Annotated in this window: 32 protein-coding genes, 1 pseudogene and 1 riboswitch; of the genes and pseudogenes, 20 read left to right on the top strand and 13 right to left on the bottom strand. The window is 40.9% G+C overall.

Annotated elements, in window-relative coordinates; all coding sequences use genetic code 11:
• Positions 1-280: 280 nt before the first annotated feature.
• Both RM049_RS14190 and RM049_RS14195 read left to right on the top strand, forming a co-directional pair.
• The gene (locus RM049_RS14190; protein WP_322704597.1) at positions 281-946 is read left to right on the top strand and encodes a phosphoribosyltransferase; all 666 of its coding nucleotides are present in this window, start codon (positions 281-283) and stop codon (positions 944-946) included.
• Positions 947-1166: 220 nt separating this feature from the next.
• On the top strand, positions 1167-1904 hold the full coding sequence (locus RM049_RS14195) for an SDR family oxidoreductase (protein ID WP_322704598.1): 738 nt from the start codon (positions 1167-1169) through the stop codon (positions 1902-1904).
• Positions 1905-2148: 244 nt separating this feature from the next.
• Here RM049_RS14195 and RM049_RS14200 read toward each other — a convergent pair whose 3' ends face one another.
• Both RM049_RS14200 and RM049_RS14205 read right to left on the bottom strand, forming a co-directional pair.
• Positions 2149-2289: a hypothetical protein gene (locus tag RM049_RS14200; protein WP_322704599.1), complete on the bottom strand. Its 141-nt coding sequence runs from the start codon at positions 2287-2289 to the stop codon at positions 2149-2151.
• Positions 2271-2552, bottom strand: a complete 282-nt coding sequence (locus RM049_RS14205) for an ABC transporter substrate-binding protein (RefSeq protein WP_322701994.1) — start codon at positions 2550-2552, stop codon at positions 2271-2273. Before RM049_RS14205 ends, RM049_RS14200 begins: the two co-directional genes overlap by 19 nt.
• 84 nt (positions 2553-2636) lie before the next feature.
• Between RM049_RS14205 and RM049_RS14210 the strand changes: the two genes are divergently transcribed.
• The 3 genes from RM049_RS14210 to RM049_RS14220 all read left to right on the top strand — a co-directional run bounded on the left by RM049_RS14210 (position 2637) and on the right by RM049_RS14220 (position 8946).
• Complete coding sequence (locus RM049_RS14210) at positions 2637-5087, top strand: hypothetical protein (RefSeq protein WP_322704600.1); 2451 nt, start codon at positions 2637-2639, stop codon at positions 5085-5087.
• 451 nt (positions 5088-5538) lie between these two features.
• A complete protein-coding gene (gene glgP, locus RM049_RS14215; protein ID WP_322682532.1) occupies positions 5539-7752 on the top strand; it encodes an alpha-glucan family phosphorylase in 2214 nt (737 codons plus the stop codon).
• 417 nt (positions 7753-8169) lie between these two features.
• A complete protein-coding gene (locus RM049_RS14220; RefSeq protein WP_322701997.1) occupies positions 8170-8946 on the top strand; it encodes a Uma2 family endonuclease in 777 nt (258 codons plus the stop codon).
• A gap of 197 nt (positions 8947-9143) precedes the next feature.
• Here RM049_RS14220 and RM049_RS14225 read toward each other — a convergent pair whose 3' ends face one another.
• The 6 genes from RM049_RS14225 to RM049_RS14250 form a co-directional block, all read right to left on the bottom strand.
• Positions 9144-11291: a hypothetical protein gene (locus RM049_RS14225; protein WP_322704601.1), complete on the bottom strand. Its 2148-nt coding sequence runs from the start codon at positions 11289-11291 to the stop codon at positions 9144-9146.
• Between the two features lie 536 nt (positions 11292-11827).
• Positions 11828-13864, bottom strand: a complete 2037-nt coding sequence (gene ligA, locus RM049_RS14230) for an NAD-dependent DNA ligase LigA (RefSeq protein ID WP_322704602.1) — start codon at positions 13862-13864, stop codon at positions 11828-11830.
• Between the two features lie 87 nt (positions 13865-13951).
• Positions 13952-14092 (bottom strand): hypothetical protein, encoded by a 141-nt coding sequence (locus RM049_RS14235; RefSeq protein WP_322682528.1) that lies wholly within the window; start codon positions 14090-14092, stop codon positions 13952-13954.
• 595 nt (positions 14093-14687) lie between these two features.
• Positions 14688-16979, bottom strand: coding sequence for a 1,4-alpha-glucan branching enzyme (glgB, locus tag RM049_RS14240; protein WP_322704603.1), 2292 nt, complete (start codon positions 16977-16979; stop codon positions 14688-14690).
• A 179-nt stretch (positions 16980-17158) separates the two neighbouring features.
• Positions 17159-17491, bottom strand: coding sequence for a hypothetical protein (locus tag RM049_RS14245; protein WP_322669538.1), 333 nt, complete (start codon positions 17489-17491; stop codon positions 17159-17161).
• Between the two features lie 644 nt (positions 17492-18135).
• Positions 18136-18363 (bottom strand): hypothetical protein, encoded by a 228-nt coding sequence (locus RM049_RS14250; protein WP_322669539.1) that lies wholly within the window; start codon positions 18361-18363, stop codon positions 18136-18138.
• A 492-nt stretch (positions 18364-18855) separates the two neighbouring features.
• On the opposite strand from RM049_RS14250, the gene RM049_RS14255 reads away from it, so the two are divergent.
• The 4 genes from RM049_RS14255 to RM049_RS14270 all read left to right on the top strand — a co-directional run bounded on the left by RM049_RS14255 (position 18856) and on the right by RM049_RS14270 (position 23775).
• A complete protein-coding gene (locus tag RM049_RS14255; RefSeq protein WP_322704604.1) occupies positions 18856-19536 on the top strand; it encodes a hypothetical protein in 681 nt (226 codons plus the stop codon).
• 95 nt (positions 19537-19631) lie between these two features.
• Entirely contained in the window at positions 19632-21470 is a 1839-nt protein-coding gene (locus RM049_RS14260; protein WP_322704605.1) for a penicillin-binding protein 2, read from the top strand.
• A gap of 295 nt (positions 21471-21765) precedes the next feature.
• Positions 21766-22863, top strand: coding sequence for an iron-containing redox enzyme family protein (locus RM049_RS14265; RefSeq protein ID WP_322704606.1), 1098 nt, complete (start codon positions 21766-21768; stop codon positions 22861-22863).
• 216 nt (positions 22864-23079) lie between these two features.
• Positions 23080-23775 carry an SAM-dependent methyltransferase gene (locus tag RM049_RS14270; RefSeq protein WP_322669543.1) on the top strand — a complete coding sequence of 232 codons (696 nt, stop codon included), beginning with the start codon at positions 23080-23082 and terminating at the stop codon, positions 23773-23775.
• 163 nt (positions 23776-23938) lie between these two features.
• On the opposite strand, the gene RM049_RS14275 is transcribed toward RM049_RS14270, so the two are convergent.
• Positions 23939-25105 carry a DUF3466 family protein gene (locus RM049_RS14275; RefSeq protein ID WP_322704607.1) on the bottom strand — a complete coding sequence of 389 codons (1167 nt, stop codon included), beginning with the start codon at positions 25103-25105 and terminating at the stop codon, positions 23939-23941.
• Between the two features lie 35 nt (positions 25106-25140).
• Positions 25141-26136: a glycerophosphodiester phosphodiesterase gene (locus RM049_RS14280; protein ID WP_322704608.1), complete on the bottom strand. Its 996-nt coding sequence runs from the start codon at positions 26134-26136 to the stop codon at positions 25141-25143.
• Between the two features lie 551 nt (positions 26137-26687).
• Between RM049_RS14280 and ovoA the strand changes: the two genes are divergently transcribed.
• Entirely contained in the window at positions 26688-28025 is a 1338-nt protein-coding gene (gene ovoA, locus RM049_RS14285) for a 5-histidylcysteine sulfoxide synthase (RefSeq protein ID WP_322704609.1), read from the top strand.
• A 201-nt stretch (positions 28026-28226) separates the two neighbouring features.
• Here ovoA and ilvC read toward each other — a convergent pair whose 3' ends face one another.
• Positions 28227-29222 (bottom strand): ketol-acid reductoisomerase, encoded by a 996-nt coding sequence (gene ilvC / locus RM049_RS14290; RefSeq protein ID WP_100900363.1) that lies wholly within the window; start codon positions 29220-29222, stop codon positions 28227-28229.
• Positions 29223-29505: 283 nt separating this feature from the next.
• Here ilvC and RM049_RS14295 point away from each other — a divergent pair, with 283 nt between their 5' ends.
• From RM049_RS14295 to RM049_RS14315, 5 genes are all read left to right on the top strand, one after another.
• Positions 29506-30438 (top strand): DUF4349 domain-containing protein, encoded by a 933-nt coding sequence (locus RM049_RS14295; protein WP_322704610.1) that lies wholly within the window; start codon positions 29506-29508, stop codon positions 30436-30438.
• A 233-nt stretch (positions 30439-30671) separates the two neighbouring features.
• Positions 30672-32027, top strand: a complete 1356-nt coding sequence (locus tag RM049_RS14300) for an NAD(P)/FAD-dependent oxidoreductase (protein ID WP_322704611.1) — start codon at positions 30672-30674, stop codon at positions 32025-32027.
• Between the two features lie 233 nt (positions 32028-32260).
• Positions 32261-33496 (top strand): LL-diaminopimelate aminotransferase, encoded by a 1236-nt coding sequence (locus tag RM049_RS14305; protein ID WP_322704612.1) that lies wholly within the window; start codon positions 32261-32263, stop codon positions 33494-33496.
• A 129-nt stretch (positions 33497-33625) separates the two neighbouring features.
• Positions 33626-34264: a Uma2 family endonuclease gene (locus tag RM049_RS14310; protein ID WP_322704613.1), complete on the top strand. Its 639-nt coding sequence runs from the start codon at positions 33626-33628 to the stop codon at positions 34262-34264.
• Between the two features lie 134 nt (positions 34265-34398).
• A complete protein-coding gene (locus RM049_RS14315) occupies positions 34399-34944 on the top strand; it encodes a hypothetical protein (protein WP_322704614.1) in 546 nt (181 codons plus the stop codon).
• 134 nt (positions 34945-35078) lie between these two features.
• On the opposite strand, the gene RM049_RS14320 is transcribed toward RM049_RS14315, so the two are convergent.
• Positions 35079-36407, bottom strand: coding sequence for a voltage-gated chloride channel family protein (locus RM049_RS14320; RefSeq protein ID WP_322704615.1), 1329 nt, complete (start codon positions 36405-36407; stop codon positions 35079-35081).
• Positions 36408-36502: 95 nt separating this feature from the next.
• A riboswitch (Fluoride riboswitch) is annotated at positions 36503-36586 on the bottom strand.
• A 30-nt stretch (positions 36587-36616) separates the two neighbouring features.
• Positions 36617-37804 carry an MFS transporter gene (locus RM049_RS14325; protein ID WP_322704616.1) on the bottom strand — a complete coding sequence of 396 codons (1188 nt, stop codon included), beginning with the start codon at positions 37802-37804 and terminating at the stop codon, positions 36617-36619.
• 200 nt (positions 37805-38004) lie between these two features.
• Between RM049_RS14325 and RM049_RS14330 the strand changes: the two genes are divergently transcribed.
• From RM049_RS14330 to RM049_RS14350, 5 genes and pseudogenes are all read left to right on the top strand, one after another.
• Entirely contained in the window at positions 38005-38529 is a 525-nt protein-coding gene (locus RM049_RS14330) for a Chromate resistance protein ChrB (RefSeq protein ID WP_322704617.1), read from the top strand.
• 268 nt (positions 38530-38797) lie between these two features.
• A complete protein-coding gene (locus RM049_RS14335; RefSeq protein WP_322704618.1) occupies positions 38798-39667 on the top strand; it encodes a zinc metalloprotease HtpX in 870 nt (289 codons plus the stop codon).
• A 110-nt stretch (positions 39668-39777) separates the two neighbouring features.
• Positions 39778-40182, top strand: a complete 405-nt coding sequence (locus tag RM049_RS14340; protein WP_322704619.1) for a hypothetical protein — start codon at positions 39778-39780, stop codon at positions 40180-40182.
• Positions 40183-40476: 294 nt separating this feature from the next.
• Positions 40477-41799: a chloride channel protein gene (locus RM049_RS14345; RefSeq protein WP_322704620.1), complete on the top strand. Its 1323-nt coding sequence runs from the start codon at positions 40477-40479 to the stop codon at positions 41797-41799.
• Between the two features lie 340 nt (positions 41800-42139).
• Positions 42140-42385: pseudogene (locus tag RM049_RS14350) on the top strand (hypothetical protein); the annotation flags it as partial.

Here is a 42385-nt window from a genome sequence, read left to right on the forward strand (position 1 = left end):
GGAGTAGTAAAATAATCTCAACACAAGATGCAGAAATCTTGTTGCATTAAAGCTAACTCATCCGTTTGATAGAACTGTAGATTGAAGATGTCGCTCCGTTAGTGGAGGACAGGGAATATTTAGCTTTCTAAGATCGATTTAGAACATCTGAACTATAACAACAAGTTTGGAATTTGCTCAATTGCTACATTTTTTGAAGTTGATAGCCAATAACAAACGTACTGTAAATATTTATTTAATTTTTTGGAAACCAATTAGGAATATTTAGGAATATTACATCATGCTATTTAAAAATCGGAGGTTTGCAGGTCAAGTTTTGGCTCAAGAGTTAACCGCTTATGCTAATGACCCAGATGTTGTGGTATTAGGGCTACCAAGGGGTGGTGTACCCGTTGCTTTTGAAGTTGCCAAAACCTTAAATGCTCCCTTAGATGTTTTAGTGGTACGTAAATTGGGTGTGCCCGATCGAGAAGAACTAGCGATGGGAGCGATCGCTTCTGGTGGTGTGCGGATAGTCAATAAACATATTATCAACTTGGTGAAGATATCCGATGAAGTAATTGCCAAGGTGGCGCTACAAGAAGAACGGGAGTTAGAGCGGCGGGAACGGCTTTATCGCCAAAATCACCCGTTAAAAGATTTGAAAGGACGCACAGTCATTTTGGTAGATGATGGTTTAGCAACGGGTGCAACGATGTGGGCTGCTGTTGTAACTGTACGAAAACAGCAACCTGCTCAGATTGCGATCGCTGTGCCTGTGGCTGCACCTGAAACTTACCAAGAGTTAGAAACTGAAGTTGACGAAATTGTTTGCATCTCCAGACCCAACCCTTTCCAGAGCGTTGGCCTTTGGTACGAAAACTTTCCTCAAACGACCGATGAAGAAGTCTGCGACTTACTCGCAAAAGCGGCAAAGAACGGTGAAGCAATATCTCTTGGTATGTAGATAAAGATTAAGTTTATGAGATGGTTTCAACTCACCAGCCGAAGTTTTAACGGGACAGAAATCAAATGGCGTGATGATAGCGGTTCGGATTAGTGATGTTGCCGATACAAAAACGTCGATCGAGTATACAAACTAGTTGATATGGTTAAATAATGCTGAGTTCATCTGAAACAGCACCCGATGTTTCACGAGCCATACTCAATAATCCCCAGGAATAAATATGTCTGAGATTCAAAACAAAGTGGTAATCATCACCGGAGCCAGCAGTGGGTTAGGTGAGGCAACTGCGAAGCGACTTGCTGCTAGTGGAGCTAAACTGATGCTGGCTGCCAGACGCGAAGATCGGCTCAAAGATTTGGTTGGAGCGATCGCTAAATCAGGAGGGACTGCAACCTATCAAGTCACAGATGTAGCAAATCGCGCCCAAGTGGAAGCTTTAGCCAAGGAAACTTTGAGTACATACGGCCAGATCGACGTGCTAATCAATAATGCCGGATTGATGCCGCTTTCTGCCCTCGACCAAGTAAAGGTAGACGAGTGGGAGCGGATGATCGATATCAACATTAAGGGCGTTCTTTATGGAATTGCTGCCGTGTTGCCGATTATGCGTCAGCAAAAGTCTGGTCACGTCATTAACCTATCATCAGTGGCCGGACATAAAGTGTTTCCGGGAGCGGCCGTCTACTGTGCCACTAAGTACGCAGTGCGGGCGATTTCTGAGGGGCTGCGGCTAGAGTCAAATGGTGAAATCCGTTCGACTAATATCTCACCAGGAGCCGTTGCCACTGAACTGGGTAACACGATTACCGATAAAGACGCAGCAGCGGGAATTAACCAACTTTATGAGATCGCCATTGATGCAGATGCCATTGCCCGTGCGATCGCATACGCCATAGAGCAACCCAGTGATGTTGATGTGAATGAAATCATCATCCGTCCGACACGTCAAGAACTTTAAATTTAGGCTTACAGAGCAAGCATTCGGCTCAGATAGCCAGACGATATCTTGAACGCGCCAGTGAGTATAGAAATCTCACTAAAAAAAACTCTGTGTACCTCTGCGCTTTCCTTAGCGTCGCTTTGCGTTTAAAAACGTAACTATTTTAGGCAAAGCTGTATAAATTATCAGTGTCAGATTAATAAATCCAGTTTTGCTTAGTCTGTAAACTGTAGTGGCGTAGCAAGGCTAAAATGTTGTATTATCACTTTCTTGTGGGATGGGCTTCTAGCCCGTCCGGTGCAGGCAAGATGCCCACACCACAAGAGTTATATTTATGCACTATTTTAGTCTTGACACGCCAGTAAGCTTTATCACCTATGCTCTCTAAATCTGCAATGGGCATGAGTAGCTGTGTAGGGAACCCAAATGCACCCAAGCATCGATTTCACCTCGGCAAAATCGGGGCAGCGCCTTCGATTGTGTCAAATAAATTGGTTCAATGCCACTAAAATCAAGTCCGACTTTTGCTTGCGATCGCACAAGCACATAATGGGCGTTTGAGCCTTTGTCAAAAGCGAGCTTTTTACTCTTTAGGTCGGCCAGCGTCGGAATCAGCGAATCTTCCGCTACTAGAATCTCTTCACCTTTGGAAGCAGTATAGTTCACTATACATATTTATTTTGGTATTAATAAAACGTCGATACATGACAGATATATAATTGATTAAACTTTGTTTTTGAGCAAATAAATATGAGTAATTTTGACCATTCTCAGCATCGAAAAGATTATCTTATTTTATTAGTAATTTGGGTGATAGCATTAGCTATAGATAGAGCTTGGTTTTTATTAGATAACTCAATTCCAGCCTTCGATCAAAGCGCACATTTAGCTACAGCATTACATCATTATAAAGTTTTTCAAAACTTCAATATCTTCTCAGGGAATTGGTGGTTATCTCTGTGGCAATTAACTCCAAGTTATCGCGCTCCTTTTGTATATATTTGCACTGTCCCATTTTTGATATTGTTCGGCCGTGGATATGACCAAGCAAGTTTGGTCAACTTATTGTATACTGCGATGATTATATTTTCAGTATATTATTTAGGTAATTTTTTATTTGAAAATCGAAAAATTAGCATAACTGCCAGTATATTTTGTGTATTATTTCCTATTTTAGGAATTATTCGGACAGATTATTTATTAGATTATGGTTTGACAGCAATTGTTACAGTAACTTTTACAGTCCTGACAATTTGGAAAGATAGTTATATTAGGTTTTGGTCATGGGTGTTAACTATCCTTTTGGGCGTTGGAATAGGTTTAATTTTGTTGGCTAAACCTACAGGTTTTATTTTTATTTTAGTTCCTAGTATTTGGGTATTAATTAGTTTTATTAGAAAACGTAGATTTATCAAACTAATTCAAGCTTGCTTATCTTTGATAATAGCTTGGTTAATTTGTAGTTTTTGGTATGGCTTAAATTGGTTAACAATTATTACATCGGCATTAAATGCTAACCAAGTTGGAAAAAGGGAGGGCGATCCTTCTGCCACAACTATTGCTGGATGGCTATACTATCCACAAATGATCCCAGAAAGCGTTGGTTTCCCAATATTATGTGCGAGTATTGGCATTTTATTGGTTTATCTGATTAAATATAAATTTACTACTAATTCAATTTCAGCGAATCTCCATAAATCGGCTCGAATTTGGTTATTAGTTACCTTAATTAGTAGCTATATAATTTGTTCTTTGGGTACAAATAAAGACATTAGATTTATTCTGCCATGCTTTCCGATAATTAGTTTGATATTGGCGGATTTATTCAATTTATTTGACAATATATATTTTGATAGACTGAGATTAGCCACTTTAGTGTTAAGTTGCATAGTTTTACTAAACAATTTGTTTCCATTGCCCCTAATTCAAGCATGGGGTGGTAGACATTTACCTAATAATGATGCTCAAGAATATCCTTTAGACAAACTTATACATAAAATCACCGAAACCAATTTATATTTAAGGTCGAATTTAGGGGTAATTCCTGTTTCTACACCGCAGATAAATGAGTATACTTTAAATTATTTTGGAGCATTAGCAGATTTTCGCGTATCTGGCAGAAAATTAACAACCAAATTATCTCAGATAGAGCAAGATTTACAATATTTTTGTTGGTATATTACTAGAGATAATGAACCATATAGACCTGGAGAAAGTGGAGAGACTAAAAAGAAATTAAAATCTTTAGTCGAATCTTCTCCTGATTTGAAATTACAGGGCGATTGGATATTACCTCATGGAGATAAAATGCAGTTATATAACTGCAAAAATCCTCCTGTAACTGTTGAAAAAATTAATAATAGCGAGTCTGCAATTAGTCTAGAAAAAGTTGCGATTTATCAGCAATTAATTTTAGATAAAAACAACCCTGTAAACTATGAGATAACAGGTTCATGGAATGATTTGCAAAATGGTATATTACTGCTAAAATGGCAAAATGGCCAATCATCCTGGTATCACGATCATGCCATTGGCTTAGGTAATTTATACTGTGGCATCAAATGTCATCCTGAAGGAACTTTCCGGGTGAAAGAAGCTTTAGCTACATTTATTCCGAAAACACTACCACTAGGAAAATATCAGCTATCAGCACTATATTTAGATAGAAGAAACAACAAAACCACATCTTTAAATTTTCCAGATATCACTGTAAATGTGACAGATGTAGGAACAGTAGAAAAATCGCCAGCTTTAGATTTAGTTACCCGAACTTCACAACTAGCACAAGAGTTACAACAGGGTAAATTAAATAATATCTTTGTGCAGATAGGTCATTTCAATCAATACGATCCCACTCAGGATTATTTAAAACAAATTGATTTCGCGGCTAATTATTATCTGCAAACAGAGCCAAATAATTTAAATTGGCGTTACACTTTAGTTTTATCACAACTTTTACAGCGTCAAGTCCCAGAATTAATCCAAAATTTAAAAGAATTAACTAAATATGATGCTCAAAATCCTTACACATGGATTTATTTAGCTTTTGTTTATTTATATAATTTTCAACCTACACAAGCTGAACCAAAATTAGCGATCGCAGAACAATTAAAACCAGATATACCAGAATTAAAAACTTTAAAAACTGTAACAAATATTATGAAATTTTTGCCACTACAATGGTTTGCTACCAAGGAATAAAAGAAATTCAGATAAAAAGCATTATTGGGATGTAAGTAGCTGTAGTTAAAAATTGACTATTATCAAGACATATAAATAACTTTAGTTGCTGATTGTAAAAATATAAACAAATATTTACAATAAAATAAAAAAAGTAAAATAATGTCAACGAATTTGATAGAAAAAATATATTAAATCTGTCCAAAAGTAGAGATAATTTTTAGAAGACGAAAACAATACAAACCATTTACTTGGATAAGGTTTGATGTCGAGAAACTGTTCCAACTTCAGGGGAGAATTCAGCAAGTGAAGGCTCCGGTGTTATAAACCTGAAGAGTAAATAAAAGGGACTGGGCATGGAAAAGAGGCATCGGGGCAGGGTGCAAAAGGGAAAATTCCCCCTTGCTCCCTTGCTTCTTCCCCAGTTCCCCATACATAGAGAAAAAGTTAAGCGCGAGGACGTAGATTTAGTATGGCTAATAGCAGTGCAATCACCGCAGCACGACACTTGAGTGAAAAGTTACCTTCACCGCTCAAACGTTTAGCAGATTTGGCTTATAACTACTGGTGGAGTTGGAGTGGCGATCGCATCTCCCTATTCCAAAGCATCGATCCCCAAGAATGGGAACGCTGTGGGCATAATCCAGTCGCAATTTTAGAGTCGGCAACTTATGAGCGTTTGACGCAATTAGCAGAAGACCCATTTTATTTAAAGCAGATATCCGCCCTCGCACGTGAGTTTGACCAATACATCAACCAGCAAGATACTTGGGTTAGTCGAGTTGCACCGCAAGTATCCAGAGAGCATCCTATTGCTTACTTTTGCGCCGAATTTGGCATCCATGAATCTCTACCCGTCTACTCTGGCGGCTTAGGAATTCTCGCCGGGGATCACTTAAAATCATCATCAGATTTGGGTGTGCCGTTGGTTGGTGTTGGCTTGTTGTACCGCCAAGGTTATTTTCGGCAACGCTTGAACCGCCAAGGTTGGCAAGAAGATTATTATATTGACAACCCCTTTGACCACATGCCCTTGGAGTTAATTAAAAATGAGCAAGGGGAATCGGTGACTATCGAGTTACAAGTTCGCCAACGGGTTGTAAAAGTGCAAATCTGGCGAGTGCAAGTTGGGCGAGTCACCTTATATTTATTAGATAGCGATCGCCACGATAACGATCCCATTGACCGTTGGCTAACGGGACACCTATACGGCGGTAACTTGGAAACCCGCATCGCCCAAGAAGTCGTTTTGGGAATTGGCGGTGTTCGCGCCCTACACGCCTTGGGAATTGAACCTTCTGTCTATCACCTCAATGAAGGACACGCTGCATTTTGCACCTTAGAAGTTGCGCGGGTAGAAATTGAACGGACTGGTAAATCTTTCTACGACATCGAAGCCAAGGTGCGCAACAGTTGTGTATTCACCACCCATACCCCCGTTCCCGCCGGTCATGATGTCTTCTCGCCCGATTTAATCGACTCCTTCTTTGCCAGCTATTGGCCGCAATTGCGACTTTCGCGGGAACAATTTTTGTCATTGGGTGCAAGGCGATTGGGCGATCCTTGGGAACCCTTTGGGATGACCGTTTTAGCATTGCGGATGTCTCGTGCTTGTAATGGCGTGAGTGAATTGCACGGTCAAGTTTCCCGTAAAATGTGGACAGTTCTCTATCCGCAGCGATCCGAAGATAAGGTACCAATTGGTTACATTACCAATGGCGTTCATGCACCCACTTGGACTGCACCCTTGTTAGGTGACTTATATGAGGAATATTTGGGAGAAGACTGGAAAAATCGCGCCGTCGATCCCAAGATGTGGGCTAAAGTTGACGAGATTCCCGATGAGGAATTGTGGTCGCGGCATCTCATTCTTAAAGAAAGATTGATTGCCTTCACCCGTTATAAGGTAAAGAAATCACGGGAGTTGCGTGGCGAAAATCATCAACTCATTCAAGCAACCGAAAAATTACTCGATCCCAATGTCTTGACCATTGGATTTGCCAGACGCTTCAGCCCTTATAAACGCGGCGATCTGATTTTGCGCGATGCCGAACGCGCACTGAAGATTTTTGGTAATGCTCAACGTCCAGTACAAATTATCTTTGCAGGTAAAGCCCACCCAGCTGATGAAGAAGGTAAGCGGATTATCCAACGCTTGATGGAGTGGTGTCACAATTCCGGGATTATCAACCGAGTTGCCTTTATTGAAGATTACGACATTTACACTGGTCAAAAATTGGTGCAAGGCGTGGATGTTTGGTTAAATAATCCCCGTCGTCCCTTGGAAGCGTCTGGTACGAGTGGGCAAAAAGTCTGTTTTAACGGCGGTCTGAATTGCAGCGTTTTGGATGGCTGGTGGTGCGAAGGCTACCAAACAGGGCCCGATGGTAAAGGAATTAACGGTTGGGCAATTGGTGAAGATGCTCATACTAGCGATCAAGAATTGCAAGATGGGATTGATTCGCGATCGCTTTATCAGCTGTTAGAAGAAGAAATCGTTCCTCTATACTATGACCAAGATGCCCAAGGCATTCCCCATCGTTGGGTGCAGATGATGAAAACGTCCATTAAGACGAATGCGCCGTTATTCAACACCGACAGGATGATTGCCGACTACGTTTCACAGGTGTATGTTCCAGAGATTTCTAAGAGTGTGGAACCGATTTTAGCTAAAGTACTGCTTTAGAGCATTTTTACTTTCCTGGTTAAATAGGGGGCGGGTTTTCTGCCCCTTTTTTTGCTCTTATATCATGTCCGCTTGATTGCTTATTAAACCCGAAGAACCCCACCCCGCCAAAGCTGCACTTTGTCTCCCCTCCCCGCAAGCCTACGGTGTACACACAAGTTATCGAATTACTACCAGTTCTCGAATTACCCCACCCTAACCCTCCCCTTGTAAAGGGGAGGGAACCGGATTTTTCTTGTTTCCCCCCTTTACAAGGGGGGACTAAGGGGGGTAATTCGACTTGTGTGTACACCGTAGCCCCGCAAGCGAGGAGGGGTTGGGGGTGGGGTGTAATGACTGTGGTTAGTATAACTAATTATGCGGACATGATATTAGTATCGCTTGCGATAAGATCGAGAATAAATTCATGCTGTGTTTATGGCAACCCAACTCAGCCAAGCCAAATCACCAATAGAACTGGTAATCTCTTGGGAAGCCTTACCCAAAGATTTTCAACTAGAGGATGAACCAGTGGAGAATACCGGTCAGCCGCTTTTAGCTGGTGCTTTGCGTGAAAGCCTAGAAATCAGTGGATTCATCCAACCCCAGATGTTGATAGCTTCAAACTTTGGTCTTTGTGCGACAGTCAACGAGCAATTTATTGCCAAAGCACCAGACTGGGTTTATGTGCCATCGGTTAATAAAATGGTGGCTAACCGCAAAAGTTATACACCCAATTTAGAAGGAGATATTCCGGCGATCGCTATCGAATTTTTATCCGATACTGAAGGTGGAGAATATTCAGTCAAGCGAACTTATCCACCAGGAAAATGGTTTTTCTACGAGCAAATTTTGCAGATTCCCATCTACGTGATTTTTGAACCTTATGGCGGTTTATTAGAATATTATCAACTGGAAAATAAGCGCTATGAGTTAAAGCAACCTGACGAAAATGGTCGTCATTGGATTGATGTAATGGGCTTATTTTTAGGAACTTGGCAAGGAACAAAAGAAGGTCGCACTGGTTATTGGTTGCGCTGGTGGGATCGAGATGGTAATTTGTTACTGTGGGCTGTAGAACAAATTGAACAAGAACGCCAACGCGCCGAACAAGAACGCCAACGCGCCGAACAAGAACGTCAGCAAAAAGAACGACTGATTACTTATTTGCAATCTCAGGGAATTGATCCGAATAACTTGCCCCCGCTTGAGTAGAGGCAATTCATGAATTGTTCTTACAATCATTATCTGATTGTGTAAAACTAACTAGTTTGCGATAACAATCCTGAATCATTCCTAAAAAACAATATCCCCGAAAAATTTTCCGAAGTCGGGGATCTATGAATTGCAGTTTTCAAAAATAAAATAGGATTGCTATAGAAATCCTATTTTATTATCTGAATGGATACTCATCACTCTGGGAATATCTTTTTGAGTTGAGAAATATAATTGAAGTTGGTTATTTTCCAATCTTCCCATGCATTTTGAATAGCTTCTTTTTGTTCTTGAGTTAACTGCCAAGAAAGTGGAGGATTAATTTTACCACGAGGAAATTTAATAGGAATATGCATAATTTCTATTCCTTTTTGGCAAGATTTATCTTTTAAAAATTGCTGCACTTTTTCCGGCTCATCATGCTTGTAGCCGCATTTATACTTGTCTGTCAAAAGTTCTATATTTAATGTATTGCCTTCGTTCTGTGTATCACTACGAACATTTAATAAAGCGAGCAATGAACCAATAACTTCCATCTGCCATCCCGGAGCGCCTTTTTCTTTTTGGGGATTCTCATCATCAGGAAAAGCATTTATTTGGATTAAAACAACTTTTTTAATTTGGGAAGATTGCTCAGATTCTAATAATTGATTCAGTAAATCTATGGTAGTACCAATACCAAAGTTGTCAAAGTAACCACCATCACCTATATGATAATTCCATCTAGTGTCTTGACTAGGACGACACACAGGAGATACATAAGGAAAAGTGGCAGATAATCTAGCGGCTGTCGTCACATCAATATCATATTCTGGATAAAGGGTATTAAAATCTATAGATTTGCAATCCTTATGCGGACTAAAAGTCATTGGACTAACTAAAAAACGCCTTCCATCTTCAACTAAAGTTGCATTAAAAATAGGAATAGGAATAATTCCTTGGTCAATTTTGTCACTCCAGCTACCTAAACTTGCATCAGGATTTTTCATTTCCCCTTTCCAATCTATTTCGATAGCAGTACCACGGTCTTGTTCAGTTGTAGTATCTTTCTCTTTCTCTTTTGGTAAGACAAAAGGTAAACCAATAAAACGAAGTAAATCTGGATAAGCAAATCCCCAACCTGTAGCATCCAAACTATCTTCTGTAGCGCTTTTAAAAATCTGTTTTAATTGATTTTCTTCTGGATAACCCCGTTCTCCAAATCTATCCAAATAAAACATTGTACCGACAGAACCACCAGAAACTGAGCTTATCCAACCAATAGCTTTGGTAAATTTAGATCCAAGTTCTTGCTGTAAACCAGTCAAAACTTTAGCTGTCCATCCAGATGCTTGAATACCTCCACCACTAGCACAAACTACTACTAAAGTTTTATCTTCAGTTTGTTGATTTTTCAAACGTTGAGAGATAACGTCAATCCACTTTTCTTTTGTTGGTTTTAGCCAGTTATTTTTTGAGTATATTTTATAAAAATGGTCTACCTGAAAAATAGCATAAGAAACAGATGAAATTGCTAAAAATAATAGCAATGTGGGAATGCGAGACACGTCAACAAAGTAAGAAATTCCTCCTATCCACACTACAATAACTGACAAAATGAGAGTTATATAAAAAAGAGCAGGAGCTTCAAATCTATTACTAATTGGGCGAGGTTTCAAGATAAAATAACCTAACCCATAAACAATTAATAAAAAAATTGAAAATACTGTTATTGCAGCAATTCCATAAGATAAATTCCCATTTACATCTACATAACCCCTTTGTATTCTTTCTGGTAAAAAATAAATTATTTTTAATAAAGCCTGTTTTAAAAATTGATTGTGTTCAAAAAAATACTTGTTAAAGTAATTGGTTATTAGCAATAAAGCTCCTGCAATCATGCCAAATATAATTCCCCAACCTTCCCAGCTACGATCTGCTTCTTGTATTTCTTTTTTAGAAAGCTGAGTCGCCTTGATGCCAATTGGAAGACTTAAGATAATAGCGATTAAATATTGGAGAAATACTGGAATTATTTGCTGCTGAGGTACATCAAAACGAAAATGGGAATTATACAAGATGATATCGAAAACTTGTATCGTAGCCAGTCCTGCTAAAACTGCACCTCCAATAACTAAAACCAATTGATTATTAGCGCGAAGTACAAATAAGTTTTTTAAAATTGCTGATAAACCAGAATTCACTGAAATTGTTGGCAATAATAATAGCAATAAACCAACAATTATAGGTACTCGCAAAAAGAAAATATATTGCAATACACTGTAGAAATTTTGTAGCATTAAACTCAAGAATGCTAGTCCCAACCACAAGACAATGCCGTTAAAAACCTGTTGTTTTTTGTTCATAACAAATCTCTGTAAATCTACAAAAATTTAATTGTTTTTGTTCATATTGGCTTATATCTTGCACCCAGCTTTCAGATAAATGAGATTGAAGAATAATTCAGGAGTCACAATTTAGGAGTGGAGCCGGAGACGCTCCACCTTTGCTCATTCCGGTAAGAATGAAGACGCTTGTGGACTCGCTCTAAAAGCAAGATATAAGCCAATAAAGTTTGATACACAAGAAGATATCAAAATTCCGCAAAAGTGATTATGAAGTTATATTTATACCAATCCTCTAAAATCTGGCAACAGATTCAAACCCCGAAACCCAGATCCTAGCTGACTTTCTTAATTACGAATTGGTATTAGTTAAGTATTAAGAAGTACTAAATATGTATTGATACCAGAGTCTAAAAAATATCAAAAATAAGCAGATTTTATCACCCAAGTAAATAATCCAAGTTGCAGCGGTTATACTTTTGGGCTAATTGATAAGTATGGGTTAATTGCCTGGATTCGTTCGCGAAATATATAGCTCTCCAGGCTTTTACCTGATTTTAATCTTCAAGCATTTCCAACAATTGCGTCTCACTTAACTGCGTAATTCCCAAGGAAATTGCTTTGTCTAACTTGGAACCGGCATCTTCTCCTAACACTAAATAATCAGTTTTTTTACTCACTGAATCAGTTACTTTTCCCCCAGCTTTTTGAATCAAAGCCTTCACTTCATCTCGCTTCAAGGTTGGCAATGTACCTGTAATTACAAAAGTTTTACCTGCAAATTTTTGATTACCATCCCCAACTATTTTTGTTTCCTCAGTAGCAGTTAATTGCAATCCTTCTGCTTGTAAGCGTTCTATCAACCTTTGGTTAGCATCAATCCGAAACCACTGATACACAGATTGGGCAATTTCAGCACCAATACCATAAATGCCTTCAATATCTGATTGCTTTGCTGCTGCTAACTGCTCTACAGTAAAATATTTCTGAGTTAACAATTGAGCGTTGACACTGCCAACATGACGGATGCCTAAACCATACAATACCCTTGACCAAGGTTGATTTTTTGACTGGGCGATCGCATCCACTAATTTCTCTGCCGACTTTTTCCCCATCCTTTCTAATTCACATAATTTCTCTGCTGTCAACTCATATAAATCGGCAACACAATCCACTAAACCTTTATCAACGAGTTGATACACTAGCTTTTCGCCCATACCTTTAATATCCAAGGCATCACGACTTACCCAATGTTCAATGGAACCTTTAAGAATCGCCGCACAGGAAGCATTGACGCATCGAGTCACCGCCTCACCTGATTCTCGCACCACCAATTGGCCGCAGACTGGACAATGGGTGGGCATAAGGAAGGGTTCGGTGTCAGCGGGACGGAGTTCTTTGATTACCCTCAGCACTTCTGGAATGATTTCCCCAGCTTTGCGGACGATGACAGTATCGCCAATGCGGATATCTAATTGAGCAATGCGATCGCTATTATGTAAAGTGGCGCGGGAAACTGTTGTTCCCGCCAGCTGCACTGGGCGCATCTCTGCTAATGGCGTTAACGCCCCCGTTCTACCAACATTTACAGCAATATTTTCTACACGGGTAGGTGCTTCTTCGGCGGGGTACTTTAAGGCTACTGCCCACCGGGGGAATTTTTGCGTAAATCCTAGCTGTTCTTGCAGTTTAAAAGAATTCAGCTTTACTACTACCCCATCAGTCATGTAAGGTAAATTCAGCCGTTCCGTATCCCAGTATTCGTAATATTTTGCCACTTCTGCGATCGAAGCACAGAGTTTGTGTTTGGGGTTGACTCGAAAACCCATCTTTTCCAACAACTCCAACGCTTCCCATTGGGTATTAGCAATACTGGTGTCATCCCTACCAGGAATGTGCAAGGTGTAGCCAAAGAAATCTAAGCGCCGTTTAGCCACAATGCGGGAATCTAGTTGCCTGAGTGTACCAGCTGCGGCATTGCGGGGATTGGCAAATAATTGCTCGCTGGCTTTTTGCCTTTCCTCGTTGATTTGTTTAAATACTTCCAACGGCAAAAACGCCTCGCCTCGCACTTCCACCCTTTCGAGAATTTCTAACCCTTCAAAATTCAAACGTAAGGGAATTGAGCGAATTGTTCGCACATTTTGGGTAATATCTTCACCCGTTACCCCATCACCCCTAGTTGTCCCTCTAACTAGAATGCCATTTTGGTAAGTAAGAGCCAAAGCAGAACCATCAATTTTAAGTTCAGTGACATATTCCACTGCATCTATTTTCGGTACTTGTCGCCGCCAACGCTGATCCCATGCTTGCAACTCATCAATATTGAATGCATTCTCCAGACTATACAAGGGGATATTGTGCCGCACCGAGGTAAACTGCGTTGCCGGTCTCTCACCCACGCGCTGAGTCGGACTATCGGGTGCTGTCAATTCTGGATATTGAGTTTCGAGTTGTTGCAATTCTCGATATAGCTGGTCATAGACTGCATCCTCCATGATTGGAGCATCTAGGACGTAATAAGCATAGCTGGCTTGTTGCAATAACTGGCGCAATTCTTCTGTGCGCTTTACTTCAGGCTTAATCTGTGTCATAAAATTATAAAATATCTAAGACAAGGCTAACAAATCATACATTTGTACTATACAAAATTTTGGCTTTTGAGCCATATCCCTCGCTACCTAATACTTGCATAGGGCGATCGCATCGCAAACTTCAGTAGGAAGCTTCCCCTGAGTACTAAGTATAATTCCACAGGTAAATAATTGAGAGCGATCGCGAGTTAATAAATCGCTATATAAAAGAATGTAGAGCCGTAGCATTGCTCACAAGTGTCAACTTAAGCTGAAAGCCTTTTCAAATCTCGTTTCCAGCCTCTGGGCTGAAAATGCACTTCAATTGCGGCTCTGCCTCTAATATCATGTCCGGTTAATTAGTTATAATTTCCGTCATCTATGCAGAAACCGGAAAACCCTCTTTCCCCCTGCCCCCTGCCCCCTGCGTTCTTAATGATAAGTCTTTCACCGGACATGATATAAGACAGCATTCCCAGTCTGAGCAGGGGAACGAGACAACGAGACAATACATAAAAGCTGGTTTTAGGCAGGCTTTCACGTTAAGTTGACACTTATGAGCAATGCTACGGCTCTACAAAGGTAATAACGCATATTTAATTTCACCAGAGTCTATTAAAGGATGTCTGAAAACTTTTTAGTGTTGTATTCGAGACTTGTAGATCCCCCTAAATCCCCCTTAAAAAGGGGGACTTTTAGAAGTTTTCCCCACTTTTCAAGGGGGGCTAGGGGGGATCGGACGAAATATTTAATACTTCTCAGACATCCTCTTAGAGAACTGAGTTGAGTAGCTGTGAATAAGCGAAATTATCTTTAGGATGGGGCATCGCCCCACCCCAAATTGTTATCCAATTACCTCAGCAGTCTTCTTCTTATCCAACTTGAGAATCAACACACCCAAAGGTGGCAAACATAAATCCAGTGAATAAGGATGACTGTGCAAAGACCAATCATCCGTCCATTTACCACCTAAGTTGCCCATATTGCTGCCGCCATACTGACGCGCATCACTATTGAACAACTCTGTATAAAATCCCTTTTGCGGTACACCGATGCGGTAGTGAGAATGGGGTTGCGGTGTAAAATTGCAAACAACGACCGCAAAATCATCAGAATCCTTGTCACGACGCATGAAGGCAACTACACTATGGCGGTTATCGCTACAGTCAATCCACTCAAAGCCAGGTTCTGCAAAATCCTGGGTGTACAAAACTGGTTCAGAACGGTAAAGATAATTCAAATCGTGGAAAAACGTTTTTAACTGTTGGTGGGCTTCATGCTGCAATAAATGCCACTCCAAATCTGTCCAATCATTCCACTCACTCCACTGCCCAAACTCCATGCTCATAAACATGGTTTTCTTGCCTGGGTGAGCAAACATATAGGTAAATAAACAACGCACACTAGCTAACTTTTGCCATGTATCTCCCGGTATTTTACCGATGATATTGCTCTTGCCATGCACGACTTCATCGTGAGACAGGGCTAGCATAAAGTTTTCGCTGTGGTTGTACCACATACTAAAGGTGATATTGTTTTGGTGGAACTGGCGGAACCAGGGGTCCATGCTGAAGTAATCCAGCATATCGTGCATCCAGCCCATATCCCACTTCAAGTTAAAACCCAGTCCGCCTGTATAGGTAGGCCAAGATACCATTGGCCAAGAAGTGGATTCTTCAGCAATTGAGAGAACACCGGGGAAATAGCTAAAGATAATGTTATTTACCTGACGTAGAAAATCTGCTGCTTCTAGGTTTTCTCTGCCACCGTACTGATTGGGCAGCCATTCTCCTGGTTCGCGGCAATAGTCGTTATAGAGCATCGAGGCAACAGCATCGACACGAACCCCGTCAATGTGGTACTTGTCAAACCAGAAGAGAGCATTTGCTGCTAAGAAATTACTAACTTCATGGCGACCGTAATTGAACACCAAAGTACCCCATCCTTTATGTTCGCCTTTACGGGGGTCAGCGTGTTCGTACAAATGGCTACCATCAAAGAAAGCTAAACCATGTCCATCTTTGGGGAAGTGACCAGGAACCCAATCTACAATTACCCCTATATCATTTTCGTGACATTTGTCAATAAAATACATCAAATCTTCGGGTCTGCCAAAACGCGAGGTAGGGGCATAGTAACCAGTTACTTGATAACCCCAAGAACCATCAAAGGGATGCTCTGCAATGGGCAGCATTTCTATGTGGGTGTATCCTAATTCTTTGACATAGGGAATGAGTCGGTCAGCAAGTTCTCGGTAGGTAAGGAAACGTGCGCCCGGCTTTAGTCCAGAAACGACAACTACAGGTTGAGTTTCACCATTGGGAAGTTTAGCTGGTTCTGCACTCGAAGCGTGTAACCAAGAGCCTAAATGCACTTCGTAAACTGAAACTGGTTGAGTTAGGGGGTCAGTGTGTCGCCGCTTTTGCATCCAGCCTTCGTCATCCCAACTGTAAGCATCTAAATCAGTGACAATGGATGCCGTTTTCGGGCGAACTTCTTGCTGGAAACCGTAGGGATCGGATTTTTCGTAAATGTGTCCTTCAAAATTTTTGATTTCATATTTGTAATGCTCTCCCACACCGATTTCAGGAATAAATAATTCCCAAATTCCAGTGCGGCCTTTACGCATCTGATGTTTACGCCCATCCCAGAGGTTGAAATCTCCTAATAATGAAACATTACGAGCGTTAGGTGCCCAAACAGCAAAATAAACACCTTTAACGCCATCTATTTCCGTAGGGTGCGCTCCCAGTTTTTCGTATATCCGGTGATGGTTGCCTTCACTAAACAAATGCAAGTCAAAGTCTGTCAAGTTGGGAGAACAGAAAGCGTAAGGGTCATAGATGACACGCTCATGTTCTCCTTCTTTAATCCGTAACTGGTAGTTTGCCAGTTCTGGAGTGTCAATCGTGCATTCAAAAAAGTGGGGATGATGCACTGTTTGCATTGGGTATTCTTTACGTTGTTCAGGAAGAACGACCCATGCTGCATTTGCATTTGGTAGGTAGGCCCGTACAGCCCAGACAGTTTTGCCGTCTTGCTCTATAGGATGAGAACCTAGTATTTCAAAGGGATCGTTATGCTGATTCCAAACGATGCTGTTAACCTGTTCAGGGGCGATCGTGGTCATGGACATGAAGCTACCTAAGTGAAATAACGTGATTGACTAAATCTACTTTTTTAATATCTATATATATTCTTTACATTTATTTGCAATTTTGTCGCCACCGTTATCCTACATCATAATAGGGCATTGGGCATTGGGCATGGGGCATTGGGCATTGGATAAATGACTAATGACTAATGACGAATTTATCAAAAATTTAAAAATGGGAAAAACTGGAGTAACGTTTTACGTATACGAAGCAAGAAAATCTGTTCCCGAATTTTGGGGTCTAATTTTGGGGGCGGGGCAAGTTGGAGCTGCGCTTGTAATTGAATATATTCGGCAGCTGTTAGAGATTTTCCATCAATAGGCGATCGCGCTTCTATAATAATCTTTGTCCGTAATATTTCTTCTGGGGTATCCTCTGGTGGCGGTAATGCTATTACTGCCGATCTCCAATAGTTACTTAAAAAAATCAAAGTAGCACTAATTACTATTAAGCTCAGTAATTTTATAGATTTTCTCGTTTTAACTCTCCTCATCTCCTGAACTACGTTCGCAACGCAGGATGAAAATCTGTTTTTTTCATACCCAAATTTTCCCAATAAAAATCTGGCAATATCAAGGGAGATTTCCAAGTCTTTCTGATCCGGAATAGACTACAGGAATGCTCAAGAGCAATTGCCAGCGATCGCGATAAATTATTTTACCCTCTCACAACTCAGTAGTATAAGTAATTTAAAATGCCAAATGAATAGCTTAGATTAACTCAACTCCCTTGGACTGAGAACAAGGTTTGAGCGGGCGGGACTTTCACAAGGACACTTGGTAGAGGACATAACCCTCTTTACCATACTTAAGTGCTGAGTGCTGAGTTTTGAAGTTGAGTACTCAGTACTTTCGCAGTCTAGCAAAAGCCCCGCCCCTCTCTGCGAGACGCTGCGCGAACGTGGGCGGTCTTTTAACTCAGCACTCGGAACTAGGAACTCAGCACTCAGCACTCAGTGTCCTTTATTTCCTGCCCTACTTAGTTGATATTTGAGCAAACTCTCGGCTCTGATAAACCAGCATAAAAATGAGGTTTTTTCGTGAACCCAATTAATTCGAGTAATACTTCGAGCTATATAGTGAGGAATGCTGTCACTAAGTAGTTCTGGGCGCGATTTAAACTAAAGTTTAAGATGCCTTATTTAGGTTTAGCGGGAGTAGTCGCTCCAGGAGTCGCTGCGGGAGTCGCTGCGGGAGTCGCTGCGGGGGTAGCGGCAGGAGTAGTCTTAACAGCAGGTGCATCAGTTGGTTCACCTGTAGCGGCTGGAGTAGCAGTACCAGCACCATCACCACCACCACCTTCACAGGCCCCAAGAATTGCAGCCAGACTTAACATTAAAGCAAAACCAAAGATTTTTGTTTTCATAACTCCTCTTTCACCAATTGTGGCTAGAATAATTTTTCGCCTGTTGAATACGATACCGTATTTATTGCTTTTTTTAAATTCTGCGAGATTACATACTTAAAAAAAACAATCCTTTGGGGTATTGTTTTTGGAATTACGTATCCTGATTAGTTTCTCTTAACTCAGGAGCAAAACGAAAAATACCAACTTATTTAGCAAACGGAGCTATGATAGCAAAAAATTTTATTTTTTTCACAGAGTATTGCATCTGGCTACCTGAGGTTGCCATACTTTAGGTGCGATACCTAAAAGGTAAGCTGTCCAGTTTCTAATCGCTAATTGCAAACATTGCATATCTAGGGGATGCAAACATTGATACAGCTACCTATCAGAAAAGTTAAAAGGGTATAGTCTGTGATGTGTGCTGGTTGTACAGAAGGTAATTTAAACCTTAGCAAAACAGACAATCAATCTAAAAGTGCAGTATTTTCCATCTAAAAAATTTAAAAATTTATGGTAGTTGCTCGTAAATCTACTGTTTCTACAAGGGGTAATTGGTTCCGGCGAGATTCTATCCTTTCTTTAGGAAGGCGACGTTCTGCGCCTATGGAGTCAGCAGCAGGGAGTGCTTCTATACCAGTATCGTCTTCAAGACAACAGCGTTCCTCGAAAAATTTAACGGTTTCTGCCACAAATAAGGCAGTTATAGCTAAATCGGTGAAAGAATTGGGTAGACAACAATTACCAAATCTCAATGAACAGTTGAATGCGAAGCAAAAGAGTCCGGAGGAAGGTTTTCTTGGGCTTCCCACAATGCCTAATTCTGGAGCTGCACCTTTGTGGTTGCTGCGCTTGTATACTTTTCATCGTTATTCGTCAGTTGTGGCGTTCTTGTTAGTAGCATCGACACTTGCTGTTTATGGTTGGACAGTCTATTCTCAAGAGCTTTGGGGTCAGTCATATCGCAGACTGCAAAGCCTCCAACGTCATGAACGGCTGCTAACGACAACCAACGCGACGCTGAAAAATAAAATGGCTAATGAAGCAGAACAACCAACAGCAGGGCTGGTATCACCAACTCCTGAAGGGATGATTTTCTTGCCTCCAGCATCTGGGAGTCCTAAATCAGCATCGCCTAACACAACGCCAAATTCTGAAACCCAACCGCAAACACTCTCGCCACTGGGATACTAATCTCTAAGAGTCATTTGTCATTTGTCATTAGTCATTAGGACTGAGACTTCTGGTTAATCACAAAAGGCAACAGACAAAGACAAAGGACGAACCCAATGCAGAAGTCACCAAGCAAAACAAAATTCAGAAAGTTTCGGAATCCAAAATTTACAGGGCGACACAAGGGTGATAAACGAGGGTTTTTGGGAAAATTAGCCTCTAATATGCAAGACCAAACATCCAACACTAAGTCGCGACTGTTCCTCGTCTGGGGCGTATTAATGGCATCAGGGTTGGGGTTGGCTATTAACTTGTATAATCTCCAAATTGTCAAGGGGCCAAAGTTAACTGAGTATGCACGCAATCAGCAAATGGTGAATGTGCGACCTTTTATGCCCCGTCGCCCAGTGGTAGATCGCAATAGCGATCTGTTGGCTATTGACCGCCCTGTATATACTTTGTATGCTCATCCCAAGCTGTTTGATAAGTCTAATGAAGATATGGCAGAGCGACTTGCCCCAATTTTGGCAAAAGACACTGCTGAATTGGTGAAAACTTTTCAAAGCAAAAGAAGCGGAATTATACTTGCGCCAGCCTTACCAGAAGAAATTATCGATCGCGTCATTTCTTTGCGCTTAAATGGCTTGGAGTGGGCTCAAAAATACTCCCGATATTATCCGCCAGACGATTTGGTTGCTGATGTGGTGGGCTACGTGGACATTGACCGTCGCGGTCAAGCTGGTGTGGAATACTCTCAAGAGAAGTTGCTAGAACGTCCTGTGCAAACGGTGCGGCTCAGTCGGTCGGGAAATGGAACCTTGATGCCGGATCGGGCGCCCGAAGGTTTTTTGCATTTTGACGATTTGCGATTACAACTGACTATCGATAGCCGTCTGCAACGAATTGCTCGGATTGCGCTCAAACAACAGATGCAGAAGTTTGCCGCCAAACGTGGAGCGGTAATTGTCATGGATGCATTGGATGGTTCCTTACTCGCCCTGGTTTCTCAGCCTACTTATAATCCTAATGAATATGCTAAATCTGATATTTCACTATTTAAAAATTGGACAGTAGCGGATCTTTATGAACCGGGATCGACTTTTAAGCCTTTGAATGTGGCGATCGCTCTGGAAAATGGCATCATCAAACCAGATGATATGTTTAATGACTCCGGTTCGATTCGAGTCGCTAATTACACCATCAAAAATGCGATGAATAATGGTAATGGGCGAATCAGCATCGCTCAGATTTTGCAATATTCTAGCAATATTGGCATGGTGCAAATTATCCAACGTTTAAAGCCTTCAATTTACTACAACTGGTTAGAACGCTTAGGGCTAGGACAAAAAGTTGATACAGATTTGCCTTTTGAAGTCGGCGGAAGGCTCAAAAGTCAAGAAGAATTTATCGCTTCGCCAATTGAACCGGCTACTACTTCCTTTGGACAAGGCTTTTCTATGACACCCTTACAGCTAGTGCAAATGCACGGTGCTTTAGCTAATGGCGGTAAGTTAGTTACACCCCATGTAGTTCGCGGGTTGATTGATAGCAAAGGGCAGATGCATGATTCACCCACTCACACTATCCCCCGGCAAATTTTCTCAACCGCAACAACTCAAAAGGTTGTGGAAATGATGGAAACTGTTGTTACTCAAGGCAGCGGTAAGCCGGCACAAATTCCGGGATATCGCATTGCTGGTAAAACTGGTACAGCCCAAAAAGCTAGTCCCAATGGCGGATACATCAAGGGTGCGAGAATGACCAGTTTCGTGGCTATTTTACCCGTGGAATCTCCTCGCTATGTAGTGTTTGCACTGGTAGATGAGCCAAAAGGAGAAAGTGCTTATGGTTCTACTGTCGCCGCGCCAATTGTGAAGTCGGTAATCGAAGCACTGATTCCTCTTGAGCAGATTCCGCCCAGTAAGACAATTGAGGAACAGAAAGGAGTGCCGTAGGGAGTGGCAAGGGAGACAAGGGGACAAGGGAGACAAGGGGACAAGGGAGACAAGGGGGAATTATTGAAGTCTCTCCCAAGTCTCCCCCCTCTTCCTTGTCTACCTTGTCTCTTCTCAATGCCCAATGCCCAATGCCCAATGCCCAATGCCCAATTCCCAATGCCCAATGCCCAATGCCCCAAAACTTAATCTTTCTCTATAACCAGGGAAAGAGGTACAGAAAGCTACTGGTGTGGAAACCTAGATATTAGAGGTGAAAGTAATTTATCACTTTTCTAAAGCTACCGAAGATTTCATGCAAAGCAATTTACTTATATTTCCTAATGCTGGGGCTACGAAAAATAGCACCCCAACTGAAGAAAAAACAATTACCAAGTACGACCGTGCTGAGAAGCAATTTATAGAACTGCTAGCAATGGAGGATTTGGATCGTCAACTGGATGCAAAACCTTCAATAGCCAGTGAGTTTGAACAGGCGCTCTCTATGGCAATTGGGGCTGCTTATGGAAACGATCGCTCTGATGAACAGGCTCACCGTTTTCTTCAACGGATACTTTATCGAATTAATCGCCTAAAGCTGTTTTGGTACGACGATTTGCGGCATTATAACAATGAGCGATCGCTTTACTTGTCCTCATGTCGCGACCAAATTGAAGCTGCTTGGCAACAGTGGGAACTGGCACAATTCGATGTGGCTGCACTGCAACAATTAGATGTAAAACAAGCTCTAATTGAGCGCACATCTGCCGATTTAGATCCGCTTTTGTCACAGAGTAGCCGCTACATTCGTGAGGAAATGACTGAATCTGGCTATCGTCACCTGCTAGCGATCGGCTCCTTTGATGGCTTGGTTGAAGCTAGTCATCTTTCCCGCATTTTGGGTGGTGTTGCTAATGAAGTGCAATGTACGCTGATGCGAGTATTAATAGAAGAATACGGCAATGGTCGTTTATCTCGCAAGCACTCTACTTTTTTTGCCCAAATGCTTGCTGAGTTTGGAATGAACACTGAACCAGAGGCATATTTCGATTTAGTACCTTGGGAAGTTTTGGCTTCTACCAATCATAATTTTTTGATGACTGAGCGCAAACGCTATTTCCTGCGTTATAGCGGCGGTTTGACCTATTTTGAGGTGGCTGGCCCTGCGGTTTACAAAAATTATATGGTGGCGGCGCAACGGCTCTTACTCTCAGAAGTAGCAGTGGGTTATTGGGAACTACACATCAGGGAAGATGAACGCCACGGCCGTTGGATGTTAGATGATGTGGCTTTGCCGTTAGCAGAACGATATCCCAATGATGCATGGGAATTGCTGCTTGGGTACGATCAGCAGAAACTCATGAGCGATCGCGCCGGGACGGCTGTTGTGCGATCGATACGCGAAGCAGAATAAGCCGCCTTATTCCTATGAGCAATCTAAAAAATCAAAATAGCAAGTTATTATTAGCCTTTTAATTTGACATCTTTAAATCATTTTATTGCTAATTCACTTGCGCTCAGATTTCTTTAGCAAAGGATTGCTAAAGGAAAACTTTTTATTGCCTGAATACAAGGTAATAGACAACCACCTATTACATTGATTATACCTTACACCTGGAAGTGCAATCAAATGAAAGATATCTTTTTTTGCCCAGAAGAATCTAATTTCTACTCAAACTGCTTAGAAAGCTTTGTTATCAGAAATTGTAAAAATTCCGAATCTATTGTGGAGTTTGGTTCAGGAGATGGTAGCCCTGTAATTAATTCTTTATTAAGAAACAACTTTGATGGTGTCATCCAGGGATTTGAATTAAATACTTCTGCATGGAAAGTTGCAAATTCAACCATTGATGAATACAATCTCACTAATAAATACATCATCCACAATTCGTCTTTGTTTAATTCTTCTCAACCCGATGCCGAGTATCTTGTAGCTAATCCGCCCTATCTACCTGCACCAGATAACGATATTTATATGCCACTTTTATTTGGGGGTGTAGATGGAGCCACAGTTACCAATGAACTTTTATCGTTAGATTATGAAAATGTATTGGTTTTAATATCTAGCTTTTCTAACCCAATCAATACCTTGAACATAGCAAAACAAAATGGTTATTATGTTCAAAACTTCATGGTGTTACCTTTAAAGTTCGGCTACTATAGCTCTGACCCCAAGGTAAAGAAGCACATCGAAAAACTCCAAAAAAATCAGATGGCATTTTATTCTGGCGATTATTATTTTTTAGCTGGAGTTTTATTTAAAAAATGCCAGGGTTCTGTAGTTGATTTATCTAATCAATTAGCTCAGGTGATGACTAGTTTGTGAAATATCAAGAACAATTTAAGTGATGTCATCCCTTGCCTAAAGTAGAGATGTGTCTCGAAGCATGGCTTAGAGACATATCCTCAAGAATTTTTAACGAGCATTTTTATAAATCCATATTCCCAAGTAATCATTTTGTCTGCCTGAAGTTATTGCATTAACTTCTTTATTGTATGGCTGCACTTTTTGAGTGGCGTTTGCGCTTAAGTGCTGGAAATAAAATTACACCAGCACCGAACGACAAGATAGGAAAGCCTGAAGTCGGTTCAGCTACAGAGACAGATGAGATTGGTGTCAAGAGGAAGGCGTGTAATTCACCATTAACTGCACCACGACCGACAATTTGTCCATTATTATTAATGGCAGATGCCGCTGTTAAGGTAAAGCCACCCTCTGAACCAGGAGCAATCAGGTTATTTAAGTCGTACAGAGTCTTATCACTATAAAGAAAAGCCCGTAAACCATTGCCATCTGCGGCAAAAAAGTTATTGTTAGTGCCAGAAAACCCGACTACTTGACCCAAATTATTGATCCCCAAACCAGTACTAAACAAATCTGTAGGACGTAACCTACCGAGGTCTTGGAGTCCTGTGTTGGGACTGTACAGAAAAGCACGACTATCATTTACGCCAGTGAGTCCCGAACTACCAACTACCTGTCCTGAGTCATTAATATCATTTGCTTGACTGTACCTGTCACCAGGGAGGGTACCGAGATTAGTGATTACACCCTTGTCGGATAAAAAGGCTCGGCCGGAAGAACCGAAAATGCCAACTACCTGACTTAGATTATTTATGCCATAGGCAACATAATTTTCTTTTAAGTTATTGTTAATAATAGTCGTCGTACCATTGCTGTATTGGAAAGCGGCTCCGAAGGGAAAGGCAAGTTTTGGGAATATACCGCCACCAGTTGTACCGCCAACCACTTCACCTGAGTTATTGATAGCATAAGGAATGCCTTTAAGACCGATATTTTGCGTTGTCCCATCACTGTAAATAAAGACGTTATTATCACCGTCGGTCTTACCGATGGAATTACCAACTACTTGCCCCAAGTTATTGATACCACTGACTGCAAGTACATTATCGCCAGGCAACGGACTAATTTTTTTGACAGAACCATTACTGTAAAAAAAAGAACTGTCCAAAGAATTAATCGCTACTTCACCTGAGTCATTAATGTCTGTAGCATAACTGTAGGCTTCTCCTGCAAGATTACCTAAGTCAGTAACTGAGTATAAAGATACCGCCAATGCCGACTTGGATGCAGTCAGACTGATTGCGGTGAAAGTTATTGCTGTTATACAGGATTTCCACTTAAGTAAAACCATGTTACCTTGCCGTGATTTTCTATTCCCTTACCAAGTTACCACTGAAGAGTACGGTGGCAAGCTGCTGTATCTGGGTAATCGCTAAATACGCCATCAACACTTAAGCTGAAAAATAGTTCATATTCACCTTGAGGATTTCCTTGAAAATCCAGTGGCAAAAAACAGTCTTCATTGCAGAAAGTCCAGGCATGAACCAGCAAACCAGCCGCATGAGCATCTATCACTAATGATGTAGGCGATTGCAATTTACCATTGTTGTCTCTAGGAACCAGTAAATTTTTATGAATCCCAATCGCTTGTGCATATTTGGCAATTTCTTTTAAACCTGATGCTGTGATTAAATCTGCATAAGTGCGATCGCAGCCGCTAACGACAAAATCATAAGGTTTACCACTGTTATTCAGCAATTGCACCAAAGGTAAATCAGTCTTTGTGGATAAATCTTGTAAATTACCGACTTCAAAAGACTGAATAAAAACAGGTGCGTTAGCTCCCTGATAACCGTTGGCTGTTAAAGTTGCAAGTAGGGGTGGTTCTAAGGCTAACCCAATAGATTGAAAGTAAGTTGGGTGCTTCGTTTCTGGGTAAATGCCAATCGTCCGATTAATTTCGCCACTTTTAACCTTGACTAAATCGATAATTTCTTGCAGTGTGGGGATTTCTAAAAGTCCATCATAAGTGGTATTTTGCGATCGCAGTTGGGGAATTCGCTCTTTAGCTCGTAGTGTTTTCAGTTCTTTTAGGGTAAAGTCTTCAGTAAACCAGCCAGTTTTTGATTCGCCATCAATTATTTTAGTGGTTTGCAGGTGAGCAAACTCTGTATGAATTGTAACGTTGGTGGTTTCAGAAATTTCATTTTCGTGACGAGCAATTAAAATACCATCTTTGGTGGAAACTAAATCAGGTTCAATATAATCAGCCCCAAGTGCAATCGCTAATTCATAAGCAGCTAAAGTATGTTCTGGACGATAGCCGCTAGCACCTCGGTGGGCAATGATAATTGGAGATGCGTCTTGCAAAGTTGTAGTCATTATTTTACCCACCTAAGTAGGACAACGTAAACAATTAAAGGTTTGTAGTAAGGGCTTTGCTACTCAACCTACAATTATTTTTAACTTAATTTTAAATAATTTAAGACAAATAAAACCCTCTTTAGAGAGTTGTAATTTTTCATTGGTAATAGTCTCAAGAGTCTTTACATTCAATCATATAGTTATATTGATTACCACTGAATTATTTCTTGGCTGAGAGTTTAATTAATTCAACAAGTATGAAATTATTCAAATTTACGGACTTACCACACTAAATCGATGCAGTTTTAGTATTATTTAAATAACTAATATTAAATAATAAGTATTGCTATTAAATAATAAATCTGTCATATTTAAGAATCTTATTTGATCTATCCTTAAATCCTATTGTGTTTAATACATCCGATAAGATTAATATTTGTTTTTTCAAAAAACTCAGTACATATCTATTGTTTTTTTCCGTATTTTTTACTTATGCAAGTAAATTCAGGAATCAAATCGAAATTATAGATAATTAATTTGTTTCATTGTTCACTAATAGGAATTAGACCATGAATAGTCTACAATCTGCTAAACCTCCAAAACTTGATAGTTGTAATAACCAAGCGCTCCTCAATTACTTTGAGAATGCTTGGCAATTGGAAGATATATTATTGAAAAGTCTAGTCGGGGAAGAGACATTTTATCTCAATCCTGACCCTTTGAGAAATCCTCTAATTTTTTATTTGGGACATTCGGCTGTTTTCTACATCAATAAATTAATTCAGGTCGGATTATTAGAAAAACGCCTCAATCCAGAGTATGAAATTTTGTTTGAAATTGGAGTAGATCCAGAAAAACCAGAGGAGTTGAATGCAGCGATCGCTCATCTGAATTGGCCGCAAGTTGCACAGACTTGGGAGTATCGAGAACAAGCATATTCCGTAATTTATGAAGTAATTAAAACCATCCCAATTACTCTGCCAATTCATCCAAATCATCCCCTTTGGGCTTTAATGATGGGGATGGAACACCAGCGTATTCACATTGAAACTTCTTCGATGTTAATTCGCCAACTACCAATTGAGAAAGTGAAACGTCCTCAAAATTGGCAATATGCTCCTTTTAATGGTTACACTCCTCAGAACGAAACGATCGAAGTTGCTGGTGGGGTAGTAAAACTTGGTAAAGCCTTAGATGATTCAACTTATGGATGGGATATTGATTATGGCGATCGCACTGTTGAAGTTGCACCCTTTTTCGCCAGTAAATATCTGATTACCAATGCTGATTTTATCTATTTTGTCAAGGCTGGTGGCTACGAAAATCAAGAATATTGGGATGAAGAATCTTGGAATTGGAAAACTCGATACGGTATTCAATGCCCCAAATTTTGGTTACATGAAAATGGTAGCTACAAATATCGAGCTATGTTTGATGAAATTGACTTACCCCTAGATTGGCCTGTGGAAGTCAATCATTATGAAGCAATGGCTTATTGTCGTTGGCAAGGGAAAGATACTCGCTTAATGAGTGAAGCAGAATACCATTTAGCAACTTATGGTAATAGTTTATTAGATGATGTAGAAAATTATAATCTTAATTTAAAATTTGGCTCCCCTAGTCCCGTTGGGATGTTAGAAACAGCTAAAAGTTCTTCGGGATTGTATGATTTGCGTGGGAATGTTTGGGAATGGTTGAGTAATAACTTAAACCCGCTTCCAGGATATCAACCTCATTTCCTTTATGAAGATAATTCTGCCATCTTTTTTGATGATAAACATCAAATGATGTTAGGAGGATGTTGGATAACTAATGGTACAGAAGCTTTAAAATATTACCGCAACTGGTTCCGTCCCAATTTTTATCAGCACGCTGGTTTTCGGATTGTTCAAGATATTAAAAGTTAATAGAATATGCCTCAGTCGCATACTATAGCGGTTTGCAGTTGAGTCCAATACAGACCTAACCCCCAACCCCTTCCCTAGCAGGGAAGGGGAGTAAGATTTAAAGCCTCTCTCTTCTTAGGAGAGAGGAAGGGAAGGGAGGTCAAAATTGTGCTGCTTGTAAGCGATTGTGTGTTTAAACTAGTGAAAGCACAACTTCAGTGCTTAAGCCTTTTTCAACCAGCTAAACATAGCGCGTAAATCTTTACCAACTTCCTCAATTTTGTGTTCAGCTTCTTTACGACGCATGGCGGTAAATCCTGGTTTACCAGATTGGTTTTCTAGAACAAATTCTCGCGCAAATTGCCCAGATTGAATTTCGCTGAGAATCTTCTGCATTTCAGCTTTGGTTTGTTCGGTGACAATCCGCGGGCCACGGGTATAATCGCCATATTCAGCCGTGTTAGAAATACTGTCACGCATCTTAGCCAAACCACCTTCTACAACCAAGTCAACAATCAGCTTGACTTCATGCAGACATTCAAAATAAGCCAATTCTGGTTGATAACCAGCTTCTACCAAAGTTTCAAATCCGGCTTTGATTAAAGCACTCAAACCACCGCACAATACCGCTTGTTCGCCAAATAAATCGGTTTCAGTTTCTTCGCGGAAAGTAGTTTCGAGAACACCGGCGCGAGTACCACCGATACCTTTAGCATAAGACATAGCGCGATCGCGTGCTTGACCACTGGCATCTTGATAAACTGCAAACAACGCTGGTACACCTTCACCACCTTCATAAGTCCGCCGTACCAAATGCCCCGGCCCTTTTGGTGCTACCATCACCACATCTACGTTAGCCGGTGGTACAACTTGCCCAAAGTGAATATTGAAACCGTGGGCAAAAGCCAACACATTCCCTTCTTCTAAATTGGGTTCAATCTCATTTTTGTAAATTGTTTTTTGAACTTCATCAGGTAACAAAATCATGATGAAGTCAGCAGCATTGGCCGCATCTGCAACATTTTTCACAGTTAACCCAGCTGCTTCAGCTTTTGCGACTGACTTACTACCCGGATATAGTCCCACAATCACATTCAAACCACTATCTTTGAGATTGAGAGCGTGGGCATGACCTTGGGAACCATAGCCGATGATAGCAATAGTTTTTCCAGCCAAAAGGTCTAAATTGGCATCTTCGTCATAATACATCCGGGCCATAGAAGCATCTCCTGTCAGCAAGCATCGTCATTTATTGGCAGGCTTACGATTGTACCCCAAATTGAGTAACACAAATGAATTATCAATCATTCAATTTATCTCTTTGGACTGAGCAGGGGAGTAAGGGAGGCAGAGGAGCAGAGGAGCAATGACCAATGACAAATGACAAATGACAAATGACAAATAACTAATGACTAACCCTGTTACATAAATCGCAACAATATAGGCTTTGAGTTTTACTTCAGTAATACTGGGGTTAACTTCATCCATCTAGGGGTAGATTATGTATACTTCGCCTAAATTACCGCGCACATCTGCTTTATTTATAAGTGCGTTATTGGGAGGGGTAATTTTCACCAGTTGCGCCTCTTCCCAACAGACAGCAAGTAAGTCTGCACCTCAATCTGTACCTCAAATTGCAGCCAATGGCGGGGTAAATCAATTAAGTGCTCGTGAAAACAATATTTCCCAAAAGGCGGAAGCTGCACCAATAGCGCGTTCTCGTCCCCAACTGATCAAAAAGGCAGCAATCTCTTTGACTGTCAACTCTGTAGATCGGACTGTCGATGCTGTTTCGCAAATTATCAATCAACAGCAAGGGGATTTAATCGGGTTGAAACAACAACAACCCAAAAACGACAACCCGCGTTACACAGCAACAATCCAATTGCGGATACCAGAGAATCGGCTAGAACCTACTCTAGAACAACTAGCTAAATTGGGCACTGTTAATAGTCGTAATATCACTGCCGAAGATGTAGGCGATCGCCTAGTAGATTTCCAAGCCAGATTAACCAATTTGCAAAAAACTGAAGCCAATTTGCAAAAAATTATGGATCGGGCTGGTTCAGTCAGAGATGTGCTTAGTGTTGCCCAAGAACTGAGTAATGTCCGACAAACAATAGAACAAATTGATGCCCAACTAAAAAGCTTACAAAATCAAGTTGCTTATTCCACTATTACGCTGAACCTAGAAGCAGCAGTTTCTAGCACCAGTCCCCAACCTGACTTGGGTTTGCAAGTTAAGGAAACTTGGAATAACTCTACCCATTCTTTGAGGGCATTTTCCGTTGGCTTACTTAAACTGGGTATTTGGTTAATTGTTTACAGCCCCTATTTGTTAATTTTTGTTGCTCTTGTCTATGGCTTTAGGCGTTGGCGGCGAACTCATTCACCACGTTTGCCACAAACACCAGAGTCAACTATTTCTGACTAAAGTTGCATAAATTCTACATCTACCTTTGATAAATCTACACAGATAAACAGGGATTGAAATATCCCAAACTCTTATTGTCTGTACCTTTGTCCTAAAAATTTTGTTTATCCTGTAGTTTCGATTACTTTAATACTTTTTCAAATGTAAAGAGCAATACAAAATATATGATGACAATTTTGATACAAATCTGTTAAGAATAGTTACAATAGTCGGCATACACGATAATATTTCTTATGGTAAATTCACTTGACAATAATCCACCCCATAAAGTAGTAATCGTTGGTGGTGGTTTTGGTGGACTTTATGCAGCAAAAACACTCGCCAAAGCAGCAGTAAACGTTACTCTGATTGATAAACGTAACTTTCATCTATTTCAACCCCTTTTATATCAAGTCGCCACAGGTGCGCTATCTCCGGCTGATATCTCCTCACCGTTGCGTTCTGTCCTCAGCAAGAGCAAGAATACGAAAGTGCTGCTGGGAGAGGTGAATAATATCGATCCAGAAGCGCAAAAAGTGATTGTAGGTGAGGAAGCAATCCCTTACGATACGTTAATTGTCGCCACAGGTGCGAAGCATTCTTACTTTGGCAAAGATAACTGGGAAGAATTCGCCCCAGGCTTGAAAACTGTAGAAGATGCGATAGAAATGCGTAGCCGGATCTTTTCAGCCTTTGAAGCCGCAGAAAAAGAAACCGATCCAGAAATTCGCCGTGCTTGGTTAACTTTTGTAATTGTGGGTGGTGGCCCAACTGGTGTAGAGTTGGCGGGTGCGATCGCAGAATTAGCAAATCAAACTCTCAAAGAAGATTTCCGCAGCATCGACACTTCAGAAGCCAAGATTTTGCTATTAGAAGGTTTGGATCGGATTTTGCCACCCTTTGCACCAGAGTTATCACAAGAAGCGGAAGCATCTCTAACGCGGTTGGGGGTGGTTGTGCAGACAAAAACATTGGTAACAAATATTGAAAATGATATTGTTACCCTCAAACAAGGGGATGAAGTTAAAGAAATTGCCTCAAAAACAGTATTATGGGCAGCAGGTGTAAAAGCTTCCGCAATGGGAAAAGTGCTAGCAGAACGCACAGATGCCGAATGTGATCGCGCTGGACGGATTATCGTTGAACCTGACTTGAGTATTAAGGGACATCCCAATATTTTTGTAATTGGCGACTTAGCAAATTTTTCTCATCAAAATGGTAAACCGCTACCTGGTGTTGCACCTGTAGCGAAGCAAGAAGGTGAATATGTAGCAGCACTAGTCCAAAAGCGGCTTGTAGGTAACAATTTGCCACCCTTTGCTTATACCGATTATGGTAGTTTGGCAATGATTGGGCATAATTCTGCTGTAGTCGATTTGGGCTTTACCAAGCTGAAAGGTTTCGTTGCATGGCTGTTTTGGCTATTTATTCACATCTACTTCTTAATTGAATTTAACAACAAATTAGTAGTAATGATTCAGTGGGCATGGAGCTATTTCACCCGTAATCGGGGAGCAAGATTGATTACAGGTAAAGAAACCCTTACGGAATTTGTAATTAGCGATCGCAACAGTTATTCAGCCGATAATAAACAACCAGTAAATGTCTAATTGGGCATGGGGCATTGGGCATTGGGCATGGAGAAGAGACAAGGTAGACAAGGAAGAGGGGGGAGACTTGGGAGAGACTTGTTCAATAATTCCCCCTTGTCCCCTTGTCCCCTTGTCCCCTTGTCCCCTTGTCCCCCCACTCCCCACTCCTCACTTCCCACTCCCCATAACAAAGTTATCGCCCTCATAAATTAGCAGTAAGCTATTTGAGGGCGTTTTTCATAATCTACATAATGGCAACTATTAACGACAACTACCTGAAGCTGAAAGCGGGTTATCTGTTTCCAGAAATTGCTCGGCGGGTGAATGCCTTTGCAGAAGCAAACAGTAATGCTAAAATCATCCGGCTGGGGATTGGCGATGTTACCGAACCTCTACCGGAGGCTTGCCGCACAGGGATGATTAAAGCTGTGGAAGAAATGGGCGATCGCAATACTTTTAAAGGCTACGGGCCAGAGCAAGGCTACGCATGGTTGCGGGAGAAAATTGCTACTCAAGATTTCCAAGCACGAGGAGCCAATATAGATGCTTCCGAAATCTTTATCTCCGACGGTTCCAAGTGCGACACAGGCAACATTCTAGAAATCTTTGGTCATGACAATCTAATTGCCGTTACTGACCCAGTTTACCCTGTGTATGTAGACACTAACGTGATGGTGGGAAATACTGGAGATGCTAACGATAAAGGCGAATTTGAGGGTTTAGTTTATCTACCAATTACGGCTGATAACAACTTCACCGCCGAGATTCCCTCAAAAAAAGTCGATTTAATTTATCTCTGCTTTCCTAATAACCCCACTGGCGCAACTGCTACCAAGGAATATCTCAAAACATGGGTAGACTATGCCAAAGCTAATAATTCGATTATTTTCTTTGATGCAGCCTACGAAGCTTATATTACCGATCCGTCGATTCCTCACTCAATTTATGAAATTGAAGGTGCAAGAGAAGTTGCGATCGAATTTCGGTCTTTCTCCAAAAATGCAGGTTTTACAGGAACCCGTTGTGCGTTAACCGTAGTACCAAAGACACTCACAGCAAAAGCCGCCGATGGTTCCGATGTCGAACTGTGGAAGCTCTGGAATCGTCGCCAGTCTACCAAATTCAACGGTGTTTCTTACATCGTCCAACGGGGAGCCGAAGCGGTTTACTCCGAAGAAGGACAAGCACAAATCAAAGGATTGGTAAGTTTCTATCTAGAGAACGCCAAAATTATCCGTGAGAAACTCACAGCCGCCGGATTATCAGTTTATGGAGGCGTGAATGCACCTTACGTTTGGGTGAAAACTCCTAATGGTTTGTCCAGTTGGGAATTCTTTGATAAGTTGCTGCAAACTGTCAACGTTGTGGGGACACCTGGTTCAGGCTTTGGTGCTGCGGGTGAAGGTTACTTCCGCATTTCGGCATTTAACAGCCGCGAGAATGTCGAAGAGGCGATGAAACGGATTGCTGAGAAGTTTAAGGTGTAGGCGATCGCTTTTAGCCACTTTTGTTAAACTCATTCTATTAATCTAAAGGTTACGGTGGGCTGTATTATCCACCGCAACCTAATAGATTTTGAATTTTGAATTTTGAATTTTGAATTGGAGCGAAGCGACGTGACTGCTGCTATTCTCGTTTTAAAAGCTGTTAGTCAGATGCAGTTAGCACCTGGTAGCACAGTGACAATTCCAGATGTTAACTGGGAAGAATTTGAATCTATATTACAAGAATTGGGAGAAAAAAGAACTACACGAATTGCCTACAGCCAGAATACTTTAGAAATTATGGCTCCTTTACCAGAACATGAAATACCCAAAGATTTAATTTCTGATATTGTCAAAATATTGCTGAAGGCTAAAAATATCAGATATCAACCTTTTGGTTCCACCACCTTTAAACAACAAGGTGTTGCAGGAGTTGAACCTGATGCTTGCTTTTATATTCAGAATTATCAACAAATGATTGGTCATCGCCGCTTACAACCTGATGACCCGCCGCCAGATTTAGCGATTGAAACTGATGTGACATCAAAAACTACTCTTGATGCTTATGAAGCCATTGGAGTCCCAGAATTATGGGTTTACGATAGCGTGAATCTTTCTATTTATTTACTGAAAGAGGGGAAATATATAAAATCTAACACCAGTTTTAATTTTGAAGATATAGCGATTACTGAGATTATCCCTGCTGCCGTAGAACGTAGTTGGCAAGTAGGAAGTTTTCAAGCTTTAGAAGAATTGGAAGCGAGGATTTAGTAAATAAAATACGTAATAGAACGTGCGAGGGATAAATTCAAGAAATGCCAAGCTTAATAGTTTGTATCTTTATGTTAGTAGTCATACTTAAAAGCTATACTTTAGTTGCTAATCTATTCCACATATAGATATTTATGCAAAACCTCTTCGGAATCGGTCGTTTAAATGCAAATCCTCACTACTATAGCTACTTTCATTATTTACTTTTTAATGAAGATGGCACTGTAGATATGGGATCTGGAGCAGGACAAGCAATTATTGTTACCGCTCAAGGAAAGTATTCAGTGTCAAAAATTGCTGAAGCTTCATTTAGTATAAAATTTTATGAATTAATTGAAACTAATCATTATAGCCACAATGGTAATATTGGCGATAAAATTAGAGATATTGAGCCGTTTGGTGTCAGAGTAACAATAGAAAAAGGAACTTTTGCTTTTGAGCAAGAAGTTATTTGGAACATAAAAAATGAAGAAGAGCATCCATGCTATTTATTTACATCAAGGTATGTATTTGATTGCGATCCTCTCAGCTTTTCTAAAGAAAAAAGCCAAAAAAATGCCTATTATTTAATAGAACAAAAAGACTTTTATGAATCTGAAAAATACTATTATCCTCAAGCTGAATGCAAAAAATTGATATTCAAAGAATTACAAGAGCTAGGGATTACGCCGATTTCTTGAGATACTGATAGGATTGGTAAATACTTCCCATTCTCTAGATTAAGATAAAGTGCGATCGCCTTCACGTTGTGCTTGTCAATTTAGTATTTTGAGTAAGTTTGGCAGAATGATTTTCTGGCTTTGAATACATAGCATTATTCCTGAGAATTACTTCCTTCTTTTTCACCATCATCAGGTAAATCAATTTTCGGTTGCCTATAATTAGCCAAAGTCACCCCTTCTTCTAAAAATACAGCAGAGTACTTACTCAACCCAATACGCTGTGCAGAGTAAATTCCAGAATGACCTGAAAATAAATAGCTCACTATACAGCCAATACCAATAAATAACCCTGATTCCAAACCAAATAATTCAATTCCCATTAAGGTGGATGCCAATGGTGTATTTGCTGCACCCGCAAACACACCCACAAATCCCATTCCTGCTAGCAGTGGTGCAGGTAATGCTAAAAGCAACGACAAAGCATTACCTAAAGTTGCACCAATAAAAAATAAAGGTGTCACTTCTCCTCCTTTAAAACCTGCTCCTAAAGTTAGAGCAGTCAAACCCAATTTTGCTGCAAAATCCCAAGGAGGTAGCTGAGTGAAAAAGGAATCAACAATAGTAGGGATACCAAGCCCAATGTATTTAGTTGTACCACTTAACCCAACAATTACTGCTATCATCGCACCGCCTATCAAAGGACGCAGTGGAGGATAAGATATTTTTGCTTTAAATAAGTGGCTAATTTGGTGAGTTACTTTAGCAAAGAATCTCGCGACAATTCCAAAAATTGCACCTGCAATAATCGCAGCAATCAATCTCCAAATTGTGAGCGGCGGTATAAAGGGAGCGTGTCGGTATGCTGTATGATGTAAACCTAATAGTAAAGTTACTTGATTTCCGACGATCGCAGCAATTAAAGAAGGAAAAAGAGCGTCGTAATGAATTTTACCAATCGCTAAAACTTCTAGACCAAATACGGTTCCAGCTAAGGGAGTACCGAAAACTGAAGCGAATCCCCCACTGATACCTGCCGTTAACAAAATTCTGCGATTAGCCCCTTGAAAATGCAATATTTTAGTTAACTGGTCTGCCAAAGAAGCACCCATTTGTAATGCTGTACCTTCACGACCGGCTGAACCACCAAAAAAATGGGTAAGGTCTGTTCCTAATAAAACAAGAGGAGCCATACGAAAAGGAATAATATTTTTGGGGTTATGAATTTCTTCGAGTAAAAGGTTATTTCCAGCTTCTACAGTCCGACCAAATTGATGATAAATCCAACCACTCAAGAAGCCACCAAGAGGAAGCAAAGCGATAATCCACCGATGTGATTCTCGCCAATCAGTTGCCCATTCTAATGATGCTAAAAGAGCCGCCGAGGCCGTTCCAGCAAGAATGCCAACCACAAAGGAGATGGGCAACCACTTGATTAAGTGGGGTAAGGCAATAAATGGTTCAAACTGACGAAAGTGTTTCATACCATGACTCCTTGAGGTGCGATTTGTAGAGAGATACTTTCTACAGGGGAGTCAGGTAATGCATTTAGCCAAGCCCTACTCTCCCGCAGTTAGCAAGGAAAGTAGGAGCCATCAGCCTTCCAGTGATGAATTTTAGGACTGGAAAGGCGGTTTCGGCGAGCTCCATCGCCATTGATTTGATTTCAAATCAAGGATACCATTTTTGCTTTTCAATATTTGTTTTTTTGAGAAACTAACAATAATACAGCTGCCAACGCAAACAAGCTCCCAGCAATAAATGTCGCCTCTGCTCCCAGTGTTTGCCACAACCCACCAGCTAGCAAACTGGCAGGTAAAAGCGCTAGTCCGACAGCTAAGTTGAGGAATCCAAAAGCAGTGCCACGCAGATTTGCAGGTATACTATTTGCCACTAGCGCCAATAGCAATCCTTTACTCATGCCCAGATGTAGACCATAAAGGGCAAACAATCCCCACGCTTGCCAAGATGTCTGCACAAAGGCGAAACCCAAATAGACTAAAGCGTATAAAAGAAATCCGCCTACCAGTAACCCAAATTTACCCACGCGATCGGAAAGTATTCCTAATGGGTAGGCGCTGAATGAGTAGGCGATGTTCATCGCCATTAATGTCAATGGTATAAGTGAGGCAGAAATGCCTGTTTGTTCTGCTCGCAGCAACAAAAAAGCATTGCTGGAGTTGCCTAAATTGAATAACAATGCCACTGCTACAAGTACCCAGTATCCTTGACCCAAGCTGCGTAAAGCTTGCCATTGCAGAGGATTGCTTCGGTTTCCTTGAGTTTCACTTGTTTGTGGTTCGCGTACTCCTACTGTTAATAAAGTGACTGCGAAAAATCCAGGGATGAGTGCTAGCCAAAAAACCAGGCGGAAGTTGTTTTTGGAAGCAGTCATCAGGGTGAATGCTGCCAAAGGCCCCAAAAATGCTCCGATAGTATCAAGGGATTGACGCAATCCATAAGCTGCACCGCGTACCTCTGGATCGGTGGAATCGGCGACTAAGGCATCGCGGGGCGCTACCCGAATACCTTTACCAATGCGATCGCCAAATCGAGCTATTAACACCCCAGTTGGACTGCTAGCTACAGCAAATAGTGGTTTAACAAAGGTGGATAAGCCGTACCCAAACACCGCTAATCCTTTACGATGTCCTAGATAATCACTCAACGCTCCCGAAAAGATTTTTAAAACTGAAGCTGTTGCTTCTGCAATGCCTTCGATGATGCCCACAGTCAAAATATTCGCCCCTAAAACTGATACCAAAAATAAGGGCAATACAGAATTAATCATCTCAGAGCTAATATCTGTCAGCAAACTGACAAATCCCAATACCCAAACAGTGCCGGGAATTGTCTGGAAAAATTTATTTTGTAGTTGCATATTTCCTGTTTACCTGACTGGCTTTTACTACATCAACTCTGTAATTCTTGAGAACCAATAAGTGAGCTTCTGACTTTATGATTCAGACTCATAATTTTCTGCAATACAACAGTTGTTTCATAAGTAGACTAACAATAAAATCGATTTAATGCAACACCTGTTACAATCTATCTATGGACAGAAAGTGTTGGAACTTATTGGTGTACAAAGTACCCGCACAGCCTTCAACGCAACGGGTGTATGTTTGGCGTAAACTCAAGGGCTGGGGCGCACTTTATCTACAGCAGTCGGTGTGCGTGCTACCGCATAGAGAAGACTTGCAACAATATTTAGCAGAATTGAAAGCAGACATTACAGCAGGTGGTGGTGAAGCAGATTTATTGATTATTTGGATTGATGAACCCGATCAAAACGCTATGTTGGTAAATCGTTTTCAACAGCAGGCAGATCGAGAATATCAAGAGTTTTTGGGGCAATGTCGGGATTTGCATTGCGAATTGAGCGAGGAACGGAAAATAGGTAATCTCACCTTTGCAGAATTAGAAGAGAACGAGGCGGAATTAAATAAACTGCGTTCTTGGTTGCCTAAAATCCGCGATCGCGATTTGTTTGATGCCCCAAAATACTCACAAGCCACTGAAGCTTTGAAGGCGTGCGAATTAGATTTTCAGCTATTTTCCCAACAAATATATCAAGCAGAAGGAATAGACTCAGAATCTTTATAAGTAAATCGATCTTAACTAATGGTGTATACATAGCCTAATTTAAGCATCACCATTGTAATTTCTGCCTATAGATAGATGTTGTTTTTACTATTTATTAACGTTGATTCTATAATTAAATTAGTATTATTAAAACTTAAGTAGGAAAACCGTACTTATCTGATAGGTTTTCTATACCATATTTCTAAGTTTAGCTGGATAAAATCAAAATATAGCTGAAGTAATGCTGTTTTCGGAAAAATTTACACAGCATTAGCAGGAGAGCAAAAACATGACAAATCAATTGAAAACGGCTACTTTGCTTGCTGCACTAAGTGGTCTTTTGATTGCAATTAGTTACTGGGTAATTGGCGGTTCTAGTGGTTTGATTATCGGGATTGGCTTGGCAGCAGCAACCAACCTGTTTTCTTGGTATCAATCAGATAAAATTGCCCTAGCAGTATACCAAGCGCAACCTGTAAGTGAAAGGGAAGCACCAGGACTTTATCGGATGGTGCAGAGATTGAGCGATCGCGCTAACATTCCCATGCCTAAAGTTTATATCGTTCCTAGCCAGGGTGCTAATGCCTTCGCTACAGGGCGCGATCCAGAACACGCTGCTGTGGCTGTCACTGAAGGTATTTTAAATATATTGCCAGAGGATGAACTCGAAGGTGTTATCGCCCACGAGCTAACCCATATTATTAATCGTGACACTCTCACTCAAGCTGTTGCTGCTACTGTAGCTGGTGCGATTTCATTCTTAGCCCAAATGGTTAGTTACAGCTTATGGTTTGGCGGTGGTTCGCGAGATGACAACAGAGGTGGAAATCCAATAGGAGTTTTATTAACAGTCATGCTTGCTCCACTGGCTGCGACAATTATTCAGCTAGCAATTTCGCGCACGCGAGAATTTTCTGCTGATGCCGGTTCTGCGAGATTAACTGGTAATCCCCGCGCTTTAGCTAGGGCATTGCAACGCTTAGAAGCTTCAGCAAAGCAAATGCCTTTAAATGCCAATCCAGCTTATGAGCCGTTATTAATTATTAATTCCATTTCTGGACAGTTTATGGGTAACTTGTTCTCTAGTCATCCAGCTACAGAAATGCGAGTTGCAGCATTGCTGAAATTAGAGCAACAACTGCCAACAAAAGCTTATTAATTTGTCATTTGTCATTTGTTCTTTGTCAAATAAATAAATGGCTAATGACTATTAAGATATGGTGCAGTTTTTATTGGAGAGTAAACTTTGCAATTAAGGATGTTTTAAGTATGAATTCTAACAATATCGAATCTACTGAATCCATAGTAATTGTAAAAATAAGTTCTGAAACCGACAAATTAGTGGAAACCGAAATGGCTGGTGAAACTGATGAGGTGAAACGCGAAACCAAAGCCTTAATTGAAGCGCTAAAAAGACGCGCTCAAGCTGAGGCTGATTCCGCAGGTACTCTCACCTGTGAAACCTATTTGAAAGTTGTGCGTCAAGCACGGGAATTAATTGAAGGAAGGAAACTGATACAAGGCGATCGCTTAGAAAACTCTTGGGCGGTAATTCAGGATGAAGCTGAGAGAAACTGGCACTTATTGATGAAAGACTTAGTAGACTTCAGCTTTCGCGTGCAAAAGGCGGCCATTGCTGCTTGGGAAACCTTCAATAATCCTTATTCTCGTTAAAAAAGGGAAAGGGTGCGATCGCAATAGGGTTCGCTTAAAGGGGAAAGGTTAAAGGGAAAGGGGGAGAAAAAACCTTTTCCCCAAAGATAATTATGAGTTCAAAATACTTATCCGAACCGTATAGGGTGCAATCGCAGATAAATATTTTAGGGGCGTACAGATGTACGCCCTTTTTTATAGCCCGTCAAAAATATCGCTATTTGTAGACCAAAAATGATTTACTAAACTAAATAGCCAATACCATAAAAAGCGTAAATATTCAGTACTTTAGGTTTCACAAATAGGAAATAAGCAGTGTTACCAAACAAGCCGCCTGCAACTAATCAAACTCAACGCTGGACATTTGCTCAACTTTTTGGACTGGTAAAGCGTAATCCCCTAATGATTTCGCAGTGGGTTATCCGCTGGATAGCCGTGGGGACTGCTGGTGGTCTATTTGCGGCGTTGTACTGGAATGTTCTAGAGTTTCTAACTCACAGATTCCAGCGATTTGAGGGTTTTAGCCTCTTGATAGTGATGCCACTTAGCGGTTTAGTTATCGGTCTGGTGATTCATTTTTTGGGAAATCCCGGTGAAATCGCTGTGATTGTTGATAATATTCATTTTCGTGGCGGACGCCTAGATGTTCGCAAAAATCCTTCAATGATTCTTGCTTCTCTAGTCAGCATCTCAGCAGGCGGTAGTGCTGGCCCAGAAGCACCACTCGTACAGGTAACAGGTTCTTTTGGTACTTGGATTGCCGATCGCTTAAAACTCCAAGGTGAAGACCTCAGAACCATGAGTTTAGCAGCAATGGCAGCTGGCTTCACTGCCTTGTTTGGCTCACCTCTTGGTGGTGCGATGTTCGCTTTAGAGATTTTGCACCACGAGCATATTGTGGAATATTACGAAGCTTTAATGCCAGCCATTGTTTCGAGTTGCGCTAGCTATCTGGTGTTTGCAGCAATTACACATATGGGTATTGCCCCTACTTGGCATTTTCCTCAGTATCACTTAGAAAGGATTGATGATTTTGCGATCGCGATCGTGTTTGGAATTATCGGGGCAGTGGCGGGATGGATTTTTATAGGTATTTTTCGCGGCTGCGATGCCTTTTGGCAAGCTGTTTCACGTCTGGGCGTCTCTGCATCAACTCCTGTTCCCATTTATGTACGCACAACACTAGCAGGAGTGGGACTTGGCATTTTAGCAGTTTTATTACCCCTTACCCGTTATTTTGGACATGAAGAGTTAGATTCAGTCCTGAGAGCTAACTTTGGTGCTGTTTTTCTCTTAACTCTCGCCCTTGGGAAAATGGCTGCCATTAGCATTACGGTAACAGGTGGGTGGCGCGGTGGATTCATCATTCCCCTATTTTTCACTGGTGCTTGCATTGGTAAAGCAGTAGCAGTCTTAATTCCGGGACTCGATCCTGCCCTTGCCATGATTTGTACAATGGCGGCTGTCAACGCAGCGGTAACGCGTACACCGATAAGTACGACTTTGCTACTATCAAAACTGACTAACTTGAGTCCCCTTACGCCAATCCTTTTTGCCAGCTTGATTGGATTTTTTCTTGCCCCTAAAGTTCCTCTGATCGCATCTCAACTCAAATCCCAGAGAGAAGCTACGGATTGAACAAGCACCTGAGTTAGCTGCCCAGGCGAAAAAAATTTTACAAACGTTTTCAATCTACTAAACCAGCAACTGATCGCTCCCTGTAGACCAAACATGATTCACTGAACTACCCACACCTCTCTCACTTGTAAGTGTAGGCTTTTGAGTTCATCAACAACAGCCTTTGCACCTTAAAGTTTATTGGTTTTATATTGCTATTGATACAGCAATTACCCCCTTTTTCCTATTGCGATCGTGCTTTTGCTCAAAATTACCAGCCTCATTTATTTTCTCATAAGTTTAAAACTTATAATTTATATTGCCTATAATGAATTAATTTACTTAGTTTAATTTTTGTATAATGGCAAATAAAATTCATCTTAATAAACTTGCAGAGGGAGTTACGGCTTGGAATGATTGGCGAGCTACAAATCCAAATATAGATGTGGATCTTAGTGGAGTTTATCTGGTTTATGAAATATCTATAAGAAACCAAAAAAAGGCTTGGAGGCTTCTTACACCTTTCATATCTTTATTGGTTACTCTTTTTCTTATAAACCTCATCCACCTTGAGAACTGGAGTTTTTCAAGAAGATATATTAGTTTA

Origin of the sequence: Nostoc sp. DedQUE04 (assembly GCF_034530995.1) — a bacterium.
Classification (GTDB): Bacteria; Cyanobacteriota; Cyanobacteriia; order Cyanobacteriales; family Nostocaceae; genus Nostoc.

Bases quoted from the DNA above. Each gene is read 5' to 3' on its own strand.
- RM049_RS14245 (WP_322669538.1), bottom strand. From the start codon at position 17,491: ATGAGGAGAGTTAAAACGAGAAAATCTATAAAATTACTGAGCTTAATA.
- RM049_RS14315 (WP_322704614.1), top strand. From the start codon at position 34,399: ATGCAAAACCTCTTCGGAATCGGTCGTTTAAATGCAAATCCTCACTAC.
- RM049_RS14295 (WP_322704610.1), top strand. From the start codon at position 29,506: ATGTATACTTCGCCTAAATTACCGCGCACATCTGCTTTATTTATAAGT.
- RM049_RS14270 (WP_322669543.1), top strand. From the start codon at position 23,080: ATGAAAGATATCTTTTTTTGCCCAGAAGAATCTAATTTCTACTCAAAC.
- glgB (WP_322704603.1), bottom strand. From the start codon at position 16,979: ATGTCCATGACCACGATCGCCCCTGAACAGGTTAACAGCATCGTTTGG.
- RM049_RS14265 (WP_322704606.1), top strand. From the start codon at position 21,766: ATGCAAAGCAATTTACTTATATTTCCTAATGCTGGGGCTACGAAAAAT.
- ilvC (WP_100900363.1), bottom strand. From the start codon at position 29,222: ATGGCCCGGATGTATTATGACGAAGATGCCAATTTAGACCTTTTGGCT.
- RM049_RS14255 (WP_322704604.1), top strand. From the start codon at position 18,856: ATGGTAGTTGCTCGTAAATCTACTGTTTCTACAAGGGGTAATTGGTTC.
- glgP (WP_322682532.1), top strand. From the start codon at position 5,539: ATGGCTAATAGCAGTGCAATCACCGCAGCACGACACTTGAGTGAAAAG.
- RM049_RS14325 (WP_322704616.1), bottom strand. From the start codon at position 37,804: ATGCAACTACAAAATAAATTTTTCCAGACAATTCCCGGCACTGTTTGG.
- RM049_RS14340 (WP_322704619.1), top strand. From the start codon at position 39,778: ATGAATTCTAACAATATCGAATCTACTGAATCCATAGTAATTGTAAAA.
- ovoA (WP_322704609.1), top strand. From the start codon at position 26,688: ATGAATAGTCTACAATCTGCTAAACCTCCAAAACTTGATAGTTGTAAT.
- RM049_RS14305 (WP_322704612.1), top strand. From the start codon at position 32,261: ATGGCAACTATTAACGACAACTACCTGAAGCTGAAAGCGGGTTATCTG.
- RM049_RS14250 (WP_322669539.1), bottom strand. From the start codon at position 18,363: ATGAAAACAAAAATCTTTGGTTTTGCTTTAATGTTAAGTCTGGCTGCA.
- RM049_RS14320 (WP_322704615.1), bottom strand. From the start codon at position 36,407: ATGAAACACTTTCGTCAGTTTGAACCATTTATTGCCTTACCCCACTTA.
- RM049_RS14235 (WP_322682528.1), bottom strand. From the start codon at position 14,092: ATGCTACGGCTCTACATTCTTTTATATAGCGATTTATTAACTCGCGAT.
- RM049_RS14275 (WP_322704607.1), bottom strand. From the start codon at position 25,105: ATGGTTTTACTTAAGTGGAAATCCTGTATAACAGCAATAACTTTCACC.
- ligA (WP_322704602.1), bottom strand. From the start codon at position 13,864: ATGACACAGATTAAGCCTGAAGTAAAGCGCACAGAAGAATTGCGCCAG.
- RM049_RS14210 (WP_322704600.1), top strand. From the start codon at position 2,637: ATGAGTAATTTTGACCATTCTCAGCATCGAAAAGATTATCTTATTTTA.
- RM049_RS14260 (WP_322704605.1), top strand. From the start codon at position 19,632: ATGCAGAAGTCACCAAGCAAAACAAAATTCAGAAAGTTTCGGAATCCA.
- RM049_RS14300 (WP_322704611.1), top strand. From the start codon at position 30,672: ATGGTAAATTCACTTGACAATAATCCACCCCATAAAGTAGTAATCGTT.
- RM049_RS14220 (WP_322701997.1), top strand. From the start codon at position 8,170: ATGGCAACCCAACTCAGCCAAGCCAAATCACCAATAGAACTGGTAATC.
- RM049_RS14200 (WP_322704599.1), bottom strand. From the start codon at position 2,289: ATGCCCATTGCAGATTTAGAGAGCATAGGTGATAAAGCTTACTGGCGT.
- RM049_RS14280 (WP_322704608.1), bottom strand. From the start codon at position 26,136: ATGACTACAACTTTGCAAGACGCATCTCCAATTATCATTGCCCACCGA.
- RM049_RS14225 (WP_322704601.1), bottom strand. From the start codon at position 11,291: ATGAACAAAAAACAACAGGTTTTTAACGGCATTGTCTTGTGGTTGGGA.
- RM049_RS14335 (WP_322704618.1), top strand. From the start codon at position 38,798: ATGACAAATCAATTGAAAACGGCTACTTTGCTTGCTGCACTAAGTGGT.
- RM049_RS14195 (WP_322704598.1), top strand. From the start codon at position 1,167: ATGTCTGAGATTCAAAACAAAGTGGTAATCATCACCGGAGCCAGCAGT.
- RM049_RS14190 (WP_322704597.1), top strand. From the start codon at position 281: ATGCTATTTAAAAATCGGAGGTTTGCAGGTCAAGTTTTGGCTCAAGAG.